Source organism: Streptomyces antarcticus (assembly GCF_026627255.1).
Classification (GTDB): Bacteria; Actinomycetota; Actinomycetes; order Streptomycetales; family Streptomycetaceae; genus Streptomyces; species Streptomyces antarcticus.
In genome coordinates this window covers 56,009-113,679 of the sequence record NZ_JAPNLM010000018.1, presented here as the reverse complement: position 1 = coordinate 113,679, position 57,671 = coordinate 56,009, and the positions used below count along the sequence as shown (strand labels likewise).

Annotated in this window: 47 protein-coding genes and 2 pseudogenes; 23 read left to right on the top strand and 26 right to left on the bottom strand. The window is 71.3% G+C overall.

Annotated features, from left to right (window positions below):
• The first annotated feature begins 574 nt into the window (after positions 1-574).
• A complete protein-coding gene (locus tag OTB16_RS25405) occupies positions 575-1,321 on the top strand; it encodes a DNA-methyltransferase (protein ID WP_185300067.1) in 747 nt (248 codons plus the stop codon).
• Between the two features lie 96 nt (positions 1,322-1,417).
• On the opposite strand, the gene OTB16_RS25400 is transcribed toward OTB16_RS25405, so the two are convergent.
• Positions 1,418-2,353, bottom strand: coding sequence for a DUF5655 domain-containing protein (locus OTB16_RS25400; RefSeq protein WP_185300068.1), 936 nt, complete (start codon positions 2,351-2,353; stop codon positions 1,418-1,420).
• A gap of 258 nt (positions 2,354-2,611) precedes the next feature.
• Here OTB16_RS25400 and OTB16_RS25395 point away from each other — a divergent pair, with 258 nt between their 5' ends.
• A complete protein-coding gene (locus OTB16_RS25395; RefSeq protein WP_267723116.1) occupies positions 2,612-3,808 on the top strand; it encodes a DUF6236 family protein in 1,197 nt (398 codons plus the stop codon).
• 831 nt (positions 3,809-4,639) lie between these two features.
• Here the strand turns inward: OTB16_RS25395 and OTB16_RS25390 are convergent.
• From OTB16_RS25390 to OTB16_RS25325, 14 genes and pseudogenes are all read right to left on the bottom strand, one after another.
• Positions 4,640-5,491 carry an immunity 49 family protein gene (locus tag OTB16_RS25390; protein WP_267723115.1) on the bottom strand — a complete coding sequence of 284 codons (852 nt, stop codon included), beginning with the start codon at positions 5,489-5,491 and terminating at the stop codon, positions 4,640-4,642.
• Positions 5,492-5,688: 197 nt separating this feature from the next.
• Positions 5,689-6,543, bottom strand: a complete 855-nt coding sequence (locus OTB16_RS25385; protein WP_267723114.1) for an immunity 49 family protein — start codon at positions 6,541-6,543, stop codon at positions 5,689-5,691.
• Positions 6,540-7,406 (bottom strand): immunity 49 family protein, encoded by an 867-nt coding sequence (locus OTB16_RS25380; protein ID WP_267723113.1) that lies wholly within the window; start codon positions 7,404-7,406, stop codon positions 6,540-6,542. The genes OTB16_RS25385 and OTB16_RS25380 overlap by 4 nt, the downstream gene beginning before the upstream one ends.
• 55 nt (positions 7,407-7,461) lie before the next feature.
• The gene (locus tag OTB16_RS25375; RefSeq protein WP_267723128.1) at positions 7,462-8,316 is read right to left on the bottom strand and encodes an immunity 49 family protein; all 855 of its coding nucleotides are present in this window, start codon (positions 8,314-8,316) and stop codon (positions 7,462-7,464) included.
• A gap of 47 nt (positions 8,317-8,363) precedes the next feature.
• Positions 8,364-9,242: a hypothetical protein gene (locus tag OTB16_RS25370; RefSeq protein WP_267723112.1), complete on the bottom strand. Its 879-nt coding sequence runs from the start codon at positions 9,240-9,242 to the stop codon at positions 8,364-8,366.
• Between the two features lie 140 nt (positions 9,243-9,382).
• Positions 9,383-11,947 (bottom strand): hypothetical protein, encoded by a 2,565-nt coding sequence (locus tag OTB16_RS25365; RefSeq protein WP_267723111.1) that lies wholly within the window; start codon positions 11,945-11,947, stop codon positions 9,383-9,385.
• Positions 11,944-12,393 carry a DUF6507 family protein gene (locus OTB16_RS25360; protein ID WP_267723110.1) on the bottom strand — a complete coding sequence of 150 codons (450 nt, stop codon included), beginning with the start codon at positions 12,391-12,393 and terminating at the stop codon, positions 11,944-11,946. Before OTB16_RS25360 ends, OTB16_RS25365 begins: the two co-directional genes overlap by 4 nt.
• A gap of 64 nt (positions 12,394-12,457) precedes the next feature.
• A complete protein-coding gene (locus OTB16_RS25355) occupies positions 12,458-12,769 on the bottom strand; it encodes a pore-forming ESAT-6 family protein (protein ID WP_267723109.1) in 312 nt (103 codons plus the stop codon).
• 51 nt (positions 12,770-12,820) lie between these two features.
• Entirely contained in the window at positions 12,821-13,153 is a 333-nt protein-coding gene (locus OTB16_RS25350; protein WP_267723108.1) for a hypothetical protein, read from the bottom strand.
• 117 nt (positions 13,154-13,270) lie between these two features.
• A complete protein-coding gene (locus tag OTB16_RS25345) occupies positions 13,271-14,689 on the bottom strand; it encodes a DUF6177 family protein (protein ID WP_267723107.1) in 1,419 nt (472 codons plus the stop codon).
• A gap of 63 nt (positions 14,690-14,752) precedes the next feature.
• On the bottom strand, positions 14,753-18,730 hold the full coding sequence (gene eccCa / locus OTB16_RS25340; protein ID WP_267723106.1) for a type VII secretion protein EccCa: 3,978 nt from the start codon (positions 18,728-18,730) through the stop codon (positions 14,753-14,755).
• Positions 18,731-18,800: 70 nt separating this feature from the next.
• Entirely contained in the window at positions 18,801-20,210 is a 1,410-nt protein-coding gene (locus OTB16_RS25335) for a MinD/ParA family ATP-binding protein (protein ID WP_267723105.1), read from the bottom strand.
• 60 nt (positions 20,211-20,270) lie between these two features.
• A complete protein-coding gene (gene eccD / locus OTB16_RS25330; RefSeq protein ID WP_267723103.1) occupies positions 20,271-21,626 on the bottom strand; it encodes a type VII secretion integral membrane protein EccD in 1,356 nt (451 codons plus the stop codon).
• Between the two features lie 264 nt (positions 21,627-21,890).
• Positions 21,891-22,151: pseudogene (locus OTB16_RS25325) on the bottom strand (hypothetical protein); the annotation flags it as partial.
• A gap of 282 nt (positions 22,152-22,433) precedes the next feature.
• Here OTB16_RS25325 and OTB16_RS25320 point away from each other — a divergent pair.
• Positions 22,434-23,657, top strand: coding sequence for a serine hydrolase domain-containing protein (locus OTB16_RS25320; protein WP_267723102.1), 1,224 nt, complete (start codon positions 22,434-22,436; stop codon positions 23,655-23,657).
• 101 nt (positions 23,658-23,758) lie between these two features.
• Positions 23,759-24,265 carry a GNAT family N-acetyltransferase gene (locus tag OTB16_RS25315; protein WP_267723101.1) on the top strand — a complete coding sequence of 169 codons (507 nt, stop codon included), beginning with the start codon at positions 23,759-23,761 and terminating at the stop codon, positions 24,263-24,265.
• 64 nt (positions 24,266-24,329) lie between these two features.
• Here OTB16_RS25315 and OTB16_RS25310 read toward each other — a convergent pair whose 3' ends face one another.
• Positions 24,330-26,078: a bifunctional 3'-5' exonuclease/DNA polymerase gene (locus tag OTB16_RS25310; RefSeq protein ID WP_267723100.1), complete on the bottom strand. Its 1,749-nt coding sequence runs from the start codon at positions 26,076-26,078 to the stop codon at positions 24,330-24,332.
• A gap of 283 nt (positions 26,079-26,361) precedes the next feature.
• Between OTB16_RS25310 and OTB16_RS25305 the strand changes: the two genes are divergently transcribed.
• The 3 genes from OTB16_RS25305 (at position 26,362) to OTB16_RS25295 (ending at position 29,543) form a co-directional block, all read left to right on the top strand.
• Positions 26,362-27,546: a DUF2786 domain-containing protein gene (locus OTB16_RS25305; protein ID WP_420717796.1), complete on the top strand. Its 1,185-nt coding sequence runs from the start codon at positions 26,362-26,364 to the stop codon at positions 27,544-27,546.
• A gap of 40 nt (positions 27,547-27,586) precedes the next feature.
• Entirely contained in the window at positions 27,587-29,179 is a 1,593-nt protein-coding gene (locus tag OTB16_RS25300) for an FUSC family protein (RefSeq protein WP_267723098.1), read from the top strand.
• A 118-nt stretch (positions 29,180-29,297) separates the two neighbouring features.
• Positions 29,298-29,543 (top strand): DUF397 domain-containing protein, encoded by a 246-nt coding sequence (locus OTB16_RS25295; protein ID WP_069920830.1) that lies wholly within the window; start codon positions 29,298-29,300, stop codon positions 29,541-29,543.
• Between the two features lie 123 nt (positions 29,544-29,666).
• On the opposite strand, the gene OTB16_RS25290 is transcribed toward OTB16_RS25295, so the two are convergent.
• Complete coding sequence (locus OTB16_RS25290; RefSeq protein WP_267723096.1) at positions 29,667-30,176, bottom strand: ATP-binding protein; 510 nt, start codon at positions 30,174-30,176, stop codon at positions 29,667-29,669.
• A gap of 356 nt (positions 30,177-30,532) precedes the next feature.
• Here OTB16_RS25290 and OTB16_RS25285 point away from each other — a divergent pair, with 356 nt between their 5' ends.
• The 9 genes and pseudogenes from OTB16_RS25285 to OTB16_RS25245 form a co-directional block, all read left to right on the top strand.
• Positions 30,533-31,411, top strand: a complete 879-nt coding sequence (locus OTB16_RS25285; protein WP_267723095.1) for a helix-turn-helix domain-containing protein — start codon at positions 30,533-30,535, stop codon at positions 31,409-31,411.
• 89 nt (positions 31,412-31,500) lie between these two features.
• Positions 31,501-32,958: an aldehyde dehydrogenase family protein gene (locus OTB16_RS25280; RefSeq protein ID WP_267723094.1), complete on the top strand. Its 1,458-nt coding sequence runs from the start codon at positions 31,501-31,503 to the stop codon at positions 32,956-32,958.
• Positions 32,959-33,019: 61 nt separating this feature from the next.
• Positions 33,020-35,113 (top strand): penicillin-binding protein 2, encoded by a 2,094-nt coding sequence (gene mrdA, locus OTB16_RS25275; RefSeq protein WP_267723093.1) that lies wholly within the window; start codon positions 33,020-33,022, stop codon positions 35,111-35,113.
• Positions 35,114-35,236: 123 nt separating this feature from the next.
• Complete coding sequence (locus tag OTB16_RS25270) at positions 35,237-35,749, top strand: DinB family protein (protein WP_267723092.1); 513 nt, start codon at positions 35,237-35,239, stop codon at positions 35,747-35,749.
• 13 nt (positions 35,750-35,762) lie between these two features.
• Positions 35,763-36,377: a PadR family transcriptional regulator gene (locus tag OTB16_RS25265; protein WP_267723091.1), complete on the top strand. Its 615-nt coding sequence runs from the start codon at positions 35,763-35,765 to the stop codon at positions 36,375-36,377.
• Positions 36,378-36,463: 86 nt separating this feature from the next.
• Positions 36,464-37,462 (top strand): ATP-binding cassette domain-containing protein, encoded by a 999-nt coding sequence (locus tag OTB16_RS25260; protein WP_267723089.1) that lies wholly within the window; start codon positions 36,464-36,466, stop codon positions 37,460-37,462.
• A 35-nt stretch (positions 37,463-37,497) separates the two neighbouring features.
• Complete coding sequence (locus OTB16_RS25255; protein ID WP_267723127.1) at positions 37,498-38,244, top strand: ABC transporter permease; 747 nt, start codon at positions 37,498-37,500, stop codon at positions 38,242-38,244.
• A gap of 93 nt (positions 38,245-38,337) precedes the next feature.
• A complete protein-coding gene (locus OTB16_RS25250; protein ID WP_267723087.1) occupies positions 38,338-39,096 on the top strand; it encodes a MerR family transcriptional regulator in 759 nt (252 codons plus the stop codon).
• A 174-nt stretch (positions 39,097-39,270) separates the two neighbouring features.
• A pseudogene (locus OTB16_RS25245) lies at positions 39,271-39,939 on the top strand (VTT domain-containing protein); the annotation flags it as partial.
• A gap of 202 nt (positions 39,940-40,141) precedes the next feature.
• Here OTB16_RS25245 and OTB16_RS25240 read toward each other — a convergent pair.
• Both OTB16_RS25240 and OTB16_RS25235 read right to left on the bottom strand, forming a co-directional pair.
• A complete protein-coding gene (locus OTB16_RS25240) occupies positions 40,142-41,782 on the bottom strand; it encodes a threonine/serine exporter family protein (protein ID WP_267723085.1) in 1,641 nt (546 codons plus the stop codon).
• A gap of 191 nt (positions 41,783-41,973) precedes the next feature.
• Positions 41,974-42,468, bottom strand: coding sequence for an inorganic diphosphatase (locus tag OTB16_RS25235; RefSeq protein ID WP_267723126.1), 495 nt, complete (start codon positions 42,466-42,468; stop codon positions 41,974-41,976).
• Positions 42,469-42,630: 162 nt separating this feature from the next.
• Between OTB16_RS25235 and dacB the strand changes: the two genes are divergently transcribed.
• The 6 genes from dacB to folE all read left to right on the top strand — a co-directional run bounded on the left by dacB (position 42,631) and on the right by folE (position 50,121).
• Entirely contained in the window at positions 42,631-44,055 is a 1,425-nt protein-coding gene (gene dacB, locus OTB16_RS25230) for a D-alanyl-D-alanine carboxypeptidase/D-alanyl-D-alanine endopeptidase (protein ID WP_420717795.1), read from the top strand.
• Positions 44,056-44,093: 38 nt separating this feature from the next.
• On the top strand, positions 44,094-45,239 hold the full coding sequence (locus tag OTB16_RS25225; protein ID WP_267723083.1) for a zinc-dependent metalloprotease: 1,146 nt from the start codon (positions 44,094-44,096) through the stop codon (positions 45,237-45,239).
• 247 nt (positions 45,240-45,486) lie between these two features.
• A complete protein-coding gene (tilS, locus tag OTB16_RS25220) occupies positions 45,487-46,548 on the top strand; it encodes a tRNA lysidine(34) synthetase TilS (protein WP_267723082.1) in 1,062 nt (353 codons plus the stop codon).
• Between the two features lie 66 nt (positions 46,549-46,614).
• Positions 46,615-47,175, top strand: coding sequence for a hypoxanthine phosphoribosyltransferase (gene hpt, locus OTB16_RS25215; RefSeq protein ID WP_267723081.1), 561 nt, complete (start codon positions 46,615-46,617; stop codon positions 47,173-47,175).
• Between the two features lie 207 nt (positions 47,176-47,382).
• Positions 47,383-49,416: an ATP-dependent zinc metalloprotease FtsH gene (ftsH, locus tag OTB16_RS25210; protein ID WP_267723080.1), complete on the top strand. Its 2,034-nt coding sequence runs from the start codon at positions 47,383-47,385 to the stop codon at positions 49,414-49,416.
• Between the two features lie 96 nt (positions 49,417-49,512).
• Positions 49,513-50,121, top strand: a complete 609-nt coding sequence (gene folE, locus OTB16_RS25205; protein WP_267723079.1) for a GTP cyclohydrolase I FolE — start codon at positions 49,513-49,515, stop codon at positions 50,119-50,121.
• Positions 50,122-50,214: 93 nt separating this feature from the next.
• Here the strand turns inward: folE and OTB16_RS25200 are convergent, their stop codons facing one another.
• From OTB16_RS25200 to OTB16_RS25175, 6 genes are all read right to left on the bottom strand, one after another.
• On the bottom strand, positions 50,215-50,703 hold the full coding sequence (locus tag OTB16_RS25200; protein WP_267723078.1) for a DUF3180 domain-containing protein: 489 nt from the start codon (positions 50,701-50,703) through the stop codon (positions 50,215-50,217).
• Between the two features lie 53 nt (positions 50,704-50,756).
• On the bottom strand, positions 50,757-51,365 hold the full coding sequence (folK, locus tag OTB16_RS25195; protein WP_267723077.1) for a 2-amino-4-hydroxy-6-hydroxymethyldihydropteridine diphosphokinase: 609 nt from the start codon (positions 51,363-51,365) through the stop codon (positions 50,757-50,759).
• Positions 51,362-51,721 (bottom strand): dihydroneopterin aldolase, encoded by a 360-nt coding sequence (gene folB, locus OTB16_RS25190; protein ID WP_267723076.1) that lies wholly within the window; start codon positions 51,719-51,721, stop codon positions 51,362-51,364. The genes folK and folB overlap by 4 nt, the downstream gene beginning before the upstream one ends.
• A gap of 131 nt (positions 51,722-51,852) precedes the next feature.
• A complete protein-coding gene (locus tag OTB16_RS25185) occupies positions 51,853-52,296 on the bottom strand; it encodes a nuclear transport factor 2 family protein (protein WP_267723075.1) in 444 nt (147 codons plus the stop codon).
• Positions 52,297-52,318: 22 nt separating this feature from the next.
• Positions 52,319-53,188 carry a dihydropteroate synthase gene (gene folP, locus OTB16_RS25180; RefSeq protein ID WP_267723074.1) on the bottom strand — a complete coding sequence of 290 codons (870 nt, stop codon included), beginning with the start codon at positions 53,186-53,188 and terminating at the stop codon, positions 52,319-52,321.
• A gap of 90 nt (positions 53,189-53,278) precedes the next feature.
• Complete coding sequence (locus OTB16_RS25175; protein WP_267723073.1) at positions 53,279-55,129, bottom strand: phosphatidylglycerol lysyltransferase domain-containing protein; 1,851 nt, start codon at positions 55,127-55,129, stop codon at positions 53,279-53,281.
• Positions 55,130-55,281: 152 nt separating this feature from the next.
• Here OTB16_RS25175 and OTB16_RS25170 point away from each other — a divergent pair, with 152 nt between their 5' ends.
• A complete protein-coding gene (locus OTB16_RS25170; protein WP_267723072.1) occupies positions 55,282-56,391 on the top strand; it encodes an alpha/beta hydrolase in 1,110 nt (369 codons plus the stop codon).
• Between the two features lie 178 nt (positions 56,392-56,569).
• Here the strand turns inward: OTB16_RS25170 and OTB16_RS25165 are convergent, their stop codons facing one another.
• Positions 56,570-57,538, bottom strand: a complete 969-nt coding sequence (locus OTB16_RS25165) for an ABC transporter ATP-binding protein (RefSeq protein ID WP_267723071.1) — start codon at positions 57,536-57,538, stop codon at positions 56,570-56,572.
• Positions 57,539-57,671 lie beyond the last annotated feature (133 nt).

Below are 57,671 nucleotides of genomic sequence, written 5' to 3'. Positions count from 1 at the left end.
CTGCCGTTCACCGGTACGGCGGTGCCAGTCGGGCAGCGGTGTTGGGTCGGGGCGCGGGGGTGTCAGGGCATGCTGCATCGCAGCGGCTCCTCGTGGTTCGTAGGAGGCGCGGTGCCGACTTCTCGTGCAAAGCCGTCGGCACCGCGCCGATGTGAATCCGCCTCTCAGGGCGGGCCCGGGTCAGGGGAGTTGGTAGCTCCCGGACGCCGGTCTCGGGTCAAGCGCGGCAGCCAGCCGCGCTCGTAATCTCAGGCGGAACACCGGTTCTCCTCACGGCTTCTCGGACGAAGGGCTAACGGGCCTGCCGTGCTGCCCATTCGGACGAGACAACACGGATAAGCACAGGTCAGCGAGGGTGGAGCGCTGCTCTGCCCCGGTGACATGGCGAGACAGTAGACCCGGATTCCGGCCGCGCCAAACGGCTCCCGGGCTCGGCCTCGGACAGAGACAACGGCTCGTTAGGCGCGGCCGGAATTCGCGACTAACCTCCGGCGCAACCCCGCTCGAAACGACCGCTGTTGAGCGACGCCCGGAGCGGGTTCAGTCCCGCCGTGCCCTGAAAGAGGCCCCGCACATGAGCTACACGCTGCACCGAGGCGATGCCCTCACCGTGCTGAAGACCCTCCCGGACGAGAGCGTCAACGCCGTCATCACCGACCCGCCGTACAACTCCGGCGGGCGTACCAGTTCGGACCGCACCGGTCGCACCGCGCGAGCCAAGTACGTCACCAGCAACAGTGCGCACGACCTGCAGAACTTCCCCGGAGAGAACCGCGACCAGCGTTCCTACCGATCCTGGCTGACCGAACTGCTCACCGAGGCGTACCGGGCCTCGACCGAGCACGCGGTCGCCATGGTCTTCACCGACTGGCGCCAGGAACCGACTACCTCGGACGCCCTGCAGATGGCCGGGTGGACCTGGAGTGGCACCATCCCGTGGATCAAGCCCTCCAGCCGGCCCCGCAAGGGCGGGCCGAAGCAGGACTCGGAGTTCATCATCTGGGGCGTCAAGGGATCCCTCGACAACACCCGCGACCTCTACCTGCCGGGTCATTACATCGCCTCCCAGCCCCGCAAGGGCCGTGTCCACATCACCCAGAAGCCGGTCGAGGTCATGCAGCAGCTCGTCCAGGTCTGCCCCGAGGGCGGCACTGTGCTCGACCCGTTCACCGGCAGCGGCTCCACGGGGGTCGCGGCCCTGCGCGAGGGACGCCGCTTTGTGGGCGTCGAGCTGTCCGCGCACTACGCCGACGTCGCCGAGGAGCGGCTGCGCGCCGAACTGACAAAGGACGACTTCGAGCTGGCCGGTCCGGAGGCATGAGCATGAGAGCGGAGAGCCCGGGGTCCGCGGACCGCAGACGCCAAAGGGCGGCTGGAGCATCGAGTAACCGATGCTCCAGCCGCCCTTCTGTTTGCGTCAAGCCGCCTCGAATGCCCGCCGGATCAACGGCACCGCCTTCTCCAGGTCGGCTGCCGAAGCGAGGCGTACCTCCAGGTCCCCGGTCCCGAGGTGCCCGATGCCGCGCATGTCCCGGGTGAAGCCCTCCTCCAGCGCGACCGAATCCGGGTCGAGTCTGAGATAGACCAGGATCGCCTCGTGCTTTGGGCGGAAGAGCACCGACGCCACGTTCACCAGCCGCCGGTAGGCGATGTAGTGCCGCAGCGGCGCCACCTCGACCTCGCCCCATGCCGTGAGCGCGTCGTCCACCTCCGCGTACAGGTCCCGCAGGCACTCCGGTACGAGGCTGGCATCCGCCGGCGAAGGAGCCACCGGGGCCGCCGCCGCGACGTCGACCGCCGCCTCCCGCTCCCGATTTCGCCGGGACGAAGCGGCGGCCGGGAAGCCGGGCGAGGAGTCGACGAGCAGCAAGCTCAGCAGGCCGCCTTCGAAGATCCGGTAGCGCACCAGGTCGATCCGCTCGGGCAGCCGCTGCACGGCCACACGGTCGTGGTGGGAGAAGCTAGCCGCGATACAGACCATCCGAGGTCGACGCCAGTCAATCGACCCGGCAGCCTCCGCGCCCAGCACCTTCCGCACGAGTGCCTCGAACTCGTGGTGCGCCGACTCCAGCCAGGACAGGTACGAGACGGCCTGCGACAGCACCCCGCTGTCGGAGCCCTTTTTGAACTCGATCACTACAGGGCTGCCGTTCTCGTCCAGCCCGAGGGTGTCGATCCGGCCCCGGTGCCACGGACCGGTCGGGTACTCCGACGCTAGGAACCGGATACCGAGCATCGCCTCCAGGCCGGCCTCGACCCGCCGCTGCAGTTCGACCTCCAGCGCCACCGTCGAACCGGGCAGCTCGACGTCCCGCCCGCCTGCGTCTCGCCGGAACAACATCAGCTCGGCCATCACCGTCCCCCTCCCGTGATCGGTACAAGAGAAGCAATCGAAACGGGCAGAGGGATATTCCAGAGGGAAGGGAGCCGACGGCCTCGGGACGGTGGACCGCACTCGCGCAGCATCACCCACGGTGACGAGAGCGCGGCGTCGCATCAGTGGCTACCCTCCTCAACCCGCGCTGCTGGATGATGATCAGTACAGAGGTCAGGCTGGAATTGACTAGGGGTAGTGGGAAGCATGCGGCAGACCGGGTTGTACTACCCGTACGTGCACGTCCAGAACGATGACTGGATGAAGGTGGCGGCCTTGTACTGGCCGCAGTTGGCTCGCGTGGTTCCCCGGGACTACCCCGTCCGGGATTCAGAGACAGGCAAGGCCCTGGCCGATGGACTCGACTTCTTCGTTCCGGTTGAGCCCGGTGCGGCCCCCGCAGCCGTGGAGGCCCCCTTTCTGGAGACCATCCGCGAACACGCCGGGACGTTGCGCCGGTACTACGAGATCCGCGAATGGCAGATCCGCGAGAGCACGGTCGTACCGCCGTCCTTGCGGCGTACCAACCTCTACGTCCCGAACGCCCATAGAGATACCCATTCCGACGGCCGCCCTGGTGGGTACATCGCTCATTTGTACTGGCAGGAGGTCTCACCGGTCCTACGTGAGGCGCTGATCGCTGAAGGGCTGGCCATCAACGCGGACCGCCCCACGTTCGAGGGGCGGGAGACGTCCGGCACGTGGATCTCTATGGACCCGATGCTGGCGTGGGTCTACAAGTGTGCGCTGACCGATGAGCTTGCGCGGCGTAACCACCTGGTGCCGACAACGGACCAGATGGCGGCGCACCGGGCGAGCCAGGAATGGGACACCGAACGTGTCAGGACCGTTCTGCTGCGGGGCCGGCAACCGCGGGCCGACCAGTCCGTGTCCGCGGTTCTGGGAGAGCTGGCCGTCCGGATGGTCCTGCCAGCAGACCTGGCGAATGTGTCGGTCGGTAAGGTGATCGAACTCCGGCAGAAACACGGGGCCGAGTTCGAGACCTTCATGGATGAGGTCGACAGCGTTGCACGTGAGATGCAGGAGCACCTCGCGGAGATCGAGGATCGCGAAGTTCTCGCCGCCCGCCTGCGACAGTTGCACCGGACCCGCTTCGAGCGCCCACTGAACGACCTCAAGGCCGCGATGAAGAGCCTCAAGATCGACGCGGCCACTGGAGTGCTCAACGTTCAGACGGAAGCGCCTGCAGTCTTGGGAGCCGTGGGCGGCTATGCGGCGGGAGGGCTGCCCTACGCCTCCGCCCTTGGCCTCGCTTTCGGCCTGGTGGGCTACCAGCGGCAGATCAGCAAGCAGCGCGACGAGGCCCTCAGCAATTCCCCGGTTTCCTTCCTCCTTCAGGTGGAGAACGGCCTGCGGCCCACAAGCGTGATGCGCCGCCTCACCCATCGTGCCCCCCGCGTGCTCGGGGCGTGACGGCGGATGCGCGCTGCCTGGAGGTCAGGGCGTTGGGTGAGGTAGTGGCTGTGTCGGCAGGGCGTCACGTCGCAGAGTCCCGCCCGCCGCTTCTGCCGGCAGCGGTACGAGCATGCACGGGGCTGGCCGGAGGAGGAGTACACGGTGTGGCCTGTAGGAGTCCGACAACCCCATCGATACGGCGTCTTGTCGTCTGCTGGGCCAGTCTCGGTGGCCAGCCGGTGGCCGGATGCCTTTGGACAGTGCATCACGAGGTAGCAGGGGTCAACCCGTCGCATGTGCTCTGATCAGGCACGACATCACCCGACGGCATCACGCAGCATCCGGCGGCATGATCGCTCACGGTCTCGTAATGCGTAGGTCTCGGGTTCGAATCCCGAAGGCGGCTCGGATTAGCCCCAGGACTCACTCGCCGTGACCTGGGGCTTTTTCATGTCCTGTGGCCTTGCGCCGGAGCCGGGCGGGGAACTGCCGGACGGCCGGACGGGTCGATGGGGGACGAGCGTGCGTGACGGGTGCGTGTGTACGCGGCCGCGCCGGTTGGCAGGGGGTCGAGGAAGCTGCCGGCTGCCGGGGTCAACCGTTTCTCGAATCCAGCGGCTTCGATCCGGCCCGTGGGCAGCAGCCGCTGCGCCGGGGAGGCCCACGTGCGCGGTGTGCAGGGTGCCGGGGGTGCGGATGAGGGCTTCGGCGAGGCTCCCCGTGTTCACCCCGACCAGGCTCCAGCCCGCTCCGACGCCGCGCGCGTTGCCGGGCGATGACCCGGGTCCCCGTCGACATCCGGGTCATCCACGTTGCCGCCGAGGCACTGGGCTCGTCACGTAGTCCGCTCTACGTGGGGAATTCGCCGCACCAGTTGCCGACGAGGAGGGTGGCGGGCAGGTATTCGGACTCGACCTCGATCGGAATGCCCTCGTTCTGGGCGAAGCAGGCCACGGCGAGCGGAGCGAGGGCAACGAGACCCGAGACCCGGGCCGCCCGGCCCTCGTCGGTCCAGTACTCCAAGTGCCACTCCAGGGCTGCGGCGAGGGCGCGGTTGAAGCCGGCGTGGTCCCCGCGAACGACGCGGTGGAACATCTCCATCGGCGGATACATCAGCTTGCCCGCGGCTTCCGGATGAGTGGCGACTGCTGGGTCCGTGCCGTCGATCGCGGCCACCAGCTTCGCGCTGAGGCCGTCACCACCGAGCCAGTAGGTCTGCAGCGCGTCGATCCAGGCGTACTCGAACGCGTCGAATTGCGCGTTGTTGTCCCGGAGCAGCGACAGCGGCACCCGGCACAGGCCCGTGATCCTGTCCCGCTCCCGGCACACCACGGCCAGGTAGAAGGCGGTCAGCCAGGTACCCGGCGTCACGTACCGCTGCGGGCCGGTGGCCCGGAGCGTACGGTCCTCGTGCGCGATCCGGCACTGCACCTGGCCCTCGGTCGCGGTCGCGGTGGCGAACACGGCCGAACCGACCTGCATGGCGTTCACCCAGGCATCCCACGTGGGAAAGATCGACCCCCGCGGATCCGTCAGGCAGCGCACCTTGGCCACCATGAGCGTGGTGTCCAAGGCTTCGCCCAGACCAGTCGGGTCCGCCTCCAGACCATCGATCCACCCCTCCGCACTCTCCTTGAGCACGGTGAGCGCTGCTTCCGCGTTCTCTGTGGGGAAGGGATGGCGGGGGATGACCGAAACCAAGGCGTTTCTCCTTAAAAGAGCTTGAATTCTTTGAGTACGGCTCCAGCATACGTACCGGTGTTTTCGGAGGCCTGGACGTAGACGTACGCGTCGAACTCGGCGCCGGAGGCCCGCAGGAACTCCACCGGCACCTGCGCCAGCTGGTTCAGGGGGGCAGCCGCACCCCTCGCGAGCGCCTGCCCGCAGGTGTCCGGGCATCACGTGTCGAACTCGCCTACCCAGGAACGGTCCAGGAGGCGGACGGGGAGGTAGTCGGACTCGACCTCGATGGGGAAGCCCGCGTCGTGCGCGAGGCAGGCGATCGCGAGCGGCCCGAGGGCCAGGAAGCCCGCGATGTCCCCCGAGCGTTCCGGTGTGCTCCAGTACGCCTTGTGGAGTTCCAGAGCCTCCGCGAGCGCCTGGTTGAATCCGTCGTGGTCCTTGCGCAGGAACTGGTGGAAGAGGTTGACCGGCGGGTACAGCACGCACTGGAGCAGATCGCGCGGCGCGATCGTGGCGATGTCCGGGTGGGACTGCTCGATGGCCGACGTGAGCTTCTCCAGCAGGCCCGGCTGCTCGCGCCAGTACGTCTGCAGGGCATCCACCCAGTGGTAGACGTACTCGTCGCCCTCGGCGCCGGACGACCGGAGGAGATCGAGGGGAACCCGGCACATTGCGTCCATGCGGGGCTGGTCCCGGCAGACGATGACGAACCAGAGCACGGTCAGCCAGTTGCCGGCATTCGCGTGGGGCTGGGGTCCCGTGGCCTTGATGGTCCGTACTTCGTGCGCGATGCGCGCTTCGATCCCGCCGTCGGTGACGGAGGCGGCTGCGAAGGCCGCCGCACCCACCTGCATGGCGGAGACGGTGGCGTCCCACGTGGCGAAGCGGTTGGCGCGCGGGTTGAGGGCCTGGTGCGCCTGAACCAGCAGGAGTGCCTCGTTCAGCGCCGTGCCGACCGTCGAGGGCGAGGCATCCAGACTCCGGATGCGCGTCTCGAACTCGTCCGCCAGACGCTCGGTGACCTGCTCGTCGACCGCGGGAACAATGTGCCGCACCACCCTTGCCGTCACGTCGCGAACTCGCCGACCCAGGTGCGCTTGAGCAGGTGCTTGGGCAGGTACGCGGACTCGACCGTGAACACCATGTCGACGTCGTACGCCATGCATGCCATGGCCAGCGGAGCCAGGGCGACGAGGCCGTCACCACTCAGGGAGCGGGCCTGATTGGCGGTCCAGTACTCCTTGTGCCGGTTCAGGGCATTCACCAAGGAGTCGTTGAAGGCCTGGTCCTCGCGCCGCACGTACAGCTGGAAGAGCTCGAGCGGGGGGTGAAGGATCTTCAGCATCAGCTCGGAGCCCGCGATCGGTGCGCGCTCCGGGGCAGTGCCCTGAACCGCGGTGACCAGGGTGTCCCACACCTCCGAGCGGCCCAACCAGAAGTGCTGCAGGGTCTCGATCCAGGCGTAGACGTACGCGTCGAACTCGGCGCCGGAGGCGCGCAGGAACTCCACCGGCACCTGCGCCAGCTGGTTCAGCCGGTCGTTCTCGCGGCAGATCAGTGCGAGGTAGAAGGCGGTCAGCCAGTTCCCGGCATGCAGGTACTCCTGCGGGCCGGTCGCTGGCAGCTTGCGGATCTCGTCCAAGGTTCCGACGCGGCAGGCGACCGGCCCCTCCTGCGCGGTCCCGGCGGCGAACAGCGCCGGACCCACTTGCATGGCCAGGACCCACGACTCCCAGGTCTCCAGGTCCCCTGCCACGGGGTCGTGGAGGCAGCGCCACTTGGCCGCGGAGATCGTCAGCGCCGGCGCGTCGTAGCGATCGTCCTCGGAGGTCTCGATCCCGTCGACTGCTTCCCGGGCCGACGCGGCGACCGGGGCCGTGGTCACGGCCGCCGCGGCCGTACGGAACGGGTGGCGGGGGACGGCGGTGGTCATGTGTGCCTTACGTGCGTTGTGGGGCCGGGGGTGTGCTGCCCGTGGTCTTGCGTTGCTACGCGTCGAACTCGCCGCGCCAGGCGAAGTCGAGGAGGGCTTCGGGCAGGTAGCCGGACTCGATCTCGACCGGGACGCCGTTGGCCTTCGCCAGGCAGGCGATCGCCAGGGGGCCGAGGGCCACGACTCCCAGGATGTTCGAGGCGCGGTCCTCGTCGGCGGTCCAGTACTCCTTGTGCCAAAGGACGGCGTCGGCCAGGGCTTCCTTGAAGCCTGCGAGGTCGTTGCGCAGGTAGCGGTAGAGCATGGTGATCGGCGGGTAGCGGAGCTTGCTCATCTCCTCCGCGTCGACGACGCGGGCCTGCTCGGGAGCGCTCAGGTCGACGGCGCGGATCAGGTGCGTGCGCAGGTCGTCCCGGCGGAGCCAGAAGCTCTGGAGGGTCTCCACCCAGGCGTAGGTGTACTCGTCCAGGGCGCCGCCGAAGTCGCGCAGCAGGGACACCGGGATCCGGGCCAGCATGTCGAGGCGGGCTGCCTCACGGCAGATCATCGCGAGGTAGAAGGCATCGAGCCATGTCTCCGCGTTGAGGTAGGGCTGCGGCCCTGTGGTGGCGAGGTGCCGTTCCTCTTGGCGGATCTTGCAGGTGACCGTTTCCAGGTCGGAAGCGGCGGCGGCGAAGACCGCCGAGTGCACCTGCATGGCCAGCAGCCAGGACTCCCACGTCTCCAGCATGACGGCGCCGGGGTCCCCCACGGTGCGGACGAGGGCGACGTTCAGCGACTCCATGACGGCATCCGCTCTGGAGTTGTGGGAGGTCTCGATCCTCTCCAGCGATTCGGACAGCGACTTCTCCATGACGGGAACCACCGCCGCCATCTCGTTCTTCGGGTAGTCCTGGCGAGGCACGATCACGGTCAAGTGCCCTCCACGTGGCGAACTTGCCGCCTGGATCGGGCTCGTCACGACTGCGCCAGTTCCCGGAGCTTCCAGAACTCGTCGACCTCGGTCAGCTCAGCCGAACCTGCCTGCCCGGAGACGGGGTCCCCTGGATGCTCCATCAGCTCGGCCAGCGCGACGCTGGGGAGAAGGCCCCGGTCGTACGCCTCCTGCAGTCGGTCCAGCCAGACCAGGCCGGCCCTGTAAGCCTCCAGATCTGCCTCATCGCGTGCCTCGAAGCTCGCCGCGCCGTCGGTGTCCGATGCCCACAGATACCCCAGCACCCCCGGTTCACCGAGTACAGGCACGTATCGGACGGGGCCGGACGTCTGCCGCCCGTACCCGGCTGCGAACTTCGGGGTCTGACTGAAGATTCCGTTACGGTATGGGATCTCGAAACGGCCCCACACATCAGACGGAGTGCCGTCATCGTCCTCGTAGTGGTTCTCGACCCCTGATTCCGTGGGGATGCCGAACCAGGTTGCGTCCTCGGGGTCGACCTCCAGGTCAAGGACACCGGAAAGCTCGGCCAAGGCCGAAGCCAGGCGAGGCCGGTTCGCGGCGAACACGGCCTCTTGCTCATGCCCCCGCAGATCGAACGGCATCCAGGCATCGGAGAATGTCGTGAGCCCCACCTGGAAGAAGCCCTCGGACACCTCGACACTGAGCGCGAACATCCCTTCCACCGGCCTCGCGCCCGTACCGGTCTCCACGATCCCGTCGCACGATGCGAACAGTTCCACGGCGCCGATCTCGCCGGCGCCAAGGCTTTCCTTGATCTGTACTACGAGGGCTTCGGCAGCGCCCGATCCCTCTGCGGCCGCCGGGGCCGGCGCACCGACAGGGAAGTCCGCCCGGACCAGGTGGTTCCTGCGGCCCGGCTCAGGGACCACGACGGCCACGCGCCCGCCATGCGGGGTTCCCAGACGGAGCCGGTCGAGGACTCCAAGCACGAGAGAGAACCTACGGACAGCCGCGCGGACCAAATCGGTCTCGTGTCCGGGCTCTCCCCAAGACCATCGCGCGACGGGTGTGCTGGCGATCAAGACCGGCCTCCTGGCATAAAGCTGGCGCCGGGCGGATACATCAGAGTCCCGTCCTCGACGCGAAGTACAACAATTACACCTTGCTCGGAGTGGATCCTGGCGAGGTCCTTCTCCATACCCGCCGCCAGCATGTCCGCCACGCTGCCCTTGGTATCGACCACGAAGACCTTGACGTCGGCACCGGAGTCGGCGAGCTGCCCGATGTTCTGCCACATCTTGCTGGTGACCTTCTTGGGATTCGCGACCTCCTTGAACTGGTACCCGTATACGTTCCCGTTGGCGTCGCGGGCCATCACGTCCATATCGGTCTTCGGTCCCGTGGTCACCCCCGGCTTGATCTCTGTGTCCTTCTTGATCTCGAAGCTGATGTCGGAGACACCGCTCTTCTGCAGCCGGTCGGCCAGTCGGAGCTGCTCGACGCCGCCCGACATCGCATTCTTCTGGCTGAAGCTGGATACCACCTGGTCGAAGTTGGTCATGCCCTTGAACTGGCCGGACGCAATCAGATCGGCCATCTCCTGACCTGCGGGGTGGTCGGCCAGGTTGGCCAGCGCCTTGTCCAGATCGCCCGGTTTCACCTTCGAGCCGCGCATGTTTTCCCGGATCTGCTGCTCTGTCTCGCCGCCGCGCTCGAAAGGCCGGGGTTCTTCGGAGGGCCACGGGTCGGGGCCGTGACCACCCGCCGGCGGCTGACCGTCCATCCCGCCCGCGCCGCTGCCACCACCAATCGGAGTTTGGTCACTTCCCGTCGGGGTCGTGTCCGTGGTGTGGCCGCTGCCGCCCGTAGGTGTGGGGTCGGTGTGGGCGCCGTGGCCGCTGTTGTCGACGGTGCTATCGGCCGTGTGCGTGTGGCCCCCGGTCGGGGTGTCTGCGCTGTTGCTCGGCATGTTGTCCGGGGCGTGGCCGCCGGGGTTGGTGTGGTCGCCCGCGCGGCCTGTGGGGGTGTTGTCGAAGCCGCCCGGGGCGTGTGTGCCGTCGTCCAGTGCTCCGGGCGGGGGCGAGGTGTCGGAGCCGAGGCGGACGACGTCGTCGCCGCCGCGGGCGCCGACGCCGGCCAGTTCGCGTTCCGGGACCCTGGCGGTGACCGGGGCGTCCGGCTTCGGGGCGTCGACGCGGGGGGTGTTCGCGTCCGCGTCCGGCGAGGGCTCCTGTTTGGCGGCCTTTCCGCTCTGCTCCAGGGAGCCGTCGGCCTTGTAGATGTTGCCGTCGAGGTCCATGAACCGCGGCCCGTCGGGCGTCGGGAGCTTGACCGTGCCGGGCGGGAGGGTCGTCGTGCCCTCGGGCAGCTTGATGGTGCCGTCGGGGAGCTTCGTCGCGCCTTCGGGGACGGTCGCGCCGGACGGGAGGTGGATCGCACCGTCCGGCAGCAGCACTGCGCCGTCGGGGAGGGCGACCGCGCCGTCCACGTTGATGCTGGGGACCTCGAACCTGCCCGTGCCCTTGAGCCCGGCCATCACGTCGCCGATCTTGGCGAACCCCGCCCCGGCGCCCTTGAACATGTACGTCATCGGGTCGATCGCCCGGCCCGCCTTGCCGGCGAACGACAGGGTCTTGGCGACCGCGCCCGCCTTGCCGGCGCCCGAGACCGCACCGCCCGCGCCGCCGGTGAACACCGTGGTCAGGACGTTGAAGGTGACCGCGCCCGCGGCACGGGACGGGTTGGAGCCCCACTGGTCCCAGGCGAGGAGGGCCTTGCCGGTCTCCTTCATGGCGGTGCGGGAGTCGCGGAGCCAGGAGGGGAGCTTGTCGTCGGGGGCGGCGAGGAAGAGGGGGCCCACGCCGGGGATCGACATGATGGCGAGGCCGGTACCCAGCTTGGCCAGGCCGGTCCAGGACTGCTTGAACACGTCCCAGCCCTGGAGTCCGACGAGGCCGCCGAGGCCCTTGAGGGTGCCCCAGACGCCGTCGACGACGATGCCCTTGCCGAACTCCCAGGCGTGTTCCCACACCTGCCAGGCGGGGATGGACTCCTCGACGGCGTCGCCCCAGGGCAGGGACTTGGACTGCTTCATCGACTCGGCGTCGTAGCCGTACATGTCCTTGCCGTTGGAGCCGTCGTTGACCTTCAGCGGCTTCCCGCCCACCAGGGCGACGATCTTCCCGTGGGCCGCTCGCTCCACTTCCTGGAACTCGGCCCAGACTTCGGCGATCTTGTTGCGGCGTTCGAGGTTCTCGTCGATCAGATCGCCGTCTTCACGCCACTTCTCGTCCTTGTCGGTCTTCGTGCGGAACGCCTGCGCTTCCGCCTTCAGGTTCTCCAGCTTCTTGACGATCGGGGCAGCGTCACGCGAGTAGGTGCCCAGGGCGCTGGCGATCGTGCACATGTCGGAGCTGAGCTTGAGACCCAGGTCCGAGACCGGCTTCGTCGTCGCGAACAGCTGGTCCGCCTCCGGCGCCTGGTAGAACGCCTGCAGACCACCGAAGCTCGTGTGGACGTCGGAGGCCTTCGTCGAGACGGTGGCGCCGCCCGACGAGATCAGCTTCACCTTCTCGTCCAGCGTCGCCAGATCGCCCGTGAAGACCGGTATCTCGGCCGGATCGACCGGCGCGTTCCCGCTCACTGCTTGGCCCCCGTCTTCTCACGCAGCAGGTCCAGATTCACAGACCGCGCCGCGTCCTGCGCCTCCTTGGCCTGGTCCAGATCGCCCTGCAGGTACTCGTTCGTCGCCAGAACCGCACCGCGGATGCACGCCTCGATCCGCTCCGCCATCGACTTGAACTCCGGCTTGCGGGCGGTCAGGTACTCGCCCAGCGCAGCCGCGACCGGGCCCATCGCCTTCTGAGGCGCCAGGAAAGCCGCTCCGGGAGACGGAGCCGCACCCGGAGCCAGCGGGCCCTGCGGAGTCATCCCCGACTGCGAGCCCGGAACCGCCGTCCCCGCAGCCTGAGCCGCCTCCGACATGGCTGTGAGCAGCGCGTTCAAAGCCGTCTCGAGCTCGCCGGCATTCCCGCCGACGGTCTTCAGATGACCCTGCACGCCCTGCGGCTTGATGTCCCATGACGTCATGGACGACCCACCCCCGTGTACCCGACTGCCCCACTGCCCTACCGTCTTGCTGAAACGATCCTGCTCAGCCGATGTTGTCGACCGCGGCCTTTGCCCGCTGCAGCGTCTGGTGCGCCGTCGCGTCGTTCTTCTCCAGCGTCGTGTTCAGCAGCTGGATGATGTTCTTGACCTCCTGCGAGGCGTTCTTCCACCGCAGCTCCTTGGCGTGGTAGTCGTCCGCCACACCGTCCGCCGCGAAGTCCGCCATCGCCGACGCGACCTGCGCCTCACGTGCTGCGATGACCTGCTCCAGATGGCCGATCACCGCCTTGATACCGCCCTGCACCTCCGTCGAGGCACCCACGTCGTACGCACGACGGTCCGTCCCACCTGCCACCACAACCACACTCCCCGTGAAGAAGAACCATCAGAAGAAGGACCCGCGGCCTCAGCGGCCGCGGAAGCGGGCGGCGTCGAAGTTCGCCGCACCCTGCGTCTGCCGCGCGTTCTCGCCCTGCTCCTGGTCACCCGAGCCGAAGGCCTGCTCCATCCCCGACTGGCCGCCCAGGATGGCCGCCAGCGAAGCGTTCAGCTCCTTCGCGATCCCGTCCGCGCGCAGCTTGAACGAGTCGAACGCGACCTTGCCCTGGCCCTGGAACTTGCCCTCCAACGGCTGCGCCGCGGTCACCAGCTGCTTGATCAGCGACCCCAGGTCCGTATTGGAGTTGCGCGACCCGGACATCAGGTTCGTCAGGACCTGCGTCCCCATGTCGAACTTCATCTCACTCCCCCGTACATCCGATCGATCGTAAGTATGTTCATCTTCGTCAATCCGCGTCGCGCCTGCAACCGGCAAAGCCCCTGTTGTGACTCATCCATGACAATCCACCAGAGCTTCTCACGAGCCCTTCAGATGGCCCATCAGCCGCTCGAAGACGGCCCATCCCGAGAGGTCCGACGGGTCGCCGGGCATCGGGTAGTAGTAGGCGGGGCGGGACTTGGGACCCAGCCGCAGCGGCTGTTCGGCCAGCGGGGTGCGCCGGGCGCGGTCGTCGGGCATGGCCCGGACCTCCTCCGCGCCCAGGACGAAGGCCAGCGGCACGCCCGGCCCCTCGAAGCGCGGCGGTACCAGCAGGTCCCGGCGCGCTTTGCGGAGTTGTACGAGCATCGACTGGAGGCGGTGCCGGGTGACGAGCGCCTCCGCCGTGCGCGGCAGGGCGTCCAGCGGCGGTTCCTCGCCGGCTCCGTAGCCGAAGGCCAGGGTCACGGTTTCCTCGACGCCCGCCTTCGTACGGCTGATCCGCACCGTGGCGAGGCCGGGCCGCTCGGGGCTGCCCACCACCACGAACCAGGTCGGATCGGGTGCCCGGGCGAAGGCCACGTCGGTCAGCCGGCCGGGCGACCACGGCAGGTTGGCCGGCTCGGCCGTGCCCCAGCCCGCCGGGGGACCGCCGGTCAGCTCGCGCCACACCGTCTCCAGAGCGCCGCCGAGGACCAGCCGGTCGTCCGCGGGGTGGACGGTACGGAAGGTGACGGCCAGCTGCCGCTCGGCCGTTTCCGTGACCTCCTGGTACGAGGCGGCCACCGGGGTCCGCGGATCGTCCTCGGTGGCGTGCTCGGACACCACGGTGGCGAACATGCCCTCCTGCCAGCGCAGCACCGCGCCCGAGAGCCCGTCGTAGTAGCCGTCCCGCTCGTCCCGCACGACCCACCGCGAGGGCCAGTCCGGCATGTTGGCCAGCACCGCCGGCGACATCGGCGTCCCGGGCGGAGTCACGACCTGAAGGCCCCGCTCGGCCGCCGCCGCGGCCCGGAAGGCGTCGGAGAGCCAGGCCGTCATGGCGACGACCGGACGGTCCATGATGACCACCGCGACGTTGGGGGTCAGCACGTCCACGGCGGGCTGCGCCGCCGCGGGCGCGGGCGCGACGCTGACCCCGTCGGTCCGCACCACGCCCAGTGAGCGTGCCGCCTCCGGTGGCCAGGCGCTCCCGCCCGCCAGGTCGGCGAGGCGGGCTGCGAAGGTCCCGGCGAGGCGCTCGGCGTCGGGTACGCCGGTGGTGGCGCGCGCCTCCGTCCACCAGAACGGAACGCGCGGCGGGGTCGCCCCGAGGAGCCGCTCGGCCTCCCCCTCGACCTGGACCAGCAGCGGTGCCTCGACCGAGACCAGCGGCCGCCCCTGCTCGTCGCAGAGCTGTACGACCGCGCCCTCGCCCGCCGTGTTCACCAGTTTGTCGGGGCCCCCGGAGAGGAGGCCGGCGAGCACCACCCACGGATCGGGCATCCGCGGGGTGAGGGCGATGACGTCCTTGGTCATGAGGTCGTACGGTCCTTCGCAGTCCGGTTTCGGGGAGGGGGCGGCAGCTGGGTGGCCGGGGTGTCACCCGGGCGACGTGTACACGGTCTGGATCAGGCGGTTGGACTGGCCCCTGCGGACGAGGACACCGCGGCCGGCGGGCTGCTGGGAGGCGTAAACCCCCGGGAACAGCTGGCCCTCGCCCCGGTCTCCCGCCATGACGATCGCCGAGGCCCCCGACTCGCGCAGGGCCTGCACCAGTGGTTCGTACATCCCGCGCGAGGCGCCCGCGACGCGGCGCGTCAGGACGAAGTGCAGGCCGATGTCCATCGCCGCCGGGATGTACGGGACGAACGGGGCGAGCGGTGTCTGTCCCGCGGTGGTGAGCACGTCGTAGTCGTCGACGAGCACGACGATGCGCGGGCCGCCGCCCCAGCTGCCGGGTTCCAGGTCGTCCAGGGGGGCGCTGTCGTCGGGCAGCCGCCGCTCCAGTTCGGTGGCGATGCCCGCGGCCAGCCCGGCGCACATCTTGCTGTTGTAGGCGTAGCCGCCGTTGAACTCCTCCGGGACCACACCGCGCAGGCTCCGCCGCGGGTCCATGACGGCGAAGACCAGTTCCTCCTCGCCGTGACGGTCGATGAGGCCGGCGGCGATCGTCTTGAGCAGGTTCGTCTTGCCGCACTCGCTGTCGCCCATGACCAGGAGGTGCTGGTCATGCCGGAACAGGTCGAGGAGCACGGGCGCCAGCCCGTTCTGGTCGAGGCCGATCGGCACCCGCCCGGGCTCGGCCGCCGGGCCCGGCAGCAGATGGGGCTCCAGCAGGTGCGGCAGCACGCGGACCGGCTGGGCGGCCTCGCCGCTCCAGGTGGCGCGGATCGTACCGGCCGTGCGCTCCAGCACCGCGCCGAGTTCCGAGGTGTCGCGCAGCCCGTCGGTGCGGGGCAGTGCCACCTGCGCGAAGAGCTTGCCGTCGGTGAGGACGCGGCCGGGTTCGCCGGGCGACAGGGTCTCGGCCAGCTTGCGCTCCACGCTGGACTCACTGGGGTCGTTGAGGCGCAGTTCGACGCGGGTGCCGAAGTTCGACTGGGTCGCGATGCGGACGTCGTTCCAGCGGAGCATGCCCGCGACGACGTGGATGCCGTAGCCGCCACCGCGCTTGAGGATGTCCACGACGGCGTCGTCGAGTTCCTCGAAGTCGTCGCGCAGCGCCCCGAAGCCGTCGATGACGAGGACGATCTCGGCGGAGGCCAGCTGCGGCAGCCGGCCGGCCGCGTGCAGGGTGCGCAACTGCTCGACGGAGTCGATGCCGTGGTCGCGGAAGAGGTCCTCGCGGGTCGCGAGCATGGTGCGTACCTCTTCGAGGGTACGGGCCGCGCGCTCGCGGTCGGCGCGCCCCGCGACCCCGCCGACGTGCGGCAGGCCCGACAGGGCCTGGAGGCCGCCGCCGACCAGGTCGAGGCCGTAGACGCCGACCTCCTGCGGGGTGTGGGTGAGCGCGAGGGACAGGACGAGGGTGCGCAGCAGGGTGGTCTTGCCGGACTGCGGGCCGCCGATGACGGCGGCGTGGCCGCCCGCGACGGTGAGGTCGAGGTACCACTCGCCCTGCCGCTGCCGGGTCGGGTCGTCGATCAGGCCCAGCGGCACCGTGAGCCGGCCGCGCCGTTTGGAGAGCTGCATGCCGCGCGCGCCGACGTCGAGGGGGCCGGCGACCGCGTCCAGGGGGATCGCGTCGGGCAGCGGGGGCAGCCAGATGCGGCGGACGGGAGCGGCGGCGTCGCGCAGCTGCTCGACGATGACGCCCATCTCGGTCGGTCCGGTCTCGCGGCGCCGGGCGGTGGGCTCCCGGTTTCCGGTGGCGTCCGGCTCGGACAGGGTGTTGAAGGCCTCGTACTCCAGGGCGAGGGGTCCGCTGTCCTCCTCCTCGGCGCGCTGTACGGGGCCCCGGTAGGCGCCCGAGACGTAGCTCGCCTTGAACCGCTCGTAGTGGCTGGTGTCGACCTTGAGGTAGCCGAAACCGGGCAGCGGCGGGAGGTGGAAGGCGTCCGTGGTGTCCAGGACCGTACGGGACTCGTCGGCGGAGAAGGTGCGCAGGCCCAGCCGGTACGAGAGGTAGGTGTCCAGGCCCTTGAGCTTGCCGCCCTCGATGCGCTGGCTGGACAGCAGCAGGTGCACGCCGATGGAGCGGCCGATGCGGCCGATGGACAGGAACAGGTCGATGAAGTCCGGCTTCGCGGTGAGGAGTTCGCCGAACTCGTCGATGACGACGAACAGGTGCGGCAGCGGTTCCAGGTCGGGCCGGCGGTCGGCGCGCAGCGCGGCGTAGTCACCGATGTCGGCGACGTTGCCGGCTTCCTTGAGGACCTGCTGGCGGCGCTTGACCTCGCCGGCGAGCGAAGCGTGGACGCGCTCGACGAGACCGGCCTGGTTCTCCAGGTTGGTGATGACGCCCGCGACGTGCGGCAGGTCCGCGAACGGCGCGAAGGTGGCGCCGCCCTTGTAGTCGACGAGGACCAGGGCGAGGTCCTCCGGCGGGTGCGTGGCGACCAGGGAGAGGACCAGGGTGCGCAGGAGCTCGGACTTTCCGGAGCCGGTGGCGCCGACGCACAGGCCGTGGGGGCCCATGCCCAGTTCGGAGGATTCCTTGAGGTCCAGCAGTACGGGCCCGTGGGAGTCGCTGATGCCGATGGGCACGCGCAGGAAGGCGCGTTCGCCGCGGGGGGCCCACAGGCTCGCCAGGTCCAGGCGGGCCACGTCGTCGATGCCGAGCAGGTCGGCGAAGTCGACGGGTCCGGACAGGGGGGCGTCGATGAGGGACTCGGCGGACAGGCGCAGTGGGGCGAGCATCCGGGCCAGGCCCTCGGCGAAGGGGATGCCGACCTCGTCCACGGTGCCGTGGGCGCTGATCGGCTCCTCCTGGCGCAGGTCCTCGATGAGGACCCGGTCTCCCTCGACGGTGATCCGTACGCCGACGTGGCCGGGCTCCTGGATCCGCTGGTCGAGCAGGTGCAGGACGGTGACGCCCATCTCGCGCAGGCCGACCGCTTCGTCGGGGCGGGGCAGTTCGGTGGCGTCCTCGCCGTGCCCGTCGGTCACGACGAGCAGGCGGGACGTCATGGCCAGGGCGTCCTTGCCGGACAGTCCGCGGCGCACCTCGGCGGCGTAGGAGGCGCGGCGGCGCAGTTCCGGGCCGATCTGCCGGGCGAGCTGGTCCACGGAGGGGGCGATGCGGCGGGCGGCGACGGGGCCGTCGAGCTGTTCGGTGTCGAGCAGGTGCGGCATCCACTTGGCCCATTCCCAGTCGCCGAGCCGGTCGCCGGGCACGGCCAGGGCGATGGCGACGTCGTCGGGTGCGTGGGCGGCGGCGGTCTGCACCATAAGGGCGCGGGCGACGCGCAGGCAGTCCTCGCGGGGACCGATGACGGTGACGTTGCCGACACGGTCGAGGGGGATGGTGAGCGGGAGTTCGGTGCCGTTGCGGAACCGGCCGGTCAGGGCCGAGGCCTCGTTGAGCATGAACTGATCGGGCGGGGTGAGGACGGTGGAGCCCTGGTCCGCGATCCGCAGGTCGCGTACGGGCATCTCGCCGGTGCCGACGCGCACGCGCAGGAAGTCGCCGTCGACGCGGCGGCGCTCCCACAGCCGGGCCGGGTCGCGGACGATGTCGTACAGGGCGTGGGGCGACGGGTTGAGGACGTCGGCCCGTTCGCCGCGCGCGCGTTCCTCGGCGGCGAGCTCCTCGCGCAGGTCCTCCAGGTAGGCGAGGTAGGCCTCGCGCTGCGTACGGCGCGTCCGCTGGGCCTTGCCCCGCTGGGAGAAGACGAGCGCGAGGGATCCGACGATGGTGACGACGAGGATCAGCGCGCCGAGAGCGGCGAACTGGCTGTTGCGGACGACCGTCATCATCACGACCGACGACATGACTCCGGCCACGGGCAGCAGCGACATGGCGATGTTGCCCGCCTTGCCCTCGGGCAGGTTGGGCGGGGCCTCGATGATGCGGGCGACGGGGGCGGCCGGGGGCCTGATGGTTCTGGCCGGGCGGTGGACCAGTCGGGTGCTCATCGTCGTCGTCCGTCATTCGCGGTCGGGCACGGCACGGTCGGGCTCGGTGCGGTGGGGTTCGGCATCTCGGTCAGTGCCGCTTCTGGGAGAGCTGGAAGGCGTCCGCGGCGAGCCGGGTGGCGGTCTGCCGGGTCGAGTGGGCGAGCAGCTCGGGTCGGATGGGCCCGCCGGCCGCCAAGTGCCGGTCGTACGGCAGGACGTGGACGCTCGTCCCGGTGGCCCGGAGGGTGCGGGCCGCTTCGGCGAGGTCGATCCCCGGGTGCGGTGTCTGCTCGGTGAGCACGACGACCGTGCCGGCGATCATGTGCGGGGGCAGCCCCCGCATCCACTGCAGGACCGCGTACGTGCTGGCGACGCCGTCGAGGGTCGCGGGGGTGGTGAGGACGCGGGCCTGGGAGGCGGAGAGCGCGACGCGGGCGACCTCGGCGGGCAGGGTCTCGCAGTCGACGACGGTCACGCCGAAGTAGCGGCGGAGCGCGACCATGGCCCGCTCGTAGGACCGGGTGTCGAGCATCGCGCCGATCTGCCCCTGGCTGCCGGGGAGCAGCCAGGCGTTGTCGCGGAGCTGGACGAGGTAGCCGGTGACGTCGAGCAGCGACATCTGGGGTTCGACGATGTCCGCGACGTCGCCGGTGGTCCAGCGCAGGGTCTCGGCGCCGAGGCGGACGGGCAGGGAGCCGAGGGCGGGGTCGGCCTCGACGAAGAGGACGGGGTCCTGCCGGTAGTGGGCGTACGTCGTGCCGAGCAGGGCGGCGACCGTGGACTTGCCGGCGCCGCCGCGGATGGAGGTGACGGCGATCTGGCGGCCGGTGGTGACGGGCTGCTGGAGCAGTTCGGCGGCGCGGGTGGCTTCGGCGACCTCGCGCGCGACGGATGAGGAAACGATTCGCCGTACGGCGCGGGCCGCGCGGGTGGCGAAGGGCTCGCCGTGGCGGGGCTTGCGTACCGCCCCGGCCAGGTCCGTGTCGACGGCGGGCCGGGAGTCGGGGGTACGGGCCGGCGGGCCCGTCGGCTGATGCCGCGGGCCGTGGCCTTGGGGGGCCGCCTCGGGGTGTCCGCGGCCCGGGGCGGGCTGCGGGTGCGGGTACGGGGCGCCGCCGGGGGGCTGGGCGGACTGCCGACCGCCGCGGAGGGGCGCGGGGGCGGGAACGGGAGCTGAACCGGGCGCGGGAGCTGGAGCGGCGGGTGCCGGCTCCGCGCTGCCGTGGACCGCGCCGCCGGCCCCCCGGGCCGGGAAGCCGGGGCCGTGCGGGGGCTGCGCGCCGGCCGGGCCGTGCGGTGGCTGCGCGCCGGCCGGGCCGTGCGGTGGCTGCGCGCCGGCCGGGCCGTGCGACGGCTGCGCGGGCGGTTGCGCGGCGGCCGGGCCGTGCGGGGGTTGTGGGGCGGCCGGGCCGTGCGACGGTGGCCGGGCGTCGGGCGCCGCGGCGCCCGACCTCAGGTCGCGCAGGACATCGCCCTGCCAGTTGTCTCCGCTCGGCATCCCTGCCCCGCCCCTCTTCATTCCGATCTGCCGCCCCGCCCGGAGCGCCTGCGCGTGGACTCAGAACTTGTCGAGCAGCTGCCCGTACACACCGAACACCCCGATGGCGATCGGGAAGAGCCCCACCATGCCGACCGACTCGAAGAGGTCGGCGGTACGCCGCAACCGCACCCGCACGTGCTCCGGCGGCTGCACCGCGAGCACGAGCAGCGGCAACAGCGCCGCCACCGCGAGGACGGCGAGCGGTCCGGCGCCCCCGCCGTGCCCGGTCCACAGCATCACGAGGCGTACGACGAGCAACGCCGCGGCGGCGAACAGCGCCACGACCTCGGCGACCAGCGGGAAGGCGCGCGCTCTCGACAGGAGCACCACCACGGCGAGCGTCGGCAGCACCACCGTCCACACGGTCGGCTCCGCGGCCAGTGTCAGCAGCCAGCCGGCCGCCGCCGCCGAGATCGCGGTGACGATCGTCGCGAGGGCGAGCCCCCGGTGTGTGGCGGCGAGCGCGTTGCCCACCTCGTGGCGGCTGACCGAGGCGCCACCCGAGCGGCGGTCGTCGAGCGCGGTGAGCCCCGAGGCCATCAGGGCGAGCCGCGGCAGCAGGCCGAGCAGCACCACGGAGAAGAGGAGCATGACCGCGCCGAGCCGGGCCGGATCGCTTTGGACGGCGGCGACGGCTTCCCACACGGCGGTGATCACAGCGGTGACCACGGCGCCGATGAGCCCGCCCCGGCCGAGCGGCGAGAAGTAGCCGAGCAGCACCAGCGTCAGGACGAGCGCGCCCGCGACGGCGGCGAGCCGTGCGCCGCCCGACCAGTGGTGGGCGTCCGAGGCGGTCCACGCTGTGAGGACGCCCAGACCGCCGGAGGCGAGCAGGAGGGCGGTCGCCAGGCCCCGGTTGCCCTGCCCGATCCGGGCGACGAGCGCGCCGGCCGCCAGCAGGACGAGCGTGACGGCACCGAGGGCGACGGCCAGGGCGTCGAGCGTGAACTCGCGGCGGGCGAGCAGCGCGGCCGTCACCGCGAAGGCGACGGTCGCCACGCCCGCGCTGCGCCGGCGGGCGGCCGGACGCCAGCGCCAGGCCCGCAGGTCGAGGTCGTCGGCCACCAGGTCGGTGACGTCGTGGACCACGGGCGCGGGCGGCGCGGAGTGGGACCGTACGAGCCGCAGGACGGCGCCGTCGGCTATCCCGGCCGACGCGAGCGTGCTGTCGTGCGGCAGCGCGGAACCGTCCGGCGTGATCAGCTGACGCGTCATCGGGCGCGACGCGGCCCGGTCGTCGAGCAGCTGCAGTATGTCCGGGAGCAGTTGCCCGATCGGAGTGTCGGAGGGCAGGACCATGTCGGCCCGGCGCCGCTCGCCGACCAGGGTCACCCGGCTCAGTTGCGCCCGGGAAGTCGTTGCTGTGCTCACCACTTACCGGAACCTATCATCGCGGATTTGCGACCTTTCGGGGCCAAGGGGACATAGTTCTGCTGTGGGGCGGTGAGCTTTCCCGGATCTGCACACGTCTGCGTCCCCACTGCCTCTACCTTGCCTCTGCCTCTACGACTGTGTCGGCTTGGGTGTCTTGGGCGTACGCGTGGGTTGTGGCGACTTCTGTGGTTTCCGCGACGACGACGGGTGCGGCGCCGCGGACGCGTGGGTCGTCGCGGACGGGCCCGTCGGCTGCGGTGACTTCGCCGGCGGTCCGACCTGTTCCACGCGGCTCTGCTGCCGCTGCTGCTCGGCCTTCTGCTTGGCGAGCGTGTGCTGGATGAAGGACCACCCGACGCAACCCGCGCACAGGACAGCCGCGATGGCGATGCCCGCGAACAGCTTCCCGAGCCGCTCGTCCGCCGTGCGCCGCGCCCGCTGCGCGCCGAACAGCAGCGCGTCCCCCATCCTGCGGCGGCGTACCGTCACCGACTCCAGGAGCTGGCTGTCGTAGTCCCTTGCCATCCGTCGTCCGTCGCCTCAGTCTCGGCTCGTCGAGCGTCAACAACCGCTCCGGGGCGCGGATGCTGCGCCTGCGACATGCGAAGTCCCCCGTGTATCTGCCTCTGCAACATAAGGCATGGGACAACCTCGGGCACACCCCGGTCCGCGGAGGGAGACTCTGGCTCGGAGAGTCACCGGACGGGGCCTTCTGTCCGGGCCGGGCCGTGGTCCGGTCGCTCGGGGCGGGGCCCGAGGCTAGCGTGGAGGGAGGATTTTTCGCCTCGGCACCGTAGGAGGCCCGTCATGGCGACACGATGGCGCAGCGCGGCGACGGCGGCGGCCGCGGTAGGGCTCGTGGTGGCGCCCCTCGGCGGTGGCACCGCCCATGCCTGGGGCGCGGCGCCCCCCGTCGCGGCGGTCGCGGCCACCGATCCCGCGTCGGACGCCTTCCCGCAGCTCACCCCGGCCGTGGCCGCACGGCTGGACGAGGCGGTCCGCGGGGTCATGGACGAGGCGAAGGTGCCGGGGGTGATGGTGTCCCTGTCGGCGCCGGGCAAGGGCGAGTACGTACGGGCCTTCGGTGTCGCGGACAAGGCGACGGGCCAGCCGATGACCACCGGCCTCTTCATGCGGATGGGCAGCGAGACCAAGACGTTCACCGTGACCGCCCTGCTCCAGCTGGTGGACGAGGGCCGGGCCGGCCTGGACGATCCGATCGGGAAGTACGTCTCCGGCGTCCCGAACGGCGACCGGATCACGCTGCGCGAGCTGGCCGGGATGCGCAGCGGGCTGTTCAACTACTCGGAGGACGAGGGCTTCTTCAAGGCGCTGACCAGCGACCCCCGGGGGAGCTTCACCCCGCGGGAGCTGCTCGCGTTCTCCTTCTCGCACCCGGTCCAGTTCGAGCCCGGTGCGCGGTTCCAGTACTGCAACACGAACCTGATCCTGCTCGGCCTGGTCGTCGAGAAGGTCACCGGCACACCCCTCGCCGAGTACATCAACAAGGAGGTCGTCGCACCCGCCGGGCTGAAGCACACGCTCTTCCCGCTGGGAGCGGAGTTCCCCTCGCCGCACGCCCACGGATACACGAACCAGACGGCCTCCGGGAAGACCGAGGACGCCACCGACTGGAACCCCTCGTGGGGGTGGGCCGCCGGCGCGATGATCTCCGACCTCGCCGACCTGAAGGTCTGGGCGAAGAGCGTGGCCACCGGGCAGCTGCTGACCCCGGCCACCCAGGCGCAGCGGCTGAAGACCAGCCCGGCCGGGAACCTGCCCGACACCGGCTACGGTCTCGGCATCTTCAACGCGGAGGGCTGGATCGGGCACAACGGTTCGCTGCCCGGCTACCAGTCCCTGACCGTGTACCTGCCCGAGGCGCAGGCCACGATGGTGGTGCTGCTCAACACCGACATCGCCGACGAGGGGTCCGAGCCCAGCTCCCTGTTCGGCCAGGCGATCACCGAGGTGGTGACCCCGGACCACGTGTTCAAGCTGCCCGGCCAGCCGGCCGCCGGCAAGCAGTAGGCGTACGGGTTCCGCGCGCGTCCCTCCCGTCCCCTTTCCCTCCCCGTCCCGCGCACACTGGGCTTCCGCGCGGAACGTCGGCAGAGGGAGAGATGGCGTACATGAACGGTCAGGCATCGCAGGAACGGCAGCCGGACACCGGGGTCGTGCTCCGCACCGCCGGGGAGGCGGACCTCGACGCCGCCGCCGCGCTGTTCCGCGGCTACCTCGACTTCTACGAGGTGCGCGTCGAGGACCCGGACCGGCCGAGGGAGTTCCTCGCCGAGCGGATCGCCAAGGACGAGTCGCTGGTGCTGCTCGCCGAGGTTCCGGGAGCGGGGACGGTCGGGTTCGCGCAGGTCTACCGCACGTTCTCCTCCCTCGCCCTGCGGCCCGCCTGGATCCTCAGCGACCTGTACGTCGCCCCGGCCGGGCGGCGTACGGGCGCGGCGACGGCCCTGCTGCGCGAGGTGCTGCGCCGCGCCGCCGCGGCGGGAGCGGCCGCGGTGCAGCTGGAGACGGCGTACGACAACCACGTCGCGCAGGGGCTGTACGAGGCGGAGGGCTTCGTCCGCGACGAGTTCCACATCTACGTCCACGAGCTGAAGGCGCTGGAGGGCCCGGCCTGATCCCGGGGCCGGTGCTGGGCCGGTTCCGGGCGGGCCCGGCCCCGGGGTCAGACCCGGGCCGCGGTCACTTGGCGTCGGCGTAGCACTCCACGATCGCCGTCGTGAACGGGAACCGGACCGGGGTGTCGCCGAAGGTGATCCGCCCGGCCCGGTCCCCGGCCGTGCGGATCGCCTCGGCGACCGCCGCGGCCTCCTCGGCGGGGCAGTGCACGATCACCTCGTCGTGCTGGAAGAACACCAGCTCGGCCCGCATCCCGGCCATCGCCTGACGCAGGGCCGCGAGCAGCAGCAGGGCCCAGTCCGCGGCGCTGCCCTGCACCACGAAGTTGCGCGTGAAGCGGCCGCGGGCGCGGGTGTTGGTCGAGGCGTAGCTCGGGGTCCAGGCGTCGTCGCGCTCCTGGGGGAGGCCCGCCTCGCCGCCCTCCCCGCCGCCGTTCCCGTTCCCGTCCCCGTACGCGTCGGCGTCCGCGTCGGCGGGGGTCGCGGGGGGCGGGCTGGTGCGGCCCAGCCAGGTCCGTACGAGCCGTCCCTCCTCGCCCGCCCGGGCGGCGTCGTCCACGTACGCCACCGCCAGGGGGAAGCGGCGGCGCAGTGCGGCGAGGTTCTTCAGGCCGTCGCCGGAGGTCTGCCCGTAGACGGCGCCGAGGACGGCGAGCTTCGCCTTGTCCCGGTCGCCGGAGAAGCCCTGGCGGGAGACGGCGGTGTAGAGGTCCTCGGGCCGGCCGGCCACCTCCATGAAGGCGGGGTCGCGGGAGATCGCGGCCAGGACGCGGGGTTCCATCTGGTCGGCGTCGGCGACGACGAGCCGCCAGCCGGGGTCGGCGACGACCGCACGGCGGATCACCTTGGGGATCTGCAGGGCCCCGCCGCCGTTGGTGATCCAGCGGCCGGTGAGGGTCCCGCCGGGGATGAACTCGGGGCGGAAGCGGCCGTCGTGGACCCAGTCGGCGAGCCAGCTCCAGCCGTGGGCGGTGTAGATCCGGTACAGCTTCTTGTGCGCGATCAGCGGCTCGACGGCGGGGTGGTCCAGCTCCTGGATCTCCCAGCGGCGGGTGGACTTGAGTTTGATCCCGGCTTCGGCGAAGGCCCTGATCACGTCGGCGGGCAGGTCGGGGCGCACGCGGCGGCCGAACGCGGCGGACACCTCGTCGGCGAGTTCGGCGAGCCGGCGGGGTTCGCCGCCGCCGCCGTACCGCTCGCCGAGCAGGTCGGTGAGCAGGGCGCGGTGTACGTCGGCCCGCCAGGGCAGGCCCGCGCGGTTCATCTCGGCGGCGACGAGGAAGGCTGCGGACTCGGCGGCGACGAGCAGCCGCATCCGGTCGGGGTGGGCGGTGGCACCGAGGCGGGCCGCCTGGTCGGCGTGGACCGCGAGCAGGGCGTCGAGGGGTACGGGAGCGGGCTGGGGGTCGAAGAGGGAGTCCTGCGTGCCGGGCACGGCGGCCCGCTGCGGCGGATCGGGCGGTACGGGCTCGTTCCTGAGCCGGGCCCAGGCGGCCGCCGCCGACCGGGGCTCCCCGAACCGGCCCTCGTGGCCGAGCAGCAGCAGCTCGGCGTCCTCGACGTCGTGGCACCGCTCGACGCGGGCGCCTGCGGCGAGCAGGCGGGGGTACACGGCGGCGGTGGACCGCCACACCCATCGCGTCCCGGCGGGGGCGGCCCGTACCGCCTCGGCGGGGTCGCGGACGCGGAGCCGGGGCCCGGCGGGGCCCTGCGGGGTCCCGGTCCCGGTCGGGGGCCCGGGGGTGACGGGCGCGGCGTGCCACCACCCGTCGGCGTCCTCGGCGAGGGCCCACCGGCCGGCGTTTTCGCTCACGGGTGCGAGTGTCCCACCCGGGTCTGACAGGGGGGTGGCGCCGTGCCGGGCCCCGGCCGGGGGCTCGGGGGGTTCTGGCCCGTGCCGGGGCTCGCGGGGTTCGGGCGGGCGGGGGAGCCGGGCTCGGGTGCCGCGCCGTTGCCGGGGCTCCGCCCCGGACCCCGCGCCTCAAACGCCGGCGGGGCTGCGATGGCAGCCCCTCGGCGGGGTCGGAGTGGGTGCCCGGCGGGGCTGGAACGGGCCGGGCGGGGGTGGAGCGGTGTCGGTGGGGGGACATGCCAAGCTGAAGGGTGTGAGAGACCTTGCCGAGACCGTCGACCGAGCCTTCGCCGCCGCCCTCTACGCCCAGGACGACGCCGGGCTGGACACCGGCGCGTCCGTGCTCGTCGCCGAGCCCGCGCTGTGGCCCGGGGTGGGGCAGGAGCTGCTCGCGCGCGGGGAGGCGTACGTACGGCAGGGCTGGGAGCGCGGCTGGCAGCCGGCCGACGTGCTGCGGCTGGTGCGCCGCGACCTCGACGAGCGGCACCTGAGGATCACCGGCGACCTGATCGCCGCCGAGGCGCGCCGCTACGCCCGGCTCCCCGCCCGGTGGACGGACGCCGAGGCGTGGTGGGGGAGCGACGGGGAGTACGCCGACCAGCTGGCGCAGCGGGAGCGGACGGACCGGTTCACGCTGGCCGGCGCGGTTCTGGAAGTGCTGCGGCTGCTGATCCGGCTGCCCTCGATCGAGCCGGTGGGCCCGCTGCCGGGCGACCCGGCGGACCCCGGGGAGCACGCGCACATCGAGCCGCGCATGCTCGGCCGCATCCGGGCCCTGCTCGCCAAGGCCGAGGCGACCACGTTCCCGGAGGAGGCGGAGGCGCTCAGCGCCAAGGCCCAGGAGCTGATGGCCCGGCACACCGTGGACGAGGCGCTGCTCGCGGCGCGCGGCGGCGGGCCCGCGCGGGTGCCGGGGGCGTCCCGGATCGGTGTCGAGCCGCCGTACGAGGAGGCCAAGGCGGTCCTGCTCGACGCGGTGGCCACCGCCAACCGCTGCCGGGCGGTGTGGAACAGCGGCTTCGAGTTCTCCACGGTGGTCGGCTTCGAGAGCGACCTGGAGGCGGTGGAGCTGCTGTACACCTCGCTGCTCGTGCAGGGCACGGCGGCGATGACCCGCGCGGAGGCCGCGCAGCGCTCCGGCGGGCGTAAGCGGACGAAGACCTTCCGGCAGTCGTTCCTGCTCGCGTACGCCAGCAGGCTCGGCCAGCGGCTCGCCGAGACCGCCGAGCACACGGCCGCCGAGGCCCCGGACAACCTGCCGGCCCTGGTGGCCCGCGACGTGGCGGTCACCTCCCGGGCGGACGAGATGTTCCCCCGCACCACGACGACCCGGCTGCGCGGCGCCACCGACCACGCGGGCTGGGAGGACGGCACGGCGGCCGCCGACCGCGCCCACATGGGCGGCAGGCGCAGCCCGCTGCCCCGCTGACCCGCAGCCCGCAGACCCGCAGCCCGCCGGCCACGCCGCGATGATCGCCGCCGGCGGGGTGGTCCAGGCGCTGCTGATCGTCCTCTTCCCCATCCGCCGCTGGGGCGCCCAGCGCGACGCCCTGGCCGACGCGCTCGCCGCCGAGGCCGACTACGCCCGGCGGCTGCGCCACGATCCCCACGCGCCCTTCGACCCGCAGCCGCTGATGCGGGCCCGCGCCGCCGCCACCGTCAGCGCCCGCCAGGCCCGGCGGCGCCCCGCCGAGCTGCACGGCGCGCGGGGGCTCGCCGAGCGGATCCGGCCCGTGCTGGCGTCGCTCGCCGATCCGGCCGTGGGGGCTCCGGCCGAGGGGCCGGCCCGGGACCGGGTGCGGGAGCTGCTCGCCGCCGCCGGGTCGGTGCTCGACGCCGCCGCGCGGGCGATCCGGCACGGGGAGCCGGTCCGGCCGCCCGCCCCGGCCCTCTCCGTCCGGAGGTCCCCCGACACGGCGGACCTCCTCACCGGCGCGCCGCTGCGGGCCGCGCGCCGGCTCGCCGCGCTGCTGGACGACGTACGGGAGACGGTCGAGCCCGGCTCGGGGCGCACCGCCGAGCCGGGGGAGTCGATGCTGCGGCCCACCCTGTGGCGGATGGCGCCGCTGGTCCTGAAAACCGTACGGGCGGAGCTGCGGCCCGGGTCGCCGATCCTGCGGCACGCCCTGCGCGTCACCGCCGTGGCCTGCGCGGGCCTGGTGATCGGACTGGCGCTGCCGCTCGGGCACGCCTACTGGGCCCCGATGGCCTCAGTGATGGTGATGCGGCCGGACTTCACCCAGACCTACTCCCGCGCCGTCGCCCGCTTCGCCGGGACCCTGGTCGGGGTCGCGGTCGCCACCGGCATCGTGCAGCTCGCCCAGCCGGGCATGTACCTGTCGGGCCTGCTCGCCGTGGTCAGCGCGGGCCTGATGTACGTCCTGATGCGCACCGGGTACGCCGTCGCGCAGCTCTTCGTCTCCGCGTACGTCGTCTTCCTGCTCGGCATGGGCGGGGTCCGCTGGGACCAGACCGTGCCCGACCGGGTGACCCTGACGCTGGTCGGCGGGCTGCTCGCGATGGCCGCCTACGCCCTCTACCCGGCCTGGGAGACCCCGCGGCTGCGCACCCGTCTCGCCGACTGGCTGGCCGCGGACGGACGGTACGCGGCCGCCGTGCTCGGCCAGTACGCCGATCCGGCCGGGGCCCGTCGCGCCGACGTCCGCGAGGCCCTGCTGGACACCCGCGACGCCCGCATCGCCTGGCAGGACGCGCTCACGCGGGCGGCGGGAGAGCCGGTGCGCCACCGCGGTCTGTCCCGGGCGGCGGCCGAGGGGGCGGGGGACGCCCTGGCGGCGATGGGCCGCCACGCCATGCTGCTGGAGGCCCACCCCCCGGACCGGGACGGGGCCCCGGTGCCGGGCGCGGCCGAGTTCGCCGGGGCGCTGCGCGACGCGACGGAGGCGGGGGCCAAGGCCGTACGGGAGCGGCGCGTCCCGCAATGGGACGGCGTACGGGCCCTGCTGACGGCCTGGGACACCCCGGCGTCGGGAGTGCTGCGCGGGGCGGCCGAGCAGCTCGTGGACTCCCTCGACGAGGTGTCCGAAGCGCTGCGGCCCTGAAGGGGGCCCTTTTGTGATCAGTGGACCACCCTCCGTGCACGTGCATCTGCCCATGCAGGCACTTATGAACACAGCTATGATCCGGTGCAGTTGACATCTGCACTATCGGGGGCTTCCTGTGGACCACGCGTACAACGGGATGGCAGCTGCAGAACTCGCTTCCTTGTTTGAGCTGACGTGGCAGAAGAGCAGACACAGCAACTCGCAGGGCTCTTGTGTGGAGTTCGCGAGACTGCCCGGCGGCGACGTCGCCATGCGCAACTCACGCTTTCCCGATGGACCGGCGCTCGTGTACACGCCCGCCGAGATAGAGGCGCTGCTCCTGGGGGTCAAGGACGGCGAGTTCGATCACTTGATCGGCTGAAGGAACAGCGCACCCATACAAGCCATGCACGTGCACGGCCGGGATTGATCGCAGTGATCAATCCCGGCCGGCTGGCGTGTACGGGGCGGGTCCGCCGCTGTTGCCGGGCGACGGCGCCGCGGCTCAGTCGTGGAGCAGGAACAGCGCCCAGACCACCTTGCCGGTGAGCCGTCCCGCGAGCGGGTGCCAGCCCCAGCTGTCGCTGTAGGAGTCGACCAGGAACAGCCCGCGGCCGGACTCCAGGTCGAAGTTCTCCTCCGTGCGCTCCGGGGAGAAGGCCCCGCCGGGCCGGTCCTCGCTGGGGTCGCGCACCGCGCACACCAGCCGCGTGCTCCACCGCATCAGGTGCAGCCGTACCGGCGGCTCAGCCTCGGCGCACGCACCCCGCGCGTCCTCGGGCAGGGCATGGCGCAGCGCGTTGGTGACGAGCTCGGAGACGACCAGCGACACGTCGTCGAAGCGGTCGTCGAGACCCCACTGGCACAGTGTCGAGCGGGTGAAAGTGCGGGCGCCCCGCACCGCCTCGAACCGGGCGGGCAGAGCGCAGGAGGCGGACCCGGAGACAGCCGTGGGGTCGACCGGGGGAAGCCCCTGCCGTAACGGCTCGAGCATGGTCGATCCATTCGTCCCCATGCGAGGCACTCCCGGGATTCGCGGGCGAAGCGGCGGCCTCGTCCAAAGAGAACTGCGGGGTGGGTCCGTGCGCCGGCGCGAACAGCACGCAGGTGCGCGGGGACCATCGTTCCGAATGGCGGAGCCGGATGCAAGGGCAGATGCACGTGCATGCGCCGGACCTGTCCACTCACGTGACGGTTCTTGCTCATTTCTTCCTACGTATACGGACGGACTTCTTTCCCCGGAGGCGGGATTCCGTTACAGAACGAGTACGGGCGGGTGCGTTTTGGTGGCAGACTGCGGCCCTGGGGTACGGGGGCCCCGCTGGCTGTCCCGCCCGCACGAGAGTGCGGAAGGGGCGCACATCCATCGCGATGGGGAGGGCAGGACTAGTGACCGCAGAAGCCAGCGGTTCTGTGGTGCGCCGAATCCTCCTGGGCTCGCAGCTCAGGCGACTCCGTGAATCCCGCGGCATCACCCGCGAGGCGGCCGGCTACTCGATCCGCGCATCCGAATCGAAGATCAGCCGCTTGGAGTTGGGAAGGGTGAGCTTCAAGGCACGGGACGTCGAGGACCTCCTCACGCTCTACGGGGTCACGGACGACGCGGAGCGCGAATCCCTCCTGGGACTGGTCCGCGAGGCCAACGCCACCGGCTGGTGGCACAGTTACGGAGACGTACTGCCCGGGTGGTTCCAGACGTACATCGGTCTGGAGGGCGCCGCCTCGCACATCCGCATCTACGAGGTCCAGTTCGTCCACGGACTGCTCCAGACCGAGGCCTACGCCCAGGCCGTCGTCCGCCGCGGCATGCCCGGCGCCACCACGGCCGAGATCGACCGGCGGGTCGCGCTGCGTCTCGAGCGGCAGAAGGCCCTCGTCTCCGAGAGCGCCCCGGTCTTCCACGCCGTGCTCGACGAGGCCGCCCTGCGCCGCCCGTACGGCGACCGCGACGTCATGCGCGGCCAGTTGGAGCACCTCATCGAGATCTCCCAGCGGCCCAACGTGCAGCTCCAGGTCATGCCGTTCTCCTTCGGCGGCCACGCGGGCGAGAGCGGGGCCTTCACGCTGCTGCGCTTCCCCGAGTCGGACCTCCAGGACATCGTCTATCTGGAACAGCTCACCAGTGCCCTCTACCTGGACAAGGACGAGGAAGTGGGGCAGTACGGCAGGGCCATGGAGCGACTCCAGGCCGACTGCCCGGACCCCGGCCAGACAAGGGATCTTCTTCGCGGTCTGCTCCAACTGTCTTGATTCGCACGTACTATGACGTCTGATCAGTGCATGACGACCGATCGGTCTCCGGTGCAGCGCACGGGTGCGCGCTCGCAGTAAGGGATGGCATGTCCATATTCAGCGACCTGGCTCACCAGTACATCGACGGCGAATGGCTGGCCGGTACCGGTTCGTGGGACATCATCGACGTCAACCCGTACAACGGCGAGAAGCTCGCCGCCATCACCGTGGCCACCGTCGAGCAGGTGGACCAGGCCTACCGCGGCGCCGAGCGCGCCCAGCGCGACTGGGCCGCCACCAGCCCCTACTCCAGACGCGCAGTCCTGGAGCGCGCCCTGCGGATCACCGAGGAGCGCGAGAAGGAGATCGTCGAGGCGATGATCGACGAGCTCGGCGGGACCCGTCCCAAGGCCGAGTACGAGGTCCACAGCGCGATGGAGTTCATGCGCGAGGCGATCCAGCTGGCCGTACGCCCCGAGGGCCGCATCCTGGCCTCGCCGGTCGAGGGCAAGGAGAACCGGGTCCAGCGCCTCCCGGTCGGCGTCGTCACCGTGATCAGCCCGTTCAACTTCCCCTTCCTGGTCACCCTGAAGTCCGTCGCCCCGGCCCTGGCCCTGGGCAACGCCGTCGTGATCAAGCCGAACCAGAACGCGCCCGTGGTCGGCGGCGGGGTCATCGCCAAGATCTTCGAGGACGCCGGACTCCCCGCGGGCCTGCTGAACGTCCTGGTCACCGACATAGCGGAGATCGGCGACGCCCTCCTGACGCACCCCGTCCCGAAGGTGATCTCCTTCGCCGGCTCGGACCGCGTCGGCAGGCACGTGGGAGCCGTCGCCGCCCGTCACTTCAAGCGGACCGTCCTGGAGCTCAGCGGGAACAGCGCGCTCGTCGTCCTCGACGACGCCGACCTGGACTACGCGGTGGACGCGGCCGTCTTCAGCCGGTTCGTCTACCAGGGCCAGGTCTGCATGGCCGCCAACCGCATCCTGGTCGACGCCTCCGTCGCGGAGGAGTTCACCGAGAAGTTCACCGCCCGGGTCCGCGCCCTGAAGACGGGTGACCCGCACGACGCGGACACCCACATCGGCCCGCTGATCAACTCCTTCCAGGCCGACGCCCTCACCGCGCTCGTGGACCGGGCCGTCGCCGAGGGCGCGCAGGCGCTCGTACGCGGTTCTACGCGCGGCAACCTGGTGGAACCGACCGTCCTGGCCGGTCTCCCCGAGGACTCCCCGCTGCTGGGCCAGGAGATCTTCGGCCCGGTGGCCCTGCTGGTCGTCTTCGACGGTGAGGACGAGGCCGTACGGCTGACCAACCTGACCCCGTACGGGCTCAGCGGCGCGGTGCACACCCGGGACGTGGAGCGGGGCGTGCGCTTCGCGCAGCGCATCGAGACGGGGATGATCCACGTCAACGACTCCACGATCGCGGACGAGCCGCTGGCCGCCTTCGGCGGGGAGAAGGCATCGGGGCTGGGGCGGCTGAACGGCGAGGCGACGGTCGAGGCGTTCACGACCCAGAAGTGGATCTCGGTGCAGCACGGGCGGACGCGTTTCCCCTTCTGAGGGGAGCCCGATCTACACTCGACCGGGCGTACGCGGAGCAGCCGCCCGGGGGAGAGCAGAGTTGAGCAACATACCCGAGACCGGCCGGACCCCTCGGGTCCAGAACCGGCTCGTCGTCATCCAGATCGTCGTCTTCTCGCTCCTGCTCACCCTGGGCGGAAGACTCTGGTACCTCCAGATACGCAACGGCCAGGAATACACGGACGAGGCCAAGAACAACCACGTCCAGCGGGTGGTGCAGCCCGCGGTCCGCGGCTCGATCCTCGATTCGCGCGGGGTCCCGCTCGCCGACAGCCAGACCCACCTCGTGGTCTCCGCCAGCCGCACCGAGCTGCTCAAGATGAAGGACCGCGGTACGGGTGTGCTGACGCGCCTCGCCGGGGTCCTGGGCATGAACCCCCAGGAAGTCGTCGACAAGGTCAGGCTGTGCGACGCCAAGACGCCGCAGCCCTGCTGGAACGGTTCTCCCTACCAGCCGATCCCGGTCAGCGACGAGGCCACCACCGAGCAGGCGCTCCAGATCCACGAGCACGCCGAGGACTTCCCCGGGATCACCGCCGAGCCCACCGCGATGCGCCGCTACGCCGGACCGGACGGGGCCAACACCTCCCAGGTGCTCGGCTACCTCTCCCCGGTGACCGACGAGGAGATCGCCAAGGCGAAGAACTCCGACTCGCCGTACCTGCGCTCCGACCAGGTGGGCCGCTCGGGCCTGGAGCGGACGTACGACAAGGACCTGCGGGGCAAGGCCGGGATCACCCGCTACGAGGTCGACAACCTGGGGCGGGTCACCGGGCAGGGCCAGACCGACAGGTCGCAGCCCGGCTCGAACGTGGTGACCTCGATCGACTCCCGGGTGCAGGCGGTCGCCGAGCGCGAGCTGAACAACGCCATGGTCGAGGCCCGCAAGACGTTCGACAAGAACAACACCCGCAAGAACTACGTGGCGGACTCGGGCGCCGTCGTCGTGATGGAGGCCAAGACCGGCCGCGTCGTGGCGATGGCCTCGAACCCGACCTACGACCCGAACGCCTGGGTGGGCGGCATCTCCGGCAAGGACTACGCCAAGCTCACCGACAAGAAGTCGAACTACCCGCTGCTGAACCGGGCGATCCAGGGCCAGGCGGCCCCGGGCTCCGTCTTCAAGGTGGTCTCCTCGACGGCCGCGGTGAACGCCGGCTACCCCTTCAACCGGCGCTATCCCTGCCCGAGCTCGTACTCGGTCGGCTCCCAGACCTTCACGAACTTCGAGTCCCAGGGCTACGGCGACATCACCATCGGCCGCGCCCTGGAGGTCTCCTGCGACACGGTGTACTACGCCATCGCGGACCAGGAGTGGAAGAAGGACGGCGGCATCAACCCCAAGAAGAACCCCAACGACTGGTTCTTCAAGACCGCTCACGCGTTCGGCCTGGGCAAGCCCACCGGCATCGACCTGCCGAACGAGGTCCCCGGCCGGGTCCCCGACCGCAAGTGGAAGCAGGACTTCTTCGAGGCGAGCAAGGCCGCCTGGTGCCGCGACGGCAAGAAGAACGGCACCTTCGCCGAGAAGATCGCCTACGAGAACTGCCGCCAGGGCGACCAGATGCGCGAGGGCGACGCCATCAACTACTCGATCGGCCAGGGCGACACCCTCGTCACCCCGGTCCAGATGGCCTCCGTCTACGCGGCCATCGCCAACGGCGGCACCCTCCACCAGCCCAGCGTCGGCAAGGCCGTCGTCAGCGCCGACGGCAACTCGGTCCGGGAGATCGCCCCGAAGGTCCAGGGCAGGCTGCCGATGGACGCGAAGCTGCGCAACGACATCGACGGGGCCCTCGCCGACGTGGCCACCACCGGCAGCGCCGCCTGGCGCTTCGGCGGCTGGCCGCAGAAGCAGATCCCCATGCACGCCAAGACCGGCACCGCCGAGGTCCAGGGCAAACAGACCACCTCGTGGTTCGCCTCGTACACCGAGGACTACGCGATCGTCATGACGATCTCCCAGGGCGGCACCGGCTCCGGCGCCTCGGGCCCCGCGGTCCGCAAGATCTACGAGGCGATGTACGGGCTGGACGAGAAGGGCGGCCAGGACCTCGCCAAGGCCCTGCTGCCGGAGCCGGCCACCGCGCTCCCGGCGCTCCGCCCGGACGACGCCGGGAACGCGGCGCGCTGAACGGCGATTGAGGACGGGAACTGACCGCAAGGCTCCGTAGCGTGGTTCTTGTCAGCAGGGGAAGGCACCCCTCCCCCCGAGACCTGACATCCACGAGAACCCCACGGAGAGAAGGCGTCGGCCATGGCTCAGGTTTCCACAGAGGTCCCCGGTGACGAGCGCGGCACGCTCCTCGCCTTCGTCGAGGCCCAGCGCGCCGCCCTGCGCGAGGCGGCGGAGGGTCTGAGCGAGGAGCAGGCGGCAAGCCGCCCCAGCGTCAGCGAGCTCTCGCTGTCCGGGCTGCTCAAGCACGCAGCGGAGTGCGAGCTGGGCTGGCTGCGGATGGCGCAGGGCAGGCCCGATGAGACCGTGCGTTCCGAGGCGGACTGGAACGAGGCCTTCCGCCTGGTCGAGGGGGAGAGCGTCCCGTCCGTCCTGGCCTACTGGGACGGGGTCGCGCGGGAGACGGCGGCCTTCATCGCCGCCGTCCCCAGCCTCGACGACAGCTTCCCGCTGCCGCCGGCGCCCTGGTTCCCCGCGGACACCAAGGTCTCGATGCGGTGGCTGCTCCTGCACCTGATGGAGGAGTTCGCCCGGCACGCGGGCCACGCGGACATCATCCGCGAATCCCTCGACGGGACCCGCGCGATGGGGTGAGTAGCCTGGCCCCATGTCTGCGATCCGGCTTCTCGTCCTCGGTGCCGTCCGCCAGCACGGGCGGGCGCACGGGTACCAGGTGCGGGGCGACCTGGAGTACTGGGGCGCGCACGAGTGGTCCAACACCAAGCCCGGATCGATCTACCACGCGCTCAAGCAGATGGCGAAGCAGGGCGTCCTGCTCGCGCACGAGGTGGCGCCGAGCGCCGCGGGGGGCCCGCCGCGCACCGAGTACGAGGTCACGGCGGCGGGCCGCGAGGAGTACTTCAAGCTGCTGCGGGAGGCCCTCGCCGCCTACGACCAGAAGGCGGACCTCCTGTCGTCGGCGATCGGCTTCATGGTCGACCTTCCCCGGGCCGAGGTCCTGGAGCTGCTCCGGGAGCGGCTGGGGAAGCTGGCGCGGTGGCGCTCGTCGGTGACGGACTACTACACCCCGGAGACCGGTCCGCAGGCCCTGGGGCACATCGGCGAGATCATGCACCGCTGGGTGTACTCCGCCGACGCCGAGGCGGAGTGGACCCGGGGGCTGATCGCCCGGATCGAGGGGGGCGCGTACTCCTTCGCGGGCGAGGGCGGCGAGCCGTTCGTGGGGGTCCTGGCCGACGGCCAGGAGAACCCCTACGCGTAAGCGGTGTAATCAAGTTTGACTAGCCCCTCCCAGGGCAGTACCTTGGCGCAGCTCGCTACTCAAGTTTGACTAGCAAGGGAGTCGCTTTGACGATCTTCGTCGAAGGCGTTCACAAGAGGTACGGGAACAAGCCCGCCCTCGCCGGGCTCGACCTGGAGGTCCCGTCCGGCACCGTCCAGGCGGTGCTCGGCCCCAACGGGGCCGGCAAGACCACGGCCGTACGCGTCATGAGCACCCTGCTGCGCCCCGACGCCGGAACCGTCCGGGTCGCGGGCCACGACGCCCGGACCGACGCGGCGGCCGTCCGCTCCCGGATCGGGCTCCTCGGGCAGCACGCGGCGCTCGACGAGGAACTCGACGGCCGGCAGAACCTGGAGATGTTCGGCCGCCTCTACCACCTGGGCGCCCGGCGGGCCGGGCAGCGGGCGGACGAGCTGCTGGACCGCTTCGGCCTCGCCGACACCGGCCGCAAGCCGGTGAAGCAGTACAGCGGCGGCATGCGCCGCCGCCTCGACCTCGCCGCGTCGCTCATCACCGACCCGGAGGTGCTGTTCCTCGACGAGCCGACCACCGGACTCGACCCGCGCGGCCGCGCCGAGGTGTGGGGCGCGGTCCGCTCCCTCGTCGGCGGTGGTACGACCGTCCTGCTCACCACCCAGTACCTCGAGGAGGCCGACCAGCTGGCCGACCGGATCGCCCTGGTCGACGGCGGCCGGGTCGCGGCCGAGGGCACGGCGGACGAGCTGAAGTCCCTGGTCGGGGCGGACCGGATCGTCGTCGTCCTGCGGGATCCGGACCGGCTGGCGGAGGCGGCCGCGCTGCTCCCCGACCCGGTGGTGACCACGGACCCGCCGACGCTCGGCTTCCCGGTCCGGGACCGGATGGAGGGGCTGGCCCTGACCTTGCGGGCGCTGGAGGGGGCGGGCATCGAGGCCGCGGACCTCGCGGTCCGCCGGCCCACGCTCGACGAGGTGTTCCTGCACCTGACGGACGGGCCGGACGGGCCGCACGGGCCCGGCGGGCCCGGCGGATCCGGCGGGGCGGCCCGGGCCGGCCGCGCCGACCGTACGGAGGTGTCCGCGTGAGCGCCGCCGCATGGGTGGTCTCGGACTCCTGGACGATGACCCGGCGCGAACTGGCGCACTGGGCGCGGCAGCCGGTCCAGGTGGTCGTCGGGCTGGTCTTCCCGGTGATGATGCTGCTGATGTTCGGCTTCCTGGTGGGCGGCGGGCGCGGCGTCGACGGCGAGTACGTCGAGTTCCTGGTCCCCGGCATGCTGGTGCTGACCATGGCCTTCGGCCTGGAGAGCACCATGACGGCCGTCACCCAGGACCTCGGCAAGGGGGTCATCGACCGCTTCCGCGCCATGCCGATGTCCTCCTCGGCGGTACTGGTCGGCCGCAGCGCGGCCGACATGCTCCAGTCGGCGGTGGGCCTCGCCGTCCTGGCCGGGGTCGGCCTGCTGCTCGGCTGGCGCTGGCACGGCTCGGCGGGCGCCGCGCTGACGGCCTTCGCGCTGCTCCTGCTGCTGCGCTTCGCGATGCTGTGGATCGGGATCTACCTGGGCATGGTCGCGGGCCGGCCGGAGCTGGTGCAGGCCGTGCAGATCCTGGTCTGGCCGGTGGGCTTCCTGTCCAACGCCTTCGCCAGCCCGGCGTCGATGCCCGGATGGCTGGGGGCGGTGGTCGAGTGGAACCCGATGTCGGCGACGGCCACCGCGGTCCGCGACCTGTTCGGCAACCCCGCGGCGGCCTCCTCCTCGTGGGCCTTTGACCACGCCGGCCTGCTGGCCGTCGGCTGGCCGCTCCTGCTGCTGGCGGTCTTCTTCCCCCTGGCCGCGGGCCGCTTCCGGGGCCTCAGCCGCTGACCGGCCCCCGGATTCCCGGCGGGGCGGACTTGCACCTCACGCGGCGTGAGGAGCCACAGTGAAGGGCGTACCCAACCGAGAGGAGCGGAAGAGATGGGCTACTCCGTGGGCCAGGTCGCCGGATTCGCCGGAGTGACGGTGCGCACCCTGCACCACTACGACGAGATCGGGCTGCTCTCCCCGAGCGGCCGCAGCCACGCGGGGCACCGGCGGTACGACGACGCCGACCTCGACCGGCTGCAGCGCGTCCTGTTCTACCGGGAGCTCGGCTTCCCCCTCGACGAGGTCGCGGTCCTGCTGGACGACCCGGAATCGGATCCGCGGGAGCATCTGCGCCGGCAGCACGCCCTGTTGTCCGACCGGATCGCCCGGCTCCAGCAGATGGCCACGGCCGTTGAGAACGCCATGGAGGCGCAGAAGATGGGCATCAACCTCACGCCCGAGGAGAAGTTCGAGGTCTTCGGGGACTTCGACCCCGACGATCACACGGAGGAGGTGGAGCGGCGCTGGGGCGGCACCGACGCCTACGCCGAGTCGCAGCGGCGGGCCGCGACGTACACGAAGGACGACTGGCGGCGGATCCAGGACCAGGCCGACGACCTCAACCGGCGTCTCGCCGCGCTGATGGACTCGGGCGCCTCCGCCGAATCCGAGGCCGCCATGGACCTGGCCGAGGAGCACCGCGGCTGGATCAGCGGGAACCACTACGCCTGCTCGTACGAGATGCACAGCTGCCTCGGCGAGATGTACGTCGCGGACGAGCGCTTCACGGCCTATTACGACGCCCTGCGGCCCGGCCTGGCGGTGTTCGTGCGGGACGCGATCACGGCCAACGCGATCCGCAACGTGTAGCCGCACGGCCGTGCTGAAGCCCGCCGTGTAGACGGAAGGTCACGGATTCGACCCCCGCCGGTCCCTGGAACCGGGCGGGGGTCGTGTGCGTTGATAATTGAGACTGCCCGCACCCGCCCGCCCGCCTGCCTGCCTCCGCCGGCACCCCCCCCGATCCAGGAGAGTCCGGAAACCGTGTACACGATTGCGCTCGGCCCTGAGTGGCTGTCCCCGGACTATCTGATCTCGCACTTCGGTCTGATCGGCATCCTGGTCATCGTCTTCGCGGAGTCGGGACTCTTCGCGTTCCTGCCCGGCGACTCGCTGCTGTTCACCGCGGGTCTCCTCGTCGCGGACGGCCAGTACATCAAGCAGCCGCTGTGGCTGGTCTGCACGCTGATCGTGGCCGCCGCGATCATCGGCGACCAGGTCGGCTACATGATCGGCAAGTTCTTCGGGCCGAAGCTCTTCAACCGGCCCAACTCCAAGCTGTTCAAGCGGGAGAACCTCGACAAGGCCCACGAGTTCATGGACCGGCACGGCCCGAAGGCCATCGTGCTCGCCCGCTTCGTGCCGATCATCCGCACGTTCGCCCCGATGGTCGCCGGCGCCGGCTCGATGAGGTACCGCACCTTCCTGACGTACAACATCATCGGCGGCATCGGCTGGGGCGCGGGCGTCACCCTCGCCGGGTACTGGCTCGGCCAGATCGAGTTCATCAAGACCAACGTCGAGCCGATCCTGGTGGGCATCGTCCTCATCTCGGTGATCCCGGTGGTCTTCGAGGTGCTGAAGGCCCGCAAGGAGGGCAAGGCGAAGGCCGTCGAGGCCCCGGCCGTCGGGAACGAGGGTCCGCAGGCCCCGGGCCAGCGCGGCCGCCACGCCAAGCGCTAGCCCGCCCGCGGCGCCGCAGCAGCCCGCACCCCGGTAGCGCCCCGCACGCCCCGGAGGCCCGCACAGGGCCCCGGGGCGTACGTGTGCGCCGAGAGGGCCCGTACGGAGGGCGTATGCGGTACCGGGGCGCGGTAGGCGGGCCGCGCGGTACGCGGGCGGGAAGCGGCGCGGGCTAGAAGCCGCGGGTGCGCTTCGCCGCGCGGCGCTTGGCGGCGCTCGCGGCCCCCGGGATCCGCATGAACATCCGCGAGGCCTCGGAGCCGAGGTTGACCCCGATCGCGATGGCCAGCGCGATGGCCGCGGCGTTGGTCAGCGAGCCGAGCCCCTGGCTCAGCTCGTTCTCGGCGATCAGCAGCAGCCCGTAGTACGTCGCCGAGCCGGGCAGCAGCGGGCCGATGGCCGCGGTCACGTACGGCAGGGCGGACGCGAAGCGGTAGCGGGAGAAGAGCTGCCCGAACAGGCCGACCAGGCCGGCCGCGATGGCCGTGGACGGCACCGGCTCCAGGCCTCCCGCGTAGTGCAGCGCCCCGTACGTCGACCAGGCGATCCCGCCGTTCAGCGTCACGATCCACACGGTGGAGCGCTCCTGCTGGAGCAGGATCGCGAAGGTGAACACCAGCACCATCGAGGCGGCGATCTGGATCAGCGGCCGCTGCTGGATCTGGAGCACCTCCTCCGGCCGGGGCGAGGCGTCGAACTGCAACCCCACGTAGAGCACGACCAGCACGCCCAGGATGATGCCGATGAAGAGGTACATGACCTCCAGCAGCCGGGCGGACGCGGTGATGTAGTAGCCGGTCAGGCCGTCCTGCACGGCCGCGACCAGGGCCCGCCCGGGCAGCAGCGCGAACAGCCCGCCGGTGATCACGGCGGACGCCTTGACGTCGATCCCGGTCATGTTCAGTGCCACGCCTATGGCGGCGGGCGGCATCGCGGCGACGACGAACTGGTAGAACTCGGGCAGTCCCCGGCCGGCGCAGAGCCATGCCAGCCGGTCGCCGAGGACCGCGCCGATCGCGGCCGCGAAGAACACCAGGACCCCGCCGCCGACGAGCGTGGAGGCCGCCCCGGCGAGCAGCCCGGCGGCCGTCGTGAGCATCCAGCCGGGGTACGGGTGCCGGTTGCGGCGGATCTCGGCGAGGCGCCGGTAGGCCTCCTCCAGCGAGACGTCGTCATGGGTGCTGATGTCGTCCACCAGCCGGAAGACGGCCGCGAGGCGGTTGTAGTCGGTGCCGCGCCGGCGCACGGTGCGGTTCGCCGACACCGGGTCGTCCACCAGCGAGGGCTGGTGGGTGATCGACAGCATGGTGAAGGTGACGGTGGGCTCGCAGCGGTCCAGCCCGTACGAGCGGGCCACCGCGAACATGGCCGCCTCGACGTCCTCGGCGGCCTCCCCGCCCGCGAGCAGCAGCTCGCCGATGCGCAGGGTCAGGTCGAGTACGCGGCCCACGGCGGGGCCGGTGTCCTCGGCCTGCTTGTACACGCGGTCCGGGACGGGGCGGACGTCGACCGGCATGCGCAGCATGGTGCGCATCCGGTCCTGCCAGGGGGACTCCTTCATCCGGGTCACGGGGAACCCCTGGCCGGGGGTGTGGGCGGGCGGGGAGTGGTGGGCGCTGTACGTGGCGGGGTGGGCGAACGCGGATCCCTCGGGTTCCACCGGGAGGGTCGCGAAGCCGTCGGGCACCGAGAACTCGGAGGTCGGCTGGTCCTCCTCCGGCGCCTCGGGCGCCATCCCGTGCGGCGTGGTGAAGGCGCTGCGCGCCTCGTCGGACTGGGGCTTCCTGTCCTCTGCCCCGTCGGCCTCCGCCACACGTCCTCCTGTCCGCGATCATCCCCGTGATCATCCGCGCCTTCAGTATGCGGAATCGATTCGTCCCCGGCGAAAGGGGGCGGCCCGCACCGGCAACGCACAGCGGGCGGCACCCCCGACGGGGGTGCCGCCCGCTGTCGCGTGCGAAGGCCGGGGGCACCGCGCCCCTCGGACCCGCTCACCGGCGGAACCTAGTGGTGGCCGCCCTGCGCCTCGAGGCGCTTGTACGAGTTCTCGATCTCGGCCTCGGCCTCGGTGCGGCCGACCCAGTTCGCGCCCTCGACCGACTTGCCCGGCTCCAGGTCCTTGTAGACCTCGAAGAAGTGCTGGATCTCCAGGCGGTCGAACTCGGACACGTGGTGGATGTCGCGCAGGTGCTCGACACGCGGGTCGGAGGCCGGCACGCACAGCAGCTTGTCGTCGCCGCCCGCCTCGTCCGTCATGCGGAACATGCCGATCGCGCGGCACTTGATCAGGCAGCCCGGGAAGGTCGGCTCGTCGAGGATGACCAGCGCGTCCAGCGGGTCGCCGTCCTCGCCGAGGGTGTTCTCGACGAAGCCGTAGTCGGCCGGGTAGCTGGTCGAGGTGAAGAGGCGTCGGTCCAGACGGATCCGGCCGGTCTCGTGGTCCACCTCGTACTTGTTCCGCGAACCCTTGGGGATCTCGATGGTGACGTCGAACTCCACGTCCTGCTCCTCCATGATCAGCTTCATTGCTTCGGGACTGCATTGCCTCGACCGCGCGCGCGTCGGCCCAGCCCTGCCGGGTGGGCTGCCATGCTCGCGGCAATGCGCAGTGGTTAAGTGTCCCTCACGCATATGTGTGATCGCGAAAGGGGCTGGTCCGAGGTGCCATTGCTCAAGACGTGGCAGCTCATCGCGGGGTCGGCCGCCGTTGGCCTGGCCCTGTCGGTGGCGACGGTGTCCGCCGCCGGTCCTTGGGACTCCGGCCAGCGTAAGGCCGAGCGGGACAGGGTCACCTCCTGGGGCCGCACGGGTGGCGCAGATCACGGTGCCGGGCCGCTGCCGCGGCCCGCGCCCAGTGCCCCGGGAGTGCTCGGAGCCGTCGGTCCGGGCGCCGTGCGCGGGCAGGCCGCGGCCGCCCCCGAGGGGCTCGGCGCCGCGCTCGGCCCGCTGCTCGCCGACCGCGCGCTCGGCACCGTCCGCACCGCCTCCGTCGTGGACACCGCCACCGGGCAGGTGCTCTATGAGTCCGGGGCGCGGGACGCGATGACCCCCGCCTCCACCGTCAAGATCGCCACCGCTGTGGCGGCGCTGTCCGCGCTCGGGCCCGAGCACCGGATCCGTACGTCCGTCGTGCGGGGCGCCGCCTCCGGGCAGATCGTCCTGGTGGGCGGCGGCGACCCCTCGCTCACCGCCCGCAAGAAGGCGCCCGCCGGCTCCGGCGGCAGCCTCGTCGCCCTCGCCGCCGACACGGCCCAGGCCCTGAAGGCCGCCGGAACCGCCTCCGTGAGCCTCGGGTACGACGACTCCCTCTACACCGGCCCCGCCCGCCACCCGATCGGCGTCAACCCCAACCTCGCGCTCGTGACCGCCCTGACGGCCGACGAGGGCCGCCCCGACGAGTCCGCCTCCGGGCCCGTGGAACGGTCCGAGGACCCGTCGAAGGACGCCGCCCGCGCCTTCGCCGCCCTGCTGGCCGAGCGCGGCATCACGGTCACCGGCGAACCCGCCCGCGCCAAGGCCCCCGCGGACGCCCCGCCGCTGGCCGCCACCCTCTCCACCCCGCTGGCCGGGCTCGTCGAGCGGATGCTGACCAACAGCGACAACGACATCGCCGAGGCCCTCGCCCGGCAGACCGCCCTCGCCTCGGGGCAGCCCGCCGGCTTCGAGGGCGCCGAGAAGGCCGTCGCCGCACGGCTCGCCTCCCTCGGCGTCGACACCGCCGGCTCCCGCTTCGCCGACGGCAGCGGCCTGGCCCGCGCCGACAAGGTCAGCGCCGGCCTGCTGACCGGGCTGCTGGCCAAGGCCGCCGACCCGGGGCGGCCGGAGCTGCGGCCCGTCCTGACCGGGCTGCCCGTCGCCGGGTTCACCGGCACGCTGCGCGCCCGCAACGCCGGCTCCTCCCCGGCCGCGGGCCTGCTCCGGGCCAAGACGGGCACCCTGACCGGGGTGAACTCCCTCGCCGGAACCGTCGTCGACTCCTCCGGCAGGCTCCTCGCCTTCGCCTTCCTCACCGCGAACAGCCCCGCCCCCGAGGGCGCGGAGAAGGCCCTGGACAAGCTGGCCGCGGCGGTGGCCGCCGCGTCGTAGGGGGTCCGCGGAGGGGCCGGTCCACGTACGGTTGACGCATGACGAGCATCAGTGGTGTGGAGATGGTCGACTGGAACCTCGCGGTGGCGACCGCGACCCGGCTGGTGCGACCCGGCCCGGAGGTCGGCCGGGACGAGGCGCGGGCCGTCGTCGCGGAGCTGCGCGGGCACGCCAGGACCTCGGAACGGCACGTGCGCGAGTTCACCCGGATGATGCCCGAGGGCCTCGTCCTCCCCGACACGCCCGTGCTGGTCGTCGACCGCGCCGGATGGGTCAAGGCCAACGTGGCCGGCTTCCGCGAGCTCCTGCGGCCCCTCCTGGGCAAGATGCAGGACCGCCGCGCCGCCACCCCCGGCGGCGCCGTCCTCGGCGCGGTCGGCGGCAAGGTCACCGGCGTCGAGCTCGGCATGCTGCTGAGCTTCCTGGCCTCCCGCGTGCTGGGCCAGTACGAGACCTTCGCGCCGCCCTCCCGCGACCTGCCGGGCTCCGCCGCGGGCGGCGGGCGGCTGCTGCTCGTCGCGCCGAACATCGTGCACGTGGAGCGCGAACTGGAGGTGAACCCGCACGACTTCCGGCTGTGGGTCTGCCTGCACGAGGAGACCCACCGTACGCAGTTCACGGCCGTCCCGTGGCTCCGGGACCACCTCGAGGGCGAAATCCAGACGTTCCTGGGAGCCACCGAAATGGACCCGTCGACGGTCTTGGAGCGCATCCGCGAAGCCGCCCAGTCCTTCGCCGGGGCCCGCCCCGACGCCGAGCGGGGGGAGGAGGGCCGCTCCTTCGTCGAGCTCGTGCAGACCCCCGAGCAGCGCGAGGTGCTGGGCCGGCTCACCGCCGTCATGTCCCTCCTGGAGGGCCACGCCGACTTCGTCATGGACGGGGTCGGCCCCCAGGTGGTGCCCTCCGTCGCCGAGATCCGGGAGAAGTTCCAGCAGCGCAGGGCCAGTGGGGCCGGCCGACTCGACGCCGCGCTGCGCAAGCTCCTCGGCCTCGACGCGAAGCTGCGCCAGTACCGCGACGGCGAGCGTTTCGTGCGCTCCGTCGTCGGCCAGGTCGGCATGGACGGGTTCAACCGGGTGTGGACCTCTCCGAACACACTGCCGACCAAGGCCGAGATCGCCCGGCCCGCGGACTGGGTGGCCCGTGTACACCGCAAGGGGAGTGAAGAGAGCGAACGCGGGTGACGCGGGGGGCGTAAACATGTCTCACTGGGGGAAGCAGCGTCACCCGTCCGAGGGACCGTAGGCCGTGAAAGGGCGTGCGATGCTCGGGGAACGGCTCGGCTCTGTCACCATCGACGCACTCTGAGTGACATCCCCGCTCGCCGGGGAAATCCGGGCACCACTCCTGAGCACCCCGTTCCCCGGGGCCCTTCCGGCGACAGCCGGGGGAGCCCCCGAGGCATCCGAACTCCACCGAAGGGCACCGGACATGGGTCCCCATCCTGCGGTCGCGGCGATACGCCTGGCGGTCCGCCGCGTACTCCACGACGTCCTCACCGATCTCACCGAACTCCCCCAGACCCGGTCCGGGGCCGCGCCCTGCGCCGACCCGCGCACGCCGGCCGGCGGCCCGCCGCTCGTCCTCGTCGCCTGCTCCGGGGGCGCCGACTCGATGGCCCTCGCCTCCGCCCTGGCCTTCGAGGCGCCCAAACTCGGCATCCGGGCCGGCGGTATCACCGTCGACCACGGCCTCCAGGCCGGCTCCGACCTGCGCGCCGCCGAGGTCGTCACCCGCATGACCGCGCTCCGCCTCGACCCGGTGGAGTCCGTCGCCGTGCGCGTCGGGCGTGACGGCGGTCCCGAGGCCGCGGCCCGCGACGCCCGCTACGGAGCCCTCGACGAGGCCGCGGACCGGCTGGGCGCCGCCGCCGTACTGCTGGGCCACACGCGCGACGACCAGGCCGAAACCGTTTTGCTGGGCCTCGCCCGCGGCTCCGGCATCCGGTCCCTCTCCGGCATGGCCGAGAAGTCCGGCGGACCCGGCCGCACCAACCGCTACCGCCGCCCCTTCCTCCAGGTCGACCGGCAGACCGCCCGCAAGGCCTGCATGGTCCAGTCCCTCCCCGTCTGGGACGACCCGCACAACATCGACCCCGCCTACACCCGCTCCCGCCTGCGCCACGAGGGACTGCCCGCCCTGGAGAAGGCGCTGGGCAAGGGCGTCGTCGAGGCGCTGGCCCGTACCGCCCAGCTGTCCCGCGACGACGCCGACGCCCTGGACTCCTGGGCCGCCTCCGCGGAGACCGGCGTACGGGACGACGACGGCCGTCTGGAGTGCGCCAAGCTGTACGCCCTGCCCCCGGCCGTCCGGCGCCGGGTGCTGCGCAGGGCCGTGGTCGCCGCCGGTTCTCCCGCGGGGTCGCTCTTCGCCCGTCACATCGAAGAAGTCGACCGCCTCATCACCGGATGGCGCGGCCAGGGCGCCATCAACCTGCCCGGCCGGGTCGAGGCCCAGCGGCAGGGTGGCAGACTTGTCATTCGGCAGGGCTGATTGGCGCTCGAAACACGGCTGAGTCCTCCGGGGTCGCCCCCGGAGCCCCGGCCGACAACGAAAGTGATGCGGGTGGACGAGAAGGACATGGGCAACGACCTCCAGTCGGTGCTCATCACCAAGGAAGAGATCGACGCGAAGCTGGCCGAGCTGGCCGCGAAGATCGATGCGGAGTACGCGGGCAAGGACCTGCTCATCGTCGGTGTGCTCAAGGGCGCCGTGATGGTGATGGCGGACCTGGCGCGCGCCTTGTCCACCCCGCTCACGATGGACTGGATGGCGGTTTCCTCGTACGGCGCCGGGACCCAGTCCTCGGGTGTGGTCCGGATCCTCAAGGACCTGGACACCGACATCAAGGGCAAGCACGTCCTGATCGTCGAGGACATCATCGACTCCGGTCTGACGCTGTCCTGGCTGCTGTCGAACCTGGGCTCCCGCGAGCCGGCCTCCCTCGAGGTCGTCACGCTGCTGCGCAAGCCCGACGCCGCCAAGGTCGCCATCGACGTGAAGTGGGTCGGTTTCGACATCCCGAACGAGTTCGTCGTGGGCTACGGCCTCGACTACGCGGAGAAGTACCGCAACCTGCCGTTCGTCGGCACGCTCGCGCCTCACGTGTACGGCGGCTGATCACCCTCCCGGCCCCCGGGACCACCCCCTCGCCGAGCGAGGGGAACCTGGGGGCGCTTCCCGGCGTTGGAGCAGGGGAAGCGGGTCTGTCAGCCGTCCCACGAGGCCGCGGGTGACAATACAGGGGTACATTCCGAAGAACAGTCTTTACTCACAGCAGCATTTACCTACGGGCAGGAGGGACGGGGTGCCTGGCGCCCCGTATGGATGGACGTGAAGCGATACTTCCGTGGGCCGGTCATGTGGATCGTGCTGGCCGTCCTCGCCGTGGTCGTGTTGATGAATGTCGTCGGCTCCGGCGGCGGCTACAAGTCGGTGGACACCAGCGAGGTCATCAAGGCGATCAACAGTGGCCAGGTGGAGCAGGCACGCCTGACCACCGGCGACAGCCAGATGATCAAGATCGATCTGAAGAGCGATCAGAAGCTCGACAAGCGCGACGGCACCAAGTTCCAGGCCAACTACATCGGGGATCAGGGCGTCCAGCTCGCCCAGAGCCTCCAGAGCAAGTACGAAGCCGGTCAGATTCCCAAGGGCTACTCCGTCTCTCCGGACAAGACCAGCCCGTTCCTGAGCGTGCTGCTCTCGCTCCTGCCTTTCGTCCTCATCGTCGTTGTCTTCCTGTTCCTGATGAACCAGATGCAGGGCGGCGGCTCCCGGGTCATGAACTTCGGGAAGTCCAAGGCCAAGCTCATCACCAAGGACACCCCGAAGACGACGTTCGCCGATGTCGCGGGTTCGGACGAGGCCGTCGAGGAACTCCACGAGATCAAGGAGTTCCTCCAGGAGCCGGCGAAGTTCCAGGCCGTCGGCGCCAAGATTCCCAAGGGCGTGCTGCTGTACGGCCCGCCCGGCACCGGAAAGACCCTGCTCGCGCGCGCCGTCGCGGGCGAGGCCGGTGTCCCCTTCTACTCGATCTCCGGGTCCGACTTCGTCGAGATGTTCGTCGGTGTCGGTGCCTCGCGTGTCCGTGACCTGTTCGAGCAGGCCAAGGCCAACGCCCCGGCGATCGTCTTCGTCGACGAGATCGACGCCGTCGGCCGGCACCGCGGTGCGGGTCTCGGCGGCGGCCACGACGAGCGCGAGCAGACCCTCAACCAGCTGCTGGTCGAGATGGACGGCTTCGACGTGAAGGGCGGCGTCATCCTGATCGCCGCCACGAACCGTCCGGACATCCTCGACCCGGCGCTGCTGCGCCCGGGCCGTTTCGACCGGCAGATCGCGGTCGACCGTCCCGACATGCAGGGCCGTCTGGAGATCCTCAAGGTCCACCAGAAGGGCAAGCCGGTCGCCCCGGACGTCGACCTGGGCGCGGTTGCCCGGCGCACGCCCGGCTTCACCGGTGCCGATCTTGCCAACGTCCTGAACGAGGCGGCCCTGCTGACCGCCCGTTCGAACAAGAAGCTGGTCGACAACCACTCGCTGGACGAGGCGATCGACCGTGTCGTGGCGGGCCCGCAGAAGCGGACCCGGATCATGTCGGAGCGGGAAAAGAAGATCACCGCGTACCACGAGGGCGGACACGCCCTGGTCGCGGCGGCCTCCCCGAACTCCGACCCGGTCCACAAGATCACGATCCTGTCCCGCGGACGGGCCCTGGGTTACACCATGGTCCTGCCCGACGAGGACAAGTACTCGACCACGCGCAACGAGATGCTCGACCAGCTGGCGTACATGCTGGGCGGGCGCGCGGCCGAGGAGCTGGTCTTCCACGACCCGACGACGGGCGCGGCGAACGACATCGAGAAGGCCACCGCCACGGCGCGGGCCATGGTCACGCAGTACGGCATGACCGAGCGTCTCGGTGCGATCAAGTTCGGCGGCGACAACACCGAGCCGTTCCTGGGGCGCGAGATGGCGCACCCGAGGGACTACTCGGAAGAGGTCGCGGCGCTGGTCGACGAAGAGGTCAAGAAGCTCATCGAGACCGCGCACAACGAGGCGTGGGAGATCCTCGTCGAGAACCGTGACGTCCTCGACAACCTGGTTCTCGCGCTGCTGGAGAAGGAGACGCTGAACAAGGAGCAGATCGCCGAGGTCTTCTCGACGATCGTGAAGCGTCCGGCCCGCCCCGCGTGGACCGGCTCCTCCCGCCGTACCCCCTCCACCCGTCCGCCGGTGCTCTCTCCCAAGGAGCTCCAGCTGACGAACTCGGCGAACGGCACGTCGGCGTCCGCCGCCGCGCCGGTCTCGACGGAGAAGGGCATCGAGGTGGCCCCCGAGGACACCCCCGAGGCCTGATCCGACCGGAATGGAAGCCGCGCCCCCCAGGTTCTAGCCTGGGGGGCGCGGCACTTTCACGTGCCCGTTCGCGTGGCACACAGGAACGAGGATGAGATGACCGACCCAGTGACCCTGACCGGCGGCGAGGGCACGATCGGAGAGTTCGACGAGAAGCGTGCCGAGTCCGCCGTACGGGAGCTCCTGATCGCGGTCGGCGAGGACCCGGACCGAGAGGGCCTGCGGGAGACCCCGGCGCGCGTGGCGCGGGCCTACCGGGAGATCCTGGCCGGTCTGCGGCAGAACCCCGAGGACGTGCTGACGACGGTCTTCGACCTGGGTCACGACGAGCTGGTCCTGGTGAAGGACATCGAGATCGTGAGCCTGTGCGAGCACCACCTGCTGCCGTTCCACGGCGTCGCCCACGTGGGCTACATACCGGCGGAGAACGGGAAGATCACCGGCCTGTCGAAGCTGGCCCGCCTCGTGGACGTCTTCGCCCGCCGCCCGCAGGTGCAGGAACGTCTCACCACTCAGATAGCCGACTCCCTGATGGAGATCCTGGACGCCCGCGGAGCCATCGTCGTCGTCGAGGCCGAGCACATGTGCATGTCGGTCCGGGGGATCCGCAAGCCGGGAGCCAAGACCATCACGTCGGCGGTCCGCGGCCAGCTCCGCGCCCCGGCGACGCGCAGCGAGGCCATGAGCCTGATCATCGCCCGCTGAGCCCCGCCGGCCGGTGCCCGCCCGCGGGCGCGCCGTACATGCGCCACGGTCCCCCTCCGCGAACGCGCGGAGGGGGACCGTGGCGTGATGCCGTCAGGCGGGGGCCGGGGCCTCGGGGGACTCGTCGTCGTCCTCGGGGAGCTTGAGGACGTGTTCCAGGAAGAGGGCCGCCGCGATGACCGCGGCGCCCGCCAGGACCGAGAAAGCGGCGTACCAGGCCTGGTCGCGGCGGGCGGGGACGTCCATGGCCTCGGTGAGCAGGAAGACGCCCACGCCGCCGTACATTCCCGCCACGAGGGCCGCGACCAGCGCGCTGGCCTGGCCGAAGACCACCGCGCGGGCCGCCATCAGCGGTTCCACGCCCTTGGCACCGGGCCGCCGCTCGCGCTGGGCCTTCAGCCGGGCGCGCAGCGACAGCGCGGTGGCCAGCAGGACCACGGCGATGACCGCCAGCACGACCGGGGCGGCGAGCGGGACGCCGGGCAGGGTGCCGTACGCGTTCCACAGGCGGGCGCCCGCCCAGGACAGGACGGCTGCGACCGCGAAGATGCCCGCCAGTACCGCCGGCCTCAGTTGCTTCACTTGCCCGTTCCCCGCTTCCCGCGCCGATCCGTCAGCAGCCCACAGGGTAACGACTACTCGGGGAGGCGGAGTTCCAGGTCGGCGCGCGGCGTGACGCCGGTCAGGCCGATTCCGGCCAGGAGCGCGGAGACGGCTCCGCGGCCCGGGATCCGGGCCTCCGGGTCGATGTCGTGCCAGGGGGCCAGGACGAAGGCGCGCTGGTGGGCGCGCGGGTGCGGGAGGGTGAGGACCGGGTCCTCGGAGATCACCTCGGCGTACGCGACGATGTCGACGTCGATGGTGCGCGGGCCCCAGCGCTCCTCGCGGACGCGGTCGAAGGCTTCCTCGATGGCCTGTCCGCGCTCCAGGAGCGAGGACGGCGGCAGGGTCGTCTTCACCGAGACGACCGCGTTGAAGTACGCGGGCTGGGAGCCGGGGTCCACGCCCCACGGCTCGGTCTCGTAGACCGGGGAGACCGCCTTGACCCGCAGGCCCGGGGTGTCGCCGAGGGCGTCGATGGCGCCCTGGAGGGTCTCCAGCCGGTTCCCGAGGTTCGCGCCGAGCGCGATCACGGCCCATTTGGGGTTGGACAGCGTGACGTCGGCCGCGTCGACCGTCTCCACGACGGACGCCGGTACCGGCTGGACCGTGGGGTCGCTCTGTGCGTTCAGTCCGTTGTTCATGCGCGGCTCCGGGTGATCGTGATGGTCACGTCGTCGAAGGGGACGGTGATGGGCGCGTCCGGCTTGTGGACGACGACCTCCACCTGTGCCACCGCTTCGTGCTTCAGACATTGCTGGGCGATCCGCTCGGCGAGCGTCTCGATCAGGTCGACCGGCTCTCCCTGGACCACGTCGACGACTTCCTCCGCGACCACCCCGTAGTGCACGGTCTTGGCCAGGTCGTCGTCGGCCGCCGCGGGGCGGGTGTCGATGTGGAGCACGAGATCGACGATGAAGGTCTGGCCCTCCTCGCGTTCCCGGGGGAAGACGCCGTGGTGCCCGCGAGCCTTGAGGCCGCGCAGCGAGACACGATCCACGCGAATCACTCCTGCTTTCGTAGGTGCTGCCGGTCCCGGGACTCCCCGGGGCCATGGGCCTACGCCGAGTGCGGTCGGCGTCGTCCGGCTTCGAATTTACCTGCGAAATACCCCTGACCCCGCCGGAGGGGTCAGGAGGCGTCGTCCTCGTCGTCCTCGTCGGACTCCGTGAGGACGGGGGAACCGTGGTGGGACCAGAGCCGCCAGCCCCCGGGTGTGCGTCGGAACACATTCGTGGCGACGACCAGCTGGCCCACCAGCGGACCGAGTTCCCCGCCGTCCTCGGCGGGCCCGCCGCTGAGGATGTTCTCCGTACAGGTCACCAGCGCGGTGTCGTCGATGACGGCCACCTTGGTGTCGGTGAGGAAGAACTGGATGTAGTCCGTGTGGGACATGATCAGCGCGTACGAGCGCAGCACCTCGCCGCGGCCGGAGAGGACCGGCCAGCCCGGGTGCACGCAGGAGATCTCGTCCTCCAGCCAGAGCGCCGACAGGGCGTCGAAGTCGCCCGCTTCCATGGCCTCGTAGAAGGCCGTGTTGACCTCTTCGACCGCTTCGATGTCGGTTCTGCTCACAGGGCTCCTCTTCGGTCGGTGGTCACAGTGCCCCTTCCACGGCGCGGGCCACGCGAACCGCGTCCGCGGTGGCCCGTACCTCGTGGACCCGTACGGCCCACGCGCCCTGGTGGGCGGCTATCGCGGAGACGGCGGCGGTGGCCGCGTCCCGCTCGCGGGCGGGCGGCGGGGCGGCGTCCGCGCCGGCCAGGACGCGGCCGAGGAAACGCTTCCGCGAGGCGGCCACCAGGAGCGGGAAGCCGAGCGCGCGCAGGGCGGGCAGGTGGGCCACCAGGGCCAGGTCGTGGTCGGCGTTCTTCGCGAAGCCGAGGCCGGGGTCGACGACGAGCCGTTCGGGCGCGATGCCGCCGGCGACGACCGCGTCGAGGCGGTCGCGGAGCTCGGCGGTGACCTCGGCGACGACGTCGTCGTAGACGGCGAGGCTGTTCATGCCGGCGCTGAAACCGCGCCAGTGCATCACCACGAAGGGGACCTCGGCGGCCGCGACCGCCCCGATCATCCCGGGGTCGGCGAGCCCGCCGCTGACGTCGTTGACCAGCATCGCGCCGGCGGCGACGGCGCGGGCGGCGACGCTCGCGCGCATGGTGTCGACGGACACGGTCACGCCTTCGGAGGCCAGGCCGCGCACGACGGGGACGACCCGGCGCAGCTCCTCCTCCTCGTCGACGCGGGGAGCACCGGGCCGGGTGGACTCGCCGCCGACGTCGACGAGGTCGGCGCCCTGGACGACGAGGTCGAGGCCACGCTTGACGGCCGCCGTGGTGTCGAACCAGCGGCCGCCGTCGGAGAACGAGTCGGGGGTGACGTTGACGACGCCCATGACCCCGCAGCGGTCCCACTCGGGAAGACCTGCGACCCGGCCCCTGCCGGAGGATCCGCGCTTCGTGTTCATAGGTCCAAGGGTAGGGCTGACCTGGATACGGCAGGGCCCCGGAGTCGCGGACCCGGCAGGGCGCGCACTCCGGGGCCCTGCCCGGACGCCCTACGCGGCCTGAGCCGAGCGCTCCGTCTGCTTCGGGACCGACGCCACGTGGTGGTGGGCGCAGGTGCGGACCGGCTTGGGCCGCCGGCGGCTGGCGAACAGCCGCGGCAGGGCCAGCGTCACGAAACCCTCGGCCTGCATCGCGGCGAAGCCGATGCGGGGCAGGTCACGGGTGGTGCGGAAGACAACGAAGCGGGGCTCCCAGCGGGGGCGGAACTTCGCGTTGAACTTGTACAGGGACTCGATCTGGAACCAGCGGGACAGGAAGACCAGCAGGCCGCGCCACATCCGCAGCACCGGGCCGGCGCCGATCTTCTCGCCGCGGGCGAGGGCCGAGCGGAACATCGCGAAGTTCAGCGAGACCTTCTCGATCTTCAGGCCGGGAGCGGCCTCCAGGGAGGCCACGATGAGCAGCTCGTTCATGCCGGGGTCGGCGGCGCGGTCGCGGCGCATCAGCTCCAGCGACATGCCGTCGGCGCCCCACGGGACGAAGTGCAGGACGGCCTTCAGGTCGCCGAAGGGGCTCGTGTCGCCCTCCTCCACCCGATGGGCGGTGGCGATGTAGCAGTCGCCGTCGCCCGGGTCGCCGACCCGGCCCAGCGCCATGGAGAAGCCGCGCTCGGTGTCGGTGCCCCGCCACGCCTCGGCGGCGCCGCGCACCTGCTCCAGCTCGGTCTCGGTCAGCTCGCTGACCCGGCGGACCTGGGTGGTGTAGCCGTTGCGCTCGATGCGCTTCACCATCTGGCGGACGTTGCGCATGGCGCGGCCCGCGAGGGAGAAGTCTTTGACATCGACAATCGCCTCGTCACCCAGCTCCAGCGCGTCGAGACCGGTCTCGCGGGTCCAGACCTCGCCGCCGGTCTCGCTGCAGCCCATGACGGCCGGGGTCCAGGAGTGGGCCTTGGCCTCCTCCATGAACCGCTCGATGGCGCCGGGCCAGGCCTCGACATCGCCGATGGGGTCGCCGGAGGCGAGCATCACGCCGGAGACGACGCGGTAGGTGACGGCGGCTTTGCCGCTCGGGGAGAAGACCACCGCCTTGTCGCGGCGGAGCGCGAAGTGGCCGAGGGAGTCGCGGCCGCCGTGCTTGGCGAGCAGCCCGCGCAGCTGGACCTCGTCGTCGGCGGTGAGCCGGGCGGCCGGGTGCTCGGGGCGGAAGGCCAGGTAGATCGTGGTGAGCGCGGTGAGCATGCCGAGCGCACCGAGGGAGTAGCCGACCGTCCAGGACACCCGTCCGGCGTAGTCGACCGGGCCCTCGTAGCCGAAGAGGCCGTAGACGACGTGGGTGATCTGCTCGTACAGGCTCGGGTTGCCGACGACCTTGCCCGGGTGCACGTTGACGATGACCAGACCCAGGCCGATGGAACCGGCGCTCATCAGAACGAAGTTCGCGAGCGCCTTCCAGCGGCTGCGCGGGTCGGGCAGCGCCTTGAATTCACTCTGGTGGCGCAGCAGCAGCGCGAGGAGCACCGCCGAGATGATCACGCCGGCCACCGAGTGGCGGTAGGTGAACTGCGCCGCCGCGCCGGCGGGCAGCAGGACGACGGCGGCCCGCCAGGCGCGTCGCTTGTGCCGCTTGAGGCCGTGCGCGAGCAGCAGGAGCAGTACGCCCGCGCTGATGGACAGGGCCGCCGCGAAGGGGCCGAGGGAACCGGGCAGCACTTCGGTCACCGCGTGGATCCGGCTGTGCCGGAAGCGCGGGAAGACCCCCGCCGCGATGTCCAGAAGGCCGACGATCATGACGGCCGTACCTACCAGGCCGGGCACCGACTCCGGCCGTGGTCCGCGGAGAATCCGGCGGACCCCGCTCGGAACCTGTCCCGACTTATCGCCATCTATCCTGCTAGACATCGCTTCCCGTTGCTCCGCGAGAGATCATGTGGCCGAAGACCGCGACAGCCTCCGGTGTGTGGTGCGTCCATTAGGACGACATCGACGAGGAGCGGGTTCACTCTTCCGTCGGAAATTTCCAGTCCTGCCATCAGAAAGTCGACTGACTGCTCATGGGTCTCACCAGTTATACGGTCCTGGCGCTGGCCATCTTCGCCGGTGTGCTGCTCTTCGCGGCCACCGTCGTGTTCTGGCCGAAGCTCTCGGGCCGCACCTGGCGCGCGTACGCCGGCCGGATCGGGCTGCTGCTGGCGACCCAGCTCGCGCTGTTCTCGGCAGTGGGTCTCGCGGCCAACAAGTCGTTCCTCTTCTACGGCACCTGGGCCGACCTGTTCGGCCAGGAGACGTCGATCGGCAAGGTCGTCGACCACTCGATGAGCAGCAAGGACATCAAGGTCGTCGACAAGCAGAAGCTGGACGTGCCCGGCGGGGGCAAGCCCCAGGTGGGCGGGCAGATCCTGAAGGTTGCCATATCCGGGCAGAAGTCGAAGATAACGAGCCCGGGCTACGTGTGGCTGCCGCCGGAGTACTTCCAACCGCAGCACAAGGACCAGAACTTCCCCGCGTCCATCGTCCTGACGGGGTATCCGGGCACGGCCGAGAACCTCATCAAGGGGCTCGACTACCCGATGAAGGCCTTCAGCCTGTCCAAGGCGGGCAAGATGAAGCCGATGATCCTGGTCATGATGCGGCCGACCATCGCGCCGCCGCGTGACACCGAGTGCGTCGACATACCCGGCGGGCCGCAGACCGAGACCTTCTTCGCCGTGGACCTCCCGCAGGCCATCACCGACACCTTCCGGGTCGGCAAGAAGCCCGAGAACATGGGCTTCATCGGCAACTCCACGGGCGGCTACTGCGCGCTGAAGATCGCCGCGCACTACCCGCAGACCTTCGGTGCCGCCGCGGGGCTGTCCGCCTACTACGAGGCCCCCGACGACCCGACGACCGGTGACCTGTTCCACGGCGACGCCAAGCTGAAGCAGCGCGCGGACGTCCTGGCCAGCATCGACGCCAAGACGCCGAGCGGCACGTCCTTCCTCGTCACCAGCAGCGAGACGGGCGAGCCGAACCTCGGCGACACCAGGAAGTTCATCAAGAAGGTGAAGTCCCCGGACCGCGTCTCCTCGATCATCCTCGACAGCGGCGGCCACAACTTCAACACGTGGCGCCGCGAGATCCCGCCGATGCTGGCGTGGATGAGCGGCCGCATCCAGGCCTGAGCCGGGAGCGCCGAACCGGAGCGGGGGCCCGGCGGGGAGCCGGAGCGCCGAGCCGGTACCCGGAGCCGGTCAGCGGAGCCGGTGCGGGGACCGGTCAGGACGCGTGAAGGTGTGCGAGGAGGGCCCGGCTCAGGCCGGGCCCTCCCGCCGTTTGCGGCCTCCGGCCCGCGCGCCCGGCTCAGACCTCCTGGAGCTGGGCCCGGCGCAGCGCCCGGTGGACGCCCTCCGGGGTCAGTACGCCGATCAGCGCGCCGGAGGCCGGGTCGGTGACCCCGATCCGGCCCGAGTCCTCCTGGAGCAGGGCCGCGAGGGCCTCGCGCAGGGTCGCGCCGAGCTCGACCGAGGCCGCCGGGGCCGGGGCCTTCGCGTCCGCGTCCGTCAGGTCGGCCTCCGCGACGGCGGTGACGGCGAGCCGCTTGAGCCCCCGGTCGGCGCCGACGAAGGAGGCCACGTAGTCGGTGGCGGGGGCCCCGAGCACCGCCGCCGGGCGGGCGAACTGCTCGATGGTGCCGGTGCCGTAGACCGCTATCCGGTCCCCGAGCCGGATGGCCTCCTCCAGGTCGTGCGTGACCAGCAGGATCGTCTTGCGCACCGTCTTCTGGAGCGTCAGGAACTCGTTCTGCAACCGCTCGCGCACCACCGGGTCCACCGCGCCGAACGGCTCGTCCATCAGCAGCACCGGCGGATCGGCCGCCAGCGCGCGGGCCACGCCGACGCGCTGGCGCTGCCCGCCCGACAACTGCTCAGGGTACCGGCCGCCGTACACGGCCGGGTCCAGGCCGACCAGGTCGAGCAGCTCGGCCGCCCGCGCGCGGGCCTTGGCCTTCGGGGTGCCGATCAGCTGCGGCACGGTCGCCGTGTTCTCCAGCACCGTCTTGTGCGGGAACAGCCCGACCTGCTGGATGACGTACCCGATCCGGCGCCGCAGCTCCACCGGGTCGGCGGCGGCGATGTCCTCGCCGCCGAGCAGGATGCGGCCGGAGGTCGGCTCGATCAGGCGGTTGACCATCTTCATCGTGGTCGTCTTGCCGCAGCCGGACGGGCCCACGAGCGTGACCAGCTCCCCCTCCGCCACCTCGAAGGACAGATCCTCGACGGCTGTCGTCCCGTCGGGGTAGCGCTTGGTCACATGCTCGAATCGGATCACCCCGCCATCCTTCCCCAAGAGGGCGGTCGTATGGGCTTCGGGTTTGTCAGGGGAGTGTTGCGCGAGTGCGAAGATTTCCGGCCAATGTGGGTACCTGGGGTTAAGGTCGCTCCTGGTTGCGGCATTCGGCAAG

Bases quoted from the DNA above. Each gene is read 5' to 3' on its own strand.
- OTB16_RS25405 (WP_185300067.1), top strand. From the start codon at position 575: ATGAGCTACACGCTGCACCGAGGCGATGCCCTCACCGTGCTGAAGACC.
- OTB16_RS25400 (WP_185300068.1), bottom strand. From the start codon at position 2,353: ATGGCCGAGCTGATGTTGTTCCGGCGAGACGCAGGCGGGCGGGACGTC.
- OTB16_RS25380 (WP_267723113.1), bottom strand. From the start codon at position 7,406: ATGACCACCGCCGTCCCCCGCCACCCGTTCCGTACGGCCGCGGCGGCC.
- OTB16_RS25360 (WP_267723110.1), bottom strand. From the start codon at position 12,393: ATGACGTCATGGGACATCAAGCCGCAGGGCGTGCAGGGTCATCTGAAG.
- OTB16_RS25350 (WP_267723108.1), bottom strand. From the start codon at position 13,153: ATGAAGTTCGACATGGGGACGCAGGTCCTGACGAACCTGATGTCCGGG.
- OTB16_RS25345 (WP_267723107.1), bottom strand. From the start codon at position 14,689: ATGACCAAGGACGTCATCGCCCTCACCCCGCGGATGCCCGATCCGTGG.
- eccCa (WP_267723106.1), bottom strand. From the start codon at position 18,730: ATGAGCACCCGACTGGTCCACCGCCCGGCCAGAACCATCAGGCCCCCG.
- OTB16_RS25335 (WP_267723105.1), bottom strand. From the start codon at position 20,210: ATGCCGAGCGGAGACAACTGGCAGGGCGATGTCCTGCGCGACCTGAGG.
- OTB16_RS25320 (WP_267723102.1), top strand. From the start codon at position 22,434: ATGGCGACACGATGGCGCAGCGCGGCGACGGCGGCGGCCGCGGTAGGG.
- OTB16_RS25315 (WP_267723101.1), top strand. From the start codon at position 23,759: ATGAACGGTCAGGCATCGCAGGAACGGCAGCCGGACACCGGGGTCGTG.
- OTB16_RS25300 (WP_267723098.1), top strand. From the start codon at position 27,587: ATGATCGCCGCCGGCGGGGTGGTCCAGGCGCTGCTGATCGTCCTCTTC.
- OTB16_RS25290 (WP_267723096.1), bottom strand. From the start codon at position 30,176: ATGGGGACGAATGGATCGACCATGCTCGAGCCGTTACGGCAGGGGCTT.
- OTB16_RS25285 (WP_267723095.1), top strand. From the start codon at position 30,533: ATGGGGAGGGCAGGACTAGTGACCGCAGAAGCCAGCGGTTCTGTGGTG.
- OTB16_RS25280 (WP_267723094.1), top strand. From the start codon at position 31,501: ATGTCCATATTCAGCGACCTGGCTCACCAGTACATCGACGGCGAATGG.
- OTB16_RS25270 (WP_267723092.1), top strand. From the start codon at position 35,237: ATGGCTCAGGTTTCCACAGAGGTCCCCGGTGACGAGCGCGGCACGCTC.
- OTB16_RS25265 (WP_267723091.1), top strand. From the start codon at position 35,763: ATGTCTGCGATCCGGCTTCTCGTCCTCGGTGCCGTCCGCCAGCACGGG.
- OTB16_RS25255 (WP_267723127.1), top strand. From the start codon at position 37,498: ATGACCCGGCGCGAACTGGCGCACTGGGCGCGGCAGCCGGTCCAGGTG.
- OTB16_RS25250 (WP_267723087.1), top strand. From the start codon at position 38,338: ATGGGCTACTCCGTGGGCCAGGTCGCCGGATTCGCCGGAGTGACGGTG.
- OTB16_RS25225 (WP_267723083.1), top strand. From the start codon at position 44,094: ATGACGAGCATCAGTGGTGTGGAGATGGTCGACTGGAACCTCGCGGTG.
- tilS (WP_267723082.1), top strand. From the start codon at position 45,487: ATGGGTCCCCATCCTGCGGTCGCGGCGATACGCCTGGCGGTCCGCCGC.
- hpt (WP_267723081.1), top strand. From the start codon at position 46,615: ATGCGGGTGGACGAGAAGGACATGGGCAACGACCTCCAGTCGGTGCTC.
- ftsH (WP_267723080.1), top strand. From the start codon at position 47,383: ATGGACGTGAAGCGATACTTCCGTGGGCCGGTCATGTGGATCGTGCTG.
- folE (WP_267723079.1), top strand. From the start codon at position 49,513: ATGACCGACCCAGTGACCCTGACCGGCGGCGAGGGCACGATCGGAGAG.
- folK (WP_267723077.1), bottom strand. From the start codon at position 51,365: ATGAACAACGGACTGAACGCACAGAGCGACCCCACGGTCCAGCCGGTA.
- folP (WP_267723074.1), bottom strand. From the start codon at position 53,188: ATGAACACGAAGCGCGGATCCTCCGGCAGGGGCCGGGTCGCAGGTCTT.
- OTB16_RS25175 (WP_267723073.1), bottom strand. From the start codon at position 55,129: ATGTCTAGCAGGATAGATGGCGATAAGTCGGGACAGGTTCCGAGCGGG.
- OTB16_RS25170 (WP_267723072.1), top strand. From the start codon at position 55,282: ATGGGTCTCACCAGTTATACGGTCCTGGCGCTGGCCATCTTCGCCGGT.